General features: G+C 74.2%; 52 protein-coding genes and 1 pseudogene (2 of these 53 cut by a window edge). 20 read left to right on the top strand and 33 right to left on the bottom strand.

Features of this window, described 5'->3' with window-relative positions; all coding sequences use genetic code 11:
* A protein-coding gene (locus TK50_RS10100) for a pseudouridine-5'-phosphate glycosidase (RefSeq protein WP_043962507.1) crosses the window boundary here: on the top strand, positions 1-139 show its end. 788 nt of this gene lie to the left of the window's left edge; 139 of the gene's 927 nt are visible here — the last part of the coding sequence; its start codon lies off the left edge, out of view; the stop codon is at positions 137-139.
* Positions 136-1053, top strand: a complete 918-nt coding sequence (locus TK50_RS10095; protein ID WP_043962506.1) for a carbohydrate kinase family protein — start codon at positions 136-138, stop codon at positions 1051-1053. Before TK50_RS10100 ends, TK50_RS10095 begins: the two co-directional genes overlap by 4 nt.
* A 51-nt stretch (positions 1054-1104) precedes the next feature.
* Here TK50_RS10095 and TK50_RS10090 read toward each other — a convergent pair whose 3' ends face one another.
* On the bottom strand, positions 1105-1461 hold the full coding sequence (locus TK50_RS10090; RefSeq protein ID WP_043962505.1) for a DUF3099 domain-containing protein: 357 nt from the start codon (positions 1459-1461) through the stop codon (positions 1105-1107).
* A 125-nt stretch (positions 1462-1586) separates the two neighbouring features.
* On the opposite strand from TK50_RS10090, the gene TK50_RS10085 reads away from it, so the two are divergent.
* A complete protein-coding gene (locus tag TK50_RS10085) occupies positions 1587-1901 on the top strand; it encodes a hypothetical protein (RefSeq protein WP_228986787.1) in 315 nt (104 codons plus the stop codon).
* A gap of 12 nt (positions 1902-1913) precedes the next feature.
* The gene (locus TK50_RS10080; protein ID WP_043964213.1) at positions 1914-2225 is read left to right on the top strand and encodes a hypothetical protein; all 312 of its coding nucleotides are present in this window, start codon (positions 1914-1916) and stop codon (positions 2223-2225) included.
* A 93-nt stretch (positions 2226-2318) separates the two neighbouring features.
* On the opposite strand, the gene TK50_RS10075 is transcribed toward TK50_RS10080, so the two are convergent.
* Positions 2319-3524, bottom strand: coding sequence for a low temperature requirement protein A (locus TK50_RS10075; RefSeq protein WP_043962504.1), 1206 nt, complete (start codon positions 3522-3524; stop codon positions 2319-2321).
* Positions 3525-3581: 57 nt separating this feature from the next.
* Complete coding sequence (locus TK50_RS10070) at positions 3582-4166, bottom strand: HhH-GPD-type base excision DNA repair protein (RefSeq protein WP_043962503.1); 585 nt, start codon at positions 4164-4166, stop codon at positions 3582-3584.
* A gap of 140 nt (positions 4167-4306) precedes the next feature.
* Here TK50_RS10070 and TK50_RS10065 point away from each other — a divergent pair, with 140 nt between their 5' ends.
* Both TK50_RS10065 and dtd read left to right on the top strand, forming a co-directional pair.
* Positions 4307-5791 (top strand): DUF7782 domain-containing protein, encoded by a 1485-nt coding sequence (locus TK50_RS10065; RefSeq protein ID WP_063838562.1) that lies wholly within the window; start codon positions 4307-4309, stop codon positions 5789-5791.
* Positions 5792-5846: 55 nt separating this feature from the next.
* Entirely contained in the window at positions 5847-6269 is a 423-nt protein-coding gene (gene dtd / locus TK50_RS10060; protein ID WP_043962502.1) for a D-aminoacyl-tRNA deacylase, read from the top strand.
* An 86-nt stretch (positions 6270-6355) separates the two neighbouring features.
* Here dtd and TK50_RS10055 read toward each other — a convergent pair whose 3' ends face one another.
* On the bottom strand, positions 6356-7144 hold the full coding sequence (locus TK50_RS10055; protein ID WP_043964209.1) for a sporulation protein: 789 nt from the start codon (positions 7142-7144) through the stop codon (positions 6356-6358).
* A gap of 239 nt (positions 7145-7383) precedes the next feature.
* Between TK50_RS10055 and sigB the strand changes: the two genes are divergently transcribed.
* On the top strand, positions 7384-8400 hold the full coding sequence (gene sigB / locus TK50_RS10050) for an RNA polymerase sigma factor SigB (protein WP_043962501.1): 1017 nt from the start codon (positions 7384-7386) through the stop codon (positions 8398-8400).
* Between the two features lie 63 nt (positions 8401-8463).
* On the opposite strand, the gene TK50_RS10045 is transcribed toward sigB, so the two are convergent.
* From TK50_RS10045 to TK50_RS10035, 3 genes are all read right to left on the bottom strand, one after another.
* Positions 8464-11022, bottom strand: a complete 2559-nt coding sequence (locus tag TK50_RS10045; RefSeq protein ID WP_043962500.1) for a bifunctional acetate--CoA ligase family protein/GNAT family N-acetyltransferase — start codon at positions 11020-11022, stop codon at positions 8464-8466.
* Between the two features lie 30 nt (positions 11023-11052).
* Positions 11053-12234, bottom strand: coding sequence for an acetoin utilization protein AcuC (locus TK50_RS10040; RefSeq protein WP_043962499.1), 1182 nt, complete (start codon positions 12232-12234; stop codon positions 11053-11055).
* A 99-nt stretch (positions 12235-12333) separates the two neighbouring features.
* Complete coding sequence (locus TK50_RS10035; RefSeq protein ID WP_043962498.1) at positions 12334-13182, bottom strand: sulfurtransferase; 849 nt, start codon at positions 13180-13182, stop codon at positions 12334-12336.
* A gap of 156 nt (positions 13183-13338) precedes the next feature.
* Here TK50_RS10035 and TK50_RS10030 point away from each other — a divergent pair, with 156 nt between their 5' ends.
* Positions 13339-14022, top strand: a complete 684-nt coding sequence (locus tag TK50_RS10030) for an iron-dependent transcriptional repressor DtxR (RefSeq protein ID WP_043962497.1) — start codon at positions 13339-13341, stop codon at positions 14020-14022.
* A gap of 33 nt (positions 14023-14055) precedes the next feature.
* Here the strand turns inward: TK50_RS10030 and TK50_RS10025 are convergent, their stop codons facing one another.
* From TK50_RS10025 to nrdR, 8 genes and pseudogenes are all read right to left on the bottom strand, one after another.
* On the bottom strand, positions 14056-14607 hold the full coding sequence (locus TK50_RS10025; protein WP_043962495.1) for a hypothetical protein: 552 nt from the start codon (positions 14605-14607) through the stop codon (positions 14056-14058).
* A gap of 146 nt (positions 14608-14753) precedes the next feature.
* The gene (locus TK50_RS10020) at positions 14754-14996 is read right to left on the bottom strand and encodes a DUF5522 domain-containing protein (RefSeq protein WP_043962494.1); all 243 of its coding nucleotides are present in this window, start codon (positions 14994-14996) and stop codon (positions 14754-14756) included.
* A gap of 79 nt (positions 14997-15075) precedes the next feature.
* The gene (locus tag TK50_RS10015; protein WP_043962493.1) at positions 15076-15756 is read right to left on the bottom strand and encodes a class I SAM-dependent DNA methyltransferase; all 681 of its coding nucleotides are present in this window, start codon (positions 15754-15756) and stop codon (positions 15076-15078) included.
* 97 nt (positions 15757-15853) lie between these two features.
* Entirely contained in the window at positions 15854-17302 is a 1449-nt protein-coding gene (locus TK50_RS10010; RefSeq protein WP_043962492.1) for an alpha/beta fold hydrolase, read from the bottom strand.
* Between the two features lie 77 nt (positions 17303-17379).
* Positions 17380-18333 carry a DUF2332 domain-containing protein gene (locus TK50_RS10005; protein ID WP_043962491.1) on the bottom strand — a complete coding sequence of 318 codons (954 nt, stop codon included), beginning with the start codon at positions 18331-18333 and terminating at the stop codon, positions 17380-17382.
* Between the two features lie 124 nt (positions 18334-18457).
* Positions 18458-20674 carry a TSCPD domain-containing protein gene (locus tag TK50_RS35705; protein ID WP_422119939.1) on the bottom strand — a complete coding sequence of 739 codons (2217 nt, stop codon included), beginning with the start codon at positions 20672-20674 and terminating at the stop codon, positions 18458-18460.
* Positions 20675-20716: 42 nt separating this feature from the next.
* Positions 20717-22696, bottom strand: a pseudogene (locus tag TK50_RS35600) (vitamin B12-dependent ribonucleotide reductase); the annotation flags it as partial.
* Between the two features lie 64 nt (positions 22697-22760).
* Entirely contained in the window at positions 22761-23273 is a 513-nt protein-coding gene (gene nrdR / locus TK50_RS09990) for a transcriptional regulator NrdR (protein WP_043962490.1), read from the bottom strand.
* Between the two features lie 584 nt (positions 23274-23857).
* On the opposite strand from nrdR, the gene lexA reads away from it, so the two are divergent.
* Positions 23858-24643, top strand: a complete 786-nt coding sequence (gene lexA / locus TK50_RS09985) for a transcriptional repressor LexA (protein WP_043962489.1) — start codon at positions 23858-23860, stop codon at positions 24641-24643.
* A gap of 175 nt (positions 24644-24818) precedes the next feature.
* On the opposite strand, the gene TK50_RS09980 is transcribed toward lexA, so the two are convergent.
* Both TK50_RS09980 and hflX read right to left on the bottom strand, forming a co-directional pair.
* Positions 24819-26510, bottom strand: a complete 1692-nt coding sequence (locus TK50_RS09980; protein WP_043962487.1) for a WD40 repeat domain-containing protein — start codon at positions 26508-26510, stop codon at positions 24819-24821.
* A 104-nt stretch (positions 26511-26614) separates the two neighbouring features.
* Positions 26615-28066: a GTPase HflX gene (gene hflX / locus TK50_RS09975; protein ID WP_043962486.1), complete on the bottom strand. Its 1452-nt coding sequence runs from the start codon at positions 28064-28066 to the stop codon at positions 26615-26617.
* A gap of 206 nt (positions 28067-28272) precedes the next feature.
* Between hflX and TK50_RS09970 the strand changes: the two genes are divergently transcribed.
* Positions 28273-29748, top strand: a complete 1476-nt coding sequence (locus TK50_RS09970) for an NAD-dependent malic enzyme (RefSeq protein WP_043962485.1) — start codon at positions 28273-28275, stop codon at positions 29746-29748.
* Positions 29749-29891: 143 nt separating this feature from the next.
* Here the strand turns inward: TK50_RS09970 and dapF are convergent, their stop codons facing one another.
* The 3 genes from dapF to TK50_RS09955 are packed head-to-tail and all read right to left on the bottom strand — an operon-like array spanning position 29892 to position 32504.
* Positions 29892-30737 (bottom strand): diaminopimelate epimerase, encoded by an 846-nt coding sequence (gene dapF, locus TK50_RS09965; protein WP_043962484.1) that lies wholly within the window; start codon positions 30735-30737, stop codon positions 29892-29894.
* A gap of 7 nt (positions 30738-30744) precedes the next feature.
* Entirely contained in the window at positions 30745-31683 is a 939-nt protein-coding gene (gene miaA, locus TK50_RS09960; RefSeq protein ID WP_144420202.1) for a tRNA (adenosine(37)-N6)-dimethylallyltransferase MiaA, read from the bottom strand.
* Positions 31680-32504 carry a class III extradiol ring-cleavage dioxygenase family protein gene (locus TK50_RS09955; protein WP_043962483.1) on the bottom strand — a complete coding sequence of 275 codons (825 nt, stop codon included), beginning with the start codon at positions 32502-32504 and terminating at the stop codon, positions 31680-31682. Before TK50_RS09955 ends, miaA begins: the two co-directional genes overlap by 4 nt.
* 152 nt (positions 32505-32656) lie before the next feature.
* On the opposite strand from TK50_RS09955, the gene TK50_RS09950 reads away from it, so the two are divergent.
* From TK50_RS09950 to TK50_RS09940, 3 genes are all read left to right on the top strand, one after another.
* Positions 32657-33865: a DUF349 domain-containing protein gene (locus TK50_RS09950; RefSeq protein WP_043962482.1), complete on the top strand. Its 1209-nt coding sequence runs from the start codon at positions 32657-32659 to the stop codon at positions 33863-33865.
* Positions 33866-34254: 389 nt separating this feature from the next.
* Positions 34255-35904: a cellulase family glycosylhydrolase gene (locus TK50_RS09945; protein WP_043962481.1), complete on the top strand. Its 1650-nt coding sequence runs from the start codon at positions 34255-34257 to the stop codon at positions 35902-35904.
* Between the two features lie 298 nt (positions 35905-36202).
* The gene (locus tag TK50_RS09940) at positions 36203-37168 is read left to right on the top strand and encodes a pectate lyase family protein (protein ID WP_043962480.1); all 966 of its coding nucleotides are present in this window, start codon (positions 36203-36205) and stop codon (positions 37166-37168) included.
* A 49-nt stretch (positions 37169-37217) separates the two neighbouring features.
* On the opposite strand, the gene miaB is transcribed toward TK50_RS09940, so the two are convergent.
* Positions 37218-38717 (bottom strand): tRNA (N6-isopentenyl adenosine(37)-C2)-methylthiotransferase MiaB, encoded by a 1500-nt coding sequence (gene miaB, locus TK50_RS09935; RefSeq protein ID WP_043964202.1) that lies wholly within the window; start codon positions 38715-38717, stop codon positions 37218-37220.
* 52 nt (positions 38718-38769) lie between these two features.
* Here miaB and TK50_RS09930 point away from each other — a divergent pair, with 52 nt between their 5' ends.
* Complete coding sequence (locus tag TK50_RS09930; RefSeq protein ID WP_043962479.1) at positions 38770-39006, top strand: DUF2277 family protein; 237 nt, start codon at positions 38770-38772, stop codon at positions 39004-39006.
* Positions 39007-39120: 114 nt separating this feature from the next.
* Here the strand turns inward: TK50_RS09930 and TK50_RS09925 are convergent, their stop codons facing one another.
* Positions 39121-39600, bottom strand: a complete 480-nt coding sequence (locus TK50_RS09925) for a hypothetical protein (RefSeq protein ID WP_043962478.1) — start codon at positions 39598-39600, stop codon at positions 39121-39123.
* 190 nt (positions 39601-39790) lie between these two features.
* On the bottom strand, positions 39791-40780 hold the full coding sequence (gene selD / locus TK50_RS09920; RefSeq protein ID WP_043962477.1) for a selenide, water dikinase SelD: 990 nt from the start codon (positions 40778-40780) through the stop codon (positions 39791-39793).
* Between the two features lie 194 nt (positions 40781-40974).
* On the opposite strand from selD, the gene TK50_RS09915 reads away from it, so the two are divergent.
* From TK50_RS09915 to TK50_RS09900, 4 genes are all read left to right on the top strand, one after another.
* On the top strand, positions 40975-41730 hold the full coding sequence (locus TK50_RS09915; protein ID WP_043962476.1) for an amino acid ABC transporter ATP-binding protein: 756 nt from the start codon (positions 40975-40977) through the stop codon (positions 41728-41730).
* Between the two features lie 58 nt (positions 41731-41788).
* A complete protein-coding gene (locus TK50_RS09910; RefSeq protein WP_043962475.1) occupies positions 41789-42724 on the top strand; it encodes a glutamate ABC transporter substrate-binding protein in 936 nt (311 codons plus the stop codon).
* A 77-nt stretch (positions 42725-42801) separates the two neighbouring features.
* Positions 42802-43458, top strand: a complete 657-nt coding sequence (locus tag TK50_RS09905) for an amino acid ABC transporter permease (protein ID WP_043962474.1) — start codon at positions 42802-42804, stop codon at positions 43456-43458.
* Positions 43455-44327: an amino acid ABC transporter permease gene (locus TK50_RS09900; RefSeq protein WP_043964200.1), complete on the top strand. Its 873-nt coding sequence runs from the start codon at positions 43455-43457 to the stop codon at positions 44325-44327. The genes TK50_RS09905 and TK50_RS09900 overlap by 4 nt, the downstream gene beginning before the upstream one ends.
* A gap of 94 nt (positions 44328-44421) precedes the next feature.
* Here TK50_RS09900 and rny read toward each other — a convergent pair whose 3' ends face one another.
* The 7 genes from rny to TK50_RS09865 all read right to left on the bottom strand — a co-directional run bounded on the left by rny (position 44422) and on the right by TK50_RS09865 (position 52743).
* A complete protein-coding gene (gene rny, locus TK50_RS09895) occupies positions 44422-46188 on the bottom strand; it encodes a ribonuclease Y (RefSeq protein WP_043962473.1) in 1767 nt (588 codons plus the stop codon).
* Positions 46189-46918: 730 nt separating this feature from the next.
* Complete coding sequence (locus TK50_RS09890; protein WP_043962472.1) at positions 46919-47698, bottom strand: regulatory protein RecX; 780 nt, start codon at positions 47696-47698, stop codon at positions 46919-46921.
* 14 nt (positions 47699-47712) lie between these two features.
* Positions 47713-48759, bottom strand: a complete 1047-nt coding sequence (recA, locus tag TK50_RS09885) for a recombinase RecA (RefSeq protein WP_043962471.1) — start codon at positions 48757-48759, stop codon at positions 47713-47715.
* Between the two features lie 184 nt (positions 48760-48943).
* Entirely contained in the window at positions 48944-49144 is a 201-nt protein-coding gene (locus TK50_RS09880; RefSeq protein WP_043962470.1) for a DUF3046 domain-containing protein, read from the bottom strand.
* Positions 49135-50490, bottom strand: coding sequence for an MFS transporter (locus TK50_RS09875; protein ID WP_043962469.1), 1356 nt, complete (start codon positions 50488-50490; stop codon positions 49135-49137). Before TK50_RS09875 ends, TK50_RS09880 begins: the two co-directional genes overlap by 10 nt.
* Before the next feature lie 134 nt (positions 50491-50624).
* Positions 50625-51329: a UdgX family uracil-DNA binding protein gene (locus TK50_RS09870; protein ID WP_043962468.1), complete on the bottom strand. Its 705-nt coding sequence runs from the start codon at positions 51327-51329 to the stop codon at positions 50625-50627.
* A 76-nt stretch (positions 51330-51405) separates the two neighbouring features.
* Positions 51406-52743, bottom strand: coding sequence for an aminotransferase class I/II-fold pyridoxal phosphate-dependent enzyme (locus tag TK50_RS09865; RefSeq protein ID WP_043962467.1), 1338 nt, complete (start codon positions 52741-52743; stop codon positions 51406-51408).
* A gap of 38 nt (positions 52744-52781) precedes the next feature.
* Here TK50_RS09865 and TK50_RS09860 point away from each other — a divergent pair, with 38 nt between their 5' ends.
* Positions 52782-54026, top strand: a complete 1245-nt coding sequence (locus TK50_RS09860; RefSeq protein WP_043962466.1) for a bifunctional pyridoxamine 5'-phosphate oxidase family protein/GNAT family N-acetyltransferase — start codon at positions 52782-52784, stop codon at positions 54024-54026.
* Positions 54023-54691 (top strand): leucine efflux protein LeuE, encoded by a 669-nt coding sequence (gene leuE / locus TK50_RS09855; RefSeq protein ID WP_043962465.1) that lies wholly within the window; start codon positions 54023-54025, stop codon positions 54689-54691. The genes TK50_RS09860 and leuE overlap by 4 nt, the downstream gene beginning before the upstream one ends.
* A gap of 10 nt (positions 54692-54701) precedes the next feature.
* Here leuE and TK50_RS09850 read toward each other — a convergent pair whose 3' ends face one another.
* The 3 genes from TK50_RS09850 to TK50_RS09840 form a co-directional block, all read right to left on the bottom strand.
* Positions 54702-55631 (bottom strand): sporulation protein, encoded by a 930-nt coding sequence (locus TK50_RS09850; protein WP_043962464.1) that lies wholly within the window; start codon positions 55629-55631, stop codon positions 54702-54704.
* A gap of 139 nt (positions 55632-55770) precedes the next feature.
* Positions 55771-56838 (bottom strand): hemolysin family protein, encoded by a 1068-nt coding sequence (locus tag TK50_RS09845; protein ID WP_043962463.1) that lies wholly within the window; start codon positions 56836-56838, stop codon positions 55771-55773.
* On the bottom strand, positions 56835-57079 hold the end of the coding sequence (locus TK50_RS09840; protein ID WP_043962462.1) for a hemolysin family protein. Its footprint extends 1144 nt past the window's final position; the window shows 245 of its 1389 coding nt (coding positions 1145-1389); its start codon lies off the right edge, out of view — the gene reads right to left on this strand; it ends in the stop codon at positions 56835-56837. Before TK50_RS09840 ends, TK50_RS09845 begins: the two co-directional genes overlap by 4 nt.

The following is a 57079-nucleotide window of genomic DNA, read 5'->3' as shown; positions in this document are numbered from 1 at the left end:
CGTGACGCCGTACCTGCTCGCGCACTTCCACTCCGCCACCGAGGGCGCGAGCCTCGCGGTGAACGTGCGGATCATCCTGCGCAACGCCGACCTCGCCGCCCGGATCGCGGTCGCCGCCGCCGGCCGCGCCGCCGCATGACCGCTGCGCGCCATCCGGCCGGGCCGGGCCGGATCGTCGTCGTCGGCGACCTGATCACCGACGTGGTCGCGGTGCTCGGCGGGCCGCTGGCCACCGGCTCCGACACCCCGGCCACGATCCGGGTCACCGGCGGTGGGCAGGCCGCCAACACCGCCGCCTGGCTCGCCGCCCAGGGCGTGCCGGTGACCATGGTCGGCGCCGTCGGCGACGACGACGCGGGCCGCGACCGGGTCGCCGAGCTGGAGCGGGCCGGCGTCGACTGCGCCGTCGAGCGGCACGTGGGCCGCACCACCGGCACGGTGATCGTGCTCACCGGCGACGGCGAGCGCACGATGGTGACCGAACGGGGGGCGAACCTGCGGCTGGGCGCCGGGCACGTCGACGCCGCCCTCGCCGGGGCGCCCGACGCGCGGCACCTGCACCTGTCCGCGTATCCCCTGTTGGACGTCGGGTCGCGCGGCGCCGGGCTGCGCGCGCTGGCCGCGGCGCGCGAGCGCGGGCTCACCACGAGCGTCGACGCGGCGTCCGCGGCGCCGCTGCGGCGGGTCGGCGCGACGGCCTTCCTGACCTGGGTACGCGACGTCGACCTGCTCCTGGTCAACGCCGACGAGGCCGCCGTGCTGGCCGGCGGGCTGGACCCGGCGGCGCAGGCACGGGCGCTGACGGCGACGGCCCGGCGGGTGGTGGTGAAGCGGGGCGCGGCCGGGGCGGTGTGGGCGGACCGGGCGTCGACGGTCAGCGTGGCGCCGACGCGCCGGGTGGCCGTGGCCGACGTCACCGGGGCCGGGGACGCCTTCGCGGCCGGGCTGCTGTCGGCCTGGCTGGCCGGGGCGGGGCCCCGGGCGGCGCTGGACCGGGCCGGCGACCTGGGCGCGCTGGCCGTGTCGACCATCGGCGCGCGCCCGACGGCCTGACCGCCGGCCCGGCCGGCGCGCGCCGGCCCTCGGCAAACCGGGCCGCGCCGGTCAGGGCTCGGCGTCGATGACCTTGTGCGGGCGCTCCTCGGCGGCCAGGCTCATCGGCGGGGCCGGGTCGGTGCGCCGGGGCTGGAAGCGGTTGGCCAGCCGGTGCTTCTCCTTCGGCGGCCGGTCGTTGGCCAGCAGCACCGCCAGCCACGGGATGAGCACCATCCCGAGGCCGCACAGCGGCAGCCAGAGCCAGAGCATGGGCGCCTGCGCGCCGACCAGGATCGCGCCGACGATCACGCAGGCCACCCGGACGCCCATCATCACGACGTAGCGGCGCTGCCGGCTGGTGAGCTGGTCGTCCTGGCTGCGGGCCGCGTCGGTGATCAGGATCGGCTGGTACGCCTGACGCTTCACCACGAACCTCCAAGAGGGATCGCCCCCATCCTGTCACCCCGGGGCGTTGATCGGTTCGTCGCGGGGCGTTGATCAGCGAAATCGACTCGTTCCGGCTCGTGTTACGCCCGTGGTACGCTCCGCTCGTGGGCAGCCGGTTCAGCTTCACCGACGAGGCGTTGGCCAACCTGCGGGTCTACGACGTCACGCCCGGGGAGGTCTGGGAGGCGCTGCACAGCCCGCGGCGGGTCATCCGGCACCTGGGCGACGACGTGATGGTCGTCTACGCCGCCGCCCGCCACGGCAGGCGGCTGGCCGTGCTGCTCGCCGAGGCCGACGGCGCCGACAACGACTGGGACGTACTCTCCGCCCGGGAGCTGACCGACGCCGAGGCCAAGCGCTACGACGAGGCCGTCCGCCGGTTTCCCGACGACGACGCCGGCCGCAGATTCCGCCGATGAGGAGGCGTGGCGATGAACCGTAACGACGCAACCAAGCAGTTCCACGGCGGTGGCGACCCGCTGGCCGAGTTGATCGACACCGGCGCGCCCGTGGAGCTGCCCACCCCCGACACCGACGTGCCGATGGTCAGCCGCTCGGTGCGGCTGCCGCTGGAGACGTACGAGCGGGTGCGGGCCGCCGCCGACGCCCGGGGCATCGGGGTGACCACGCTGATGCGGCAGTGGATCGAGGCCGGCCTGGCCGAGCTGGACGACTCGGCGACGGTGTCCCTCGCCGACGTGCGGCGGGCCCTCGCCGCCCTCTCCCGGCCCACCGCGGCCTGAGCCCCGGGCCGCAACTGCGCCTGAGCCCCGGGCCGCAACCGCCTGGACCCAGGGCCGCCCCGAGGCGACCCCCGGATGGCGGCAGGCGGGCCGCTACAGCGGCGATGCGGGGCGCTCGGCCGGGCGTCCCCACGATCGCGCCGCGTCGCTCACGGCGATCGCCGCCAGCACGGCGGCCGCCGACGCGAGCGCAACCATCGGCGACATGCGCAGCGCCAGCGGGGCCAGCGCGGCCAGCACCAGCACCCCGGCCAGCCGGGAGCGGGAGACCCGGCCGAAGATCTCGTACTCGAAGCGTGCACGGGCGGCCAGGAACAGCGTGGGGCCGCCCATGACGAAGACTGCCCACGTCGACTCCATCCGGGCGAAGGGATGGTCGATGACCAGCTCGTAGCCGACGGCCGTGAGCAGCACGCCGGCCACGATCACCAGGTGGGTCCAGCTCGCCGACTCGCCCAGCAGCCCCGGCGACCGGGCCACCCGGATCGCCTCGGCCAGCAGGTGCCCGGCCCGGTGGAAGTAGATCCGCCAGAACAGCGCCGTGACCAGGAACGAGAGGGCGAACGCCCCGAACCTGGCGGCGGAGAACTCGCTCATGCTGAACGTGAACCCGATGATGAGGATCGTCTCGCCGAGGGCGATCAGGAAGATCTGCTGGTACCGCTCCGCCAGGTGCTCGCCCATCACGGCCCAGCCGGAGACCCGCGTCGGCCCGAGGCGCGGCACCGGCCAGCCGAGCGCCAACCCCGTGTAGTCCCAGGCCACCGCGACGGTCCAGAACACCGCCCGGAGGGCCTGCTGCGGCACCAGGGCACCGGCGAGCCAGGGCACCGCGCCGAGCGTCAACCAGGCCAGGATGCGCACCGTCACCGTCCGGCGGGGATGCCGACGCAGCGCCACGGTGATCAGCAGCGGCCGGCCGATCTGCACCGCCAGGTACGCGCAGGCGAAGGTCAGCGCCCGCTCGGCGAAGGCCCGGGGCAGGGCGACGGCCATCACCATGCTGCCGAACATCGTGGCCACCACGACGAACTGGATGATCCCGCGCTCCGGCTCGTAGCGGCTGGTCACCCAGGCCGTGAGCGTCCAGACCAGCCAGAGCGCGAGGAACAGCAGCAGGGTCTGTGCGACCTCGCTCCACACGTCCCGGCCGGGGGACGCCACGTCGTCGATGATCCGCTGCGACACCCGGGTCAGCGCGAAGACGAACACCAGGTCGAAGAAGAGCTCCAGGAAGCTGGCCCGGGGCGAGCTCACCGCGCCCCGCAGCAGCGCCGCGCCCCGCTGATCCTCCGTCATCGCCCACCCGTCGCCGACGCCCGACGGGCTCAACGAGCCCGAGCGGCGCGGGTTGCGTCAGCCCTTCGCGGCCTTCGCCTCCGCCTTCATCCGCTGCTTGTACTCGCGTACGCGGCGCAGCGAGTCCGCGTCGGCCACGTCGGCCACCGACCGGTACGCGTCGGCGTCGCCGTAGCCGCCGGCCGCCTCCCGCCAGCCGGCCGGGGTGACGCCGTACCGCTTGCCGAGCAGCGCGACGAGGATCTGCGCCTTCTGCCGGCCGAACCCGGGCAGCTCGGTGATCCGGCGCAGCAGTTCCCGCCCGTCGGCGACGTCGGCCCAGAGCCGGGCGGCGTCGCCGTCGTACCGGTCGACCAGCACCCGGCACACCTCCTGCGTCCGGGCGGCCATCGCCTTCGGGAACCGGTGCAGGGCGGGCGGCTCGGCGAAGACCGCCACCAGCGCGTCCGGGTCGTAACCGGCCAGCCCGCGGGCGTCCGGCTCGTGCCCGAGGCGCTGGGTCAGCACGTACGGCGAGGAGAACGCCTTCTCCATCGGGATCTGCTGGTCGAGCGTCATTCCCAGCAGCAGGGCCAGCGGGCTGCGCTCCAGCAGCCGGTTGGCCTCGGGGTCGATGGGCAGCGAGAACGTCATGCGGTCCATCCTGCCCGCCCGCCGCCCGGGGACGACGCCGACTCCCCGACACCGGTTCCCGGCGCGGGCGGCCCGGCCGGTCCCGCCCGGCGGTCGGATTTCGGGGCGGCGGTGCCGATGCGCGCCGCCCCGGCAGGCAGGATGGCGACGTGGACGAACACGACATGCTGCTCTCCCCCGCCGGCGTCGAGGCGCTCCGGACGGCGCTCGCCCGCGCCGCGTACACCTCGAACGGCATCGCCGACCGGCTCGGACCGCAGGCCACCGGCGGGATCGCCCGCAACGACTTCCGGGCGGCCCTGCGCGCCACCGCCGACCTCGACCCGCTGGCCACCCTCATCCGGGTGTTCATCTGCGACCAGACCGAGCCGGAGGCCGCGGTGGCCGCCGCGCTCGCCCCGCTGACCGTGGCCGAGGCGCTGGCCGGGGGCCTGGTCGAGCGGCACGGCGACGGGCTGCGCGCGGGCCTCGACCTGGAGCCGTACGCCGACGACTGGTGGGTCCTCGCCGACCTGCCGGTCAGCTCCCGGCCGGGCCGGCCGCTGCACTCCGAGCACGTGCTCGGCATCGGCGGGGCGACCCAGACGCTGATCGGGGCGGCCGTGCGCCGGCCGGTGGAGACCGCGCTCGACCTGGGCACCGGCTCCGGGGTGCAGGCGCTGCACCTGGCCACCCACGCCCGCCGGGTCACCGCCACCGACGTCTCCGAGCGGGCTTTGCGCTTCGCCGCCACCACCGCCGCGCTCAACGGCCAGGACTGGGAGCTGCTGCGCGGGGACCTGGTCGCCCCGGTCGCCGGGCGCCGGTTCGACCTGGTGGTCAGCAACCCGCCGTTCGTGGTCGGCCCCGGCACCACCACCCACGTGTACCGGGACTCGGGCCGGGTCGGCGACGCGATCGGCGCGGAGCTGGCCGCCGCCGCACCAGGGCTGCTCACCGAGGGCGGCACCATGCAGTACCTGGCGAACTGGGTGCACGTCACCGGGGAGGACTGGGGCGAGCGGGTGGCCGGCTGGTTCGCCGGCACCGGCCTGGACGCCTGGGTCATCCAGCGGGAGGTCGCCGACCCGATGGCGTACGTCAACCTGTGGCTGACCGACGTCGGGGAGGCCGCCGACCCGCACCGGGCGGCGGCCTGGCTCGACTGGTTCGACGCGCACAAGGTGGAGGCGATCGGCTTCGGCATCGTCTCGCTGCGTCGCGCCGGCCACGCCGACCCGGTGGTGCGGGTGGAGGACCTGCGGCAGCGGGTGGAGCCGCCGCTGGGCGGCCAGATCGCCGCCTGGTTCGACCGCCAGGACTGGCTCCGGGCGCACGGCGCCGACGGGCTGCTCGACGCGCGCTACCGGGCCGCCGAGGGGCTCCAGCTGCGGCAGGAGGCGACCATGGGCGACGAGGGCTGGGCGGTGGACCGGCAGGTCCTGGCGATGCCGCACGGGCTGCGCTGGACGGAGGAGATCGACCCGCTGGTGCTGGCCCTGGTCGGCGGCGCGGACGGCCGGCTGCCGATGCGCGACCAGCTCGCCCTGCTCGCCGCCGCGCACGACGTGACGCCGCAGGAGCTGGCGGAGGCGGCCGGCCCGATCGTGGCGCACCTGGTGGAGCGCGGCATCGTCGAGCCGGTGACCGACTGATGCGGGCGCTGAGACCCACGCGGATGCCGGCGGCGGCGACACAGGCGGTGCTCTGATGCGGGCGGTCGTGCAGACCGTCGGCCGGGCCAGCGTCACGGTCGACGGGGAGGTAGTCGGCGCGGTCACCGACGGGCTGCTGGTGCTGCTCGGGGTGACCCACACCGACACCGGGGAGACCGCCTGCACCATGGCCCGCAAGATCCACGAGCTGCGCATCCTGGACGACGAGCGCAGTGCGGCGGACACCGGTGCGGGCATCCTGGTGGTCAGCCAGTTCACCCTCTACGGCGACGCCCGCAAGGGCCGGCGGCCGAGCTGGACCGCCGCCGCCCCCGCCGAGGTGGCCGAACCCCTGGTCGAGGCGGTCGTGGCGGCGCTGCGCGAGCGCGGCGCCCCGGTGCAGACGGGCCGCTTCCGCACCCACATGCTGGTGGAAAGCGTCAACGTAGGCCCCCGAACCCTCCTCCTGGACCTCTGACCCCACGCCTGGTGATCAAGAGGTTTGCGTCAGCCGCCGCCCGGAACCTGACGCAAACCTCTTGATCACCACAAAGGTCCCCGGGGTCAGAAGAAGAGGCCGCGGCGCTGGATGGACTGGCGCAGCCAGCCGTCGAGCTGGGCGGCCCAGTCGGTGTTGTGCACCGTGGCGTGGTCGACCGTGAACCGGCCGAAGGCGTCCCGCCCCTCGGTGAACACGCCGCCCCGCTTGTCGATCTCCAGCACCACCTGCACCTGCTGCGGGTCGGTGACGAAGGTGACCTCCAGCTGGTTGATCGCCTGGGCGTACTGGGGGGCCGGGTAGAACTCGATCTCCTGGTAGAACGGCAGGTGCTGGCGTACCCCGTAGATGTGGCCCCGCTCGACGTCGGCGCGGGCGAACCGGAAGCCCAGCCGCAGCAGCGCCTCCAGCAGCGCCTCCTGGGCCGGCAGCGGGTGCACCGCCACCGCGTCCAGGTCGCCCTTGTCGACCGCCCGCGCCACCTCCAGCTCCGTACGCAGCCCCATCGTCATCCCGTGCAGGTGCTGCCCGTACAGCTCGGTGAGCGGGGTCTCCCAGGGCACGTCGAAGCGGAACGGTACGTCGTAGCGCTGCCCCGGCTCCAGCCGGAACGCCCCCGTCACCTGGCGGCGGTGGAACTCCTGGGTGGTTTCGTACTCGCTGTCGCCGCTCTCCACCTCGACCCGGGTGACCAGGCCCAGCGCGACGTAGTCGATGTCGACCGCGTGCTCGCCGCCCGCCACGTGCACGACGCCCTCCAACTGACCGCCCGGACGGCAGTTCGGATTGCTCAGCACCGTCTCCACCGACGGACCGCCCACACCCATCGCCTGCATGAGCCGCTTGAAGACCACGACGCCCTCCACCCTCTCGAAGATCGGCCGACGAGCCGCCGACCTGCTGATTCGGCCCGAACGACCGACTGCCGGCACGGTAGCCGGGCCTGGCAAGGTCAGGGGTCCGCCACACCCCTATCCGCTGTCGGTTCCCCGATCGCCTCACTCCCGTTTCACGTCCCGCTTGCCAGAGTGTGAGTCACCGGCACCACTGGGCCGGCAACGCGGCACCGACGTGGACACGGGGAGAGACAGAGATGGTCCTTCAGATGATCGAGAACCAGATCGGCCCGGCCGTCACCACCGACGCCGAGGCTGCCGCCGACACCCTGACCGACCTGGACGCCACCGACGAGCGCGGCGTCTCCACGGACCTGGTCCGGGCCTACCTCAACGGCATCGGGCGCACCAAGCTGCTCACCGCCGAGCAGGAGGTGGTGCTCGCCAAGCGGATCGAGGCCGGGCTGTTCGCCGAGGAGAAGCTGGCCACCTGCACGCCGGTGTCGACGGAGCTGCGCGCCGACCTGGAGATCGTCGTCGCCGAGGGGCGCACGGCCAAGGACCACCTGCTGGAGGCCAACCTCCGCCTCGTCGTCAGCATCGCCAAGCGGTACACCGGCCGGGGCATGGCGTTCCTCGACCTCATCCAGGAGGGCAACCTCGGCCTGATCCGGGCGGTCGAGAAGTTCGACTACACCAAGGGCTTCAAGTTCTCCACGTACGCGACCTGGTGGATCCGGCAGGCGATCACCCGGGCGATGGCCGACCAGGCCCGCACCATCCGCATCCCGGTGCACATGGTCGAGCAGGTCAACCGGATGGTCCGGGCCCGCCGCGAGCTGGCCGTCACGCTGGGTCGCGAGCCCACCGTGGCCGAGGTCGCCCGGGCCATGGACGTCCCCGAGTTCCAGGTCATCGAGCTGATCTCGTACGACCGGGAGCCGGTCAGCCTCGACCAGGCCGTCGGCGAGGACGGCGAGAGCGCCCTCGGCGACTTCGTCGCCGCCGTCGACCCGGCCGCCGAGCCCGGCGCTGCCGCCGCCGACGGCGAGCTGCGCAACGAGGTGCAGATCGTGCTGGCCACCCTGTCCCAGCGGGAGCAGGCGGTGATCCGCCTCCGCTTCGGCCTGGACGACGGCCGGCAGCGCACCCTCGACGAGGTGGGCAAGGAGTTCGGCCTGTCCCGGGAGCGGATCCGGCAGATCGAGAAGGTCACGCTGCTCAAGCTGCGCGCCCCGGAGCGGGCGCAGCGACTGGAGGCGTACGCCTGCTGAGCGGCACACGTAAGGAGGGGCCCCGGCGGTTCGCCGGGGCCCCTCGCGTGTGCGGCGCGTGCCTCACAGGCGGCGGGGGCCCGTGTCGGGGCGGGCGCCCGCCGTGCCCACGCCCACCGTGGCGTGCAGCACCGAGATGCCGTCCGGGCGGGCCAGCACCGGGTTGAGGGTGAGCGAACGCACCCGGGGCTGCTCGTCGGCGAGCCGCCCCACCCGCAGCAGCAGTTCCGCCAGGGCGGCCCGGTCCACCGGCGCGGCCCCCCGGTGCCCGCGCAGCAGCGGCGCGGCCCGGGGCGCGTCCACCAGCTCGGCGGCGTCGGCGTCGGTCAGCGGCACCGCCCGCCACGCCCGGTCGCCGAGCAGCTCGGTGGCGACGCCGCCGAGGCCGAACCCGACCACCGGCCCGAACGCCGGATCCTCCACCAGCTCCACCACGCACGGCACGCCGGGCGGGACCATCGCCTGCACCAGGACGTCCGCGCCGAAGACCGCCGACATCTCCGCGTACGCCCGGCGCACCGCCGCCGCGTCGGCCAGGTCGAGCCGGACCGCGCCGAGGTCGAGGCGGTGCCGCAGCCCGGGGGCGGCGGCCTTCAACGCCACCGGGCAGCCGAGCGCCCCGGCGGCGGCGACCGCCTCGTCGGCCGACCCGGCGCGCACCGACGGCACCACGTCGATCCCGTACGCGCCCAGCAGCCCCGCCGGGTCGGCCCCGTCGGCGCGCAGCGCGGCGGACGCGGCGGCGGGGTCGATCCGGGGCAGCTCGGGCAGCGCGCCGGGCGGCCGGCGCAGCCAGTCGGCGTACGCGGCGACCCGGGCCAGGGCCCGCACCGCCTCCTCCACGCTCGGATACGCCGGCACCCCCGCCGGCACGCGGCCGGCGAGGAAGGTCGCGACCACCGGCTTGCCGGCGTCGGACACGCCGGGCAGGGCGGCGGCGAAGTCGGCCTCGGTGTCGGTGAGCTGGCCGGGCAGCGGCGGGGCGAAGACCGCGACGAGGGCGTCCACGCCGTCGTCGGCGGCGGCCGCGCCGAGCGCGGCGGCGAACTCGGCCGCCCCGGCGCGGGGGCCCACGTCGGACGGGTAGCCGGCGGCCACCGTCAGGCCCTGGGCGGCGCAGGCGGTGGCGGCCAGCCCGGTCAGCGCCGAGGAGTTGCCGACCACGGCGACCCGCCGCCCGGCGGGCCGGGGCTGGTGGGCCAGCAGCACGCCGACGTCGAGCAGCTCGGCGACCGTGTCGACCCGGATCACCCCGGACTGGGCGAACAGGGCGCCGACCGCGACCGCGTCGGGGCCGGGCGCGTCGCCGCCCAGGCCGGGCGGGCGGGCCGGGGACGCCAGCGCCACCACCGGCTTGTCCCGGCCGATCCGCCGGGCCAGCCGGGCGAACTTGCGCGGGTTGCCGAACGTCTCCAGGTACAACATGATCACGTCGGTGCCGGGGTCGTCCTGCCAGTATTGGAGCAGGTCGTTGCCGGAAACATCGGCCCGGTTGCCGGCCGAGACGAAGCTGGACAGGCCCAGGCCGCGCCGGGCCGCCTCGGCCAGCAGCGCCACCCCGAACGCGCCGGACTGGCTGAAGATGCCCACCCGGCCGGGGGCCGGCAGCGCGGGGGCGAGGGTCGCGTTGAGGCGTACCTGATCGGCGGTGTTGGCCACGCCGAGACAGTTCGGGCCGACGACCCGCATGCCGGCGGCGTGCGCGGCGCGGACCAGGGCCCGCTGGGCCGCCGCGCCGCCCGCGCCGGCCTCGGCGAAGCCGGCCGAGATCACCACCAGGCCGTGCGCGCCGGCCGCCGCCGCGTCGGCCACCACCGCGCCCACCGCCTCCGGGGCCACCGCGACGACCGCCAGGTCGATCGGGTGGCCGGCGTCGACCGCCGACGGGTACGCGGGCAGCCCCGCCACCGTCGCCGCGCCCGGGTGCACCGGCACGACCGGCCCCGGGTAACCGCCGTCGCGCAGGTGCCCGAGCAGGGCCGCGCCGACGCCCTGCCCGGTGGCGCTCGCCCCGTAGACGGCGACGCCCCGGGGGGCCAGCAGCCGGGCGATGGAACGGGCCTCGGTCCGGTGCTCCCGGCCCCGCTGCACGGCGAGTGTCGCCTCGGTGGGTGCGATCGGGAAGCTCAGGTGCACCACGCCGTCGGCGTACTGGCGTTGGACCTGGTAGCCGAAGTCGGCGAAGACCCGCAGCATCGCCCCGTTGGCCGGGAGCACCTCGGCGACGAAGCGCACGATCCCGGCCCGCCGGGCCGCGTCGGCCAGGTGCTCCAGCAGCACCGAGCCGATGCCCCGCCCCTGGTGGGCGTCCTCCACCACGAACGCCACCTCGGCCTCGGGTGCCTGCGGGCCGAGCCGCTCGTAGCGGCCCACGGCGACGATCCGCCCGGCGGCGAGCACCACGAACGCCTCCCGGTCGCGGTGGTCGACGTGGACGAACCGGTTCAGGTCCCGCTCCGGGATGCGCGGGTACGGCGAGAAGTAGCGCAGGTAGCGGGTGCGCTCGGAGAAGCGGGCGTGCATCGCCACGATCCCCGACGCGTCGTCCGGGCGGATCGGGCGCAGCCCGACGGTGCTGCCGTCGCGCAGCAGCACGTCCACCGGCTGGTCGACTGTGGTCACCCGTCCCGGCCTCCTCCCCAGGTCGCCGGCTCAGTCCCGAGGGTCGTGCGGGTCGAGACCGAGCAGGGGGAACACCGCCTTGCGGGTCGCCGCGATGGCCCGGTCCACCGAGCTCGGCTCGCCGGTCGGCTGCCACGGCGCGAACGCGGGGTCGGCGTCGTCGGTCATCCGCAGCGGCACCTCCCGGCCGGGGCGGCGGGCGGCGGCCAGAGCACGCCAGCCGGGCGGGGTGAGCGTCGCCGGGTCGATCGGGTCGCCGGTCGCCACCGCGAGCAGATGGGTCCAGGCGCGGGGCACCACCTCGACGAGGGCGTACCCGCCGCCGCCGGTGGCCACCCAACGGCCCTCGCACAGCTCGTCGGCCAACGCCCGCAACGCCAGGTAGGTGGCGCGCTGTCCGTCGACGCTCAGGTGCAGGTCGGCGAGGGGGTCGAGCCGGTGCCCGTCGGCCCCGCACTGGGTGACCAGGAGCTGCGGCCGGAACGCCCGCAGCACCGACGGCACGACCGCGTGGAACGCGCGCAGCCAGCCGGCGTCGTCGACGCCGGGCGGCAGCGGCACGTTCACGGCGGTGCCCTGTGCCCCCGGCCCGCCCGTCTCGTCGGGGAAGCCGGTGCCGGGGAACAGTGCGAGCGGGGTCTCGTGCAGGCTGACGGTGAGCACCCGGGGGTCGTCCCAGAAGACGGCCTGCACGCCGTCGCCGTGGTGCACGTCCACGTCGACGTACGCGATCCGCTGCGCGCCGAGGTCGAGCAGGCGGGCGATGGCCACCGCCGGGTCGTTGTAGACGCAGAACCCGGCGGCGCGGGCCGGCATCGCGTGGTGCAGCCCACCGGCCACGTTGACCGCCCGCCGGGCCTCACCCCGCCACACCGCCTCGGCGGCGGCCACCGTGGCACCGGCGACCAGCGCGCTGGACTCGTGCATCCCGTCGAAGACCGGATTGTCCGACGTGCCCAGCCCGAACCCGGCGAACAGCGGATCGCGGGGGGCGACCCGGACCGCGTCGAGGTAGCGCGGGTCGTGCACCCGGGTCAGCAGGGCGTCGTCGGCCGGCTCGGGCCGGACCAGCCGCACCCCGGGCCGGCCCAGGACGCCCAGCTCCCCGGCGAGCGCGACGGTCAACTCGACCCGCACCGGGTCGAGCGGATGGTCACCCATGTCGTAGGCGAGCAGGGACTCGTCCCACACCACCACCGTGTCCTCGGACATGGGGTCATCGTCGCACGGGTCACCGACGCCGCCCACCGCACGCGCTGCTCCGGTGACCGGTGTCGCCCCGGTCGCCGGGCTCGGCCCGGTGCCGGACGCTCAGCCGCCGGTGGCGACGGGACGGGACGGGTCGGCCACCCAGTTGCTCCACGATCCGACGTAGAGGGCGGCGTCCGGGCGGCCCGCCAGGTGCAGGGCGAGCACGGCCTGCGCGGCGGTCACCCCGGACCCGCAGTACGCCCCCACGGGCGCGGCGTCGGCGACCCCGGCGGCGGCGAACCGCTCCCGCAGCGCACCGCTCGACGGGAAGCGGCCGTCCGGGCCGACGTACTCCCCGGCGGGAAGGTTCACCGCGCCCGGCACGTGCCCGGCGACCGGGTCGACCGGCTCGTGCTCGCCCCGGTAGCGGGCCGCGGCCCGCACGTCGAGCAGCGTCCCGTCGCCGGTGGCGGCCAACGCGGCGGCCGCGTCGGCGTCGAGCACCGGCAGCCCGCCCGGACGGACGGTCACGTCCCCGGGGGCAGGCGTGGGCACGTCGGTCGACACGGGCAGGCCGGCGGCCACCCAGGCCGGGAAGCCGCCGTGCAGCACCCGGACCGGCTGGTGCCCGGCCCAGCGCAGCGTCCACCAGGCCCGTGCCGCGCCGAGGCCGTCACCGCCGTCGTACACGACGACGGGGTGACCGGCGCGGACCCCGGCGGCCCGCAGCGCGGCCTGGAGGACGGCGGGGTCGGGCAGCGGATGCCGGCCGGCCGCGCCCGGCGGCCCGCACAGCGCGGCGTCGAGGTCGACGAAGACCGCGCCGGGCAGGTGACCGGCGGCGTGGTCGTCGCGGCCGGGCGGCCCGGCGAGCCGCCACCGGACGTCGAGCAGGGCGGGCGGGTCGGCGGAGTCGAGCTCCGCCGCGAGCCGGTCGGCCTCGACCAGCAGCTCCTCGGTACCGGACATGGCGTCCAGTCAACACCATCCGGGCGGTCACCTCGCGATTCGGCGGCGGGCGATGTCCGGCGGCCGGGGTACCATCGACCTCCGGGAGGTCGCCGACGTGAAGCACCTGGTCGACACGAGTGGGCGCGGAACTGCCTCCGCCGAGAGGGGGAATCGATGCGCCACGATCTAGTGGACACGACCGAGATGTACCTACGCACCATCCTCGAACTCGAGGAGGAGGGCGTCCCGCCGCTGCGCGCCCGGATCGCCGAACGGCTGCGGCAGAGCGGTCCCACCGTCAGCCAGACCGTCGCCCGGATGGAACGCGACGGGCTGCTCACCGTCGAGGGCGACCGGCACCTCGCGCTGACCCCGCTGGGCCGCGCGTCCGCCGTGTCCGTGATGCGCAAGCACCGGCTCGCCGAGCTGCTGCTGGTCAACGTCATCGGGATGCCCTACGAGGAGGCCCACGAGGAGGCCTGCCGGTGGGAGCACGTGATGAGCGACGCGGTGGAGAAGCGGGTGTACGACCTGCTCAACCGCCCCACCCGCTCCCCGTACGGCAACCCGATCCCGGGCCTGGAGGAGCTGGGCACCCCCGAGCAGCCGACCGACCGCAGCGACGGCGAACGCAACCTGGCGTTCCCCGGGCTCACCGGCACGGTGGTCGTGCGGCGGATCTGCGAGAGCGTGCAGACCGACGCCGACGTGCTGCGCCAACTGCACGCCGCCGGGGTCGACCCGGGCGCGACGGTCACCGTGGCCCAGGAGCGCGACGGCGTCTCCATCGACCGCTCCGGCGACCGGGTCCGGCTGCCCCGCGAGGTCGCCTCCCGGGTCTTCGTCGCCGCCCACTGACCTGACGCCGACACCCGGGCCCGGCGGCGGGCTTCACAGGGCCCGGGTGTCGACCGTTCCCGCCAGCGCGACCAGCTTCCCGGCCACCTCCTCGGCGGCGGCGCGCTCGGTGCCCTTCGGCAGCGTCCAGCGCAGCACGGCCAGCCGGTCCTCGGCGGCCAGCCAGCCCACCTCGGCGACCGGCCCCTGCCCCTTCGTCGCCGCCCCGGTCCGCCGGTAGGCGACCTGACCCAGCCGGCTGACCTTCCGGGCCCCGGTGGGCTGCACATCGGCCGTGAAGTCGGCCACGTCGATCGACGTGTCGGTGACGGTGAGGGCCAGCTCCGGCAGCAGCGCCCGCTTCGCGCGCAGCACGCAGGTGCGGGTGTCGTCGCGCGCGCTGGCCGCCGCCACGTCGAACCGCTCCCCGGTGTGCTCCTCGACCACGGCGAAGTCGAGCAGCCGGCAGGCGCCGCCGGAGGACGCCGCCGGGACGTCGACCGCGACCGGCGCACCGCGCGGCACCGCCACCGGCTCCGCCGCCTCCGCCCCGCACCCCGTCACCAGCAGCGCCGACACGCCCGCCAGGCAGATCCAACCGCGCACGCCAACCTCCGCGCCTCCCGGCGGTTCCCGCCGATGTCCGCCCGACACCGTACGGGTTGTCCGCCTCGGGCGAAAGCCCACGGTCGGCGGTGCTCCGCCGCGGCCGAGAGCCCGGCGGCGGCGGCGAGCCGCCCGGGGCCGGCGGCTCAGTCGGCCACGTACGGACAGTGTCGGCAGCCTCGCCCGCAGCAGGTGCCCCGGCGGGCCAGGAAGCCTGCGGTGAGCACGAACAGGCCGGTCTCCGGATCGGGATAGCCGGCCTGCCCCGCCGCGAGGGCGGCGGCGTGCGCGGCGAGGATCCGCCCCCGGTGCGGATGGTCCGGCGGCAGCCGCGACGGGTGCGGCTCGGTCAACGGCCGGTCCGCCAACGGCACCCGCTCTCCACCCACCGCCGCAGTGTAAGGAAGGGCCCCTTCCTGACGCCCCTCGGCGCCCAACCGCCGCGCCCGCCGCGCGGCCCGCCGCCGCCTACGCCGGGTCGGCGTCGTGGGGCCGACGGGCCAGCAGGTACGCCTGGGGGCCGCGCTCGTAGTCCTCCGGCTCCCGGACCAGGCGGGCGTGCACGGCGAACCCGGCGGCGGCGAGCTGCGCGGCGATCCGGTCCGGCGGCAGCCAGTGCACGTCGTAGGAGACCGTGTGGCCGTACGCCTGCTCCAGGCGGATCCGCCGGTCGCCGGCCTTGAAGGCGAGCAGCAGCTCGCCGCCCGGGGCGAGCACCCGGTGGAACTCCGCGAAGACGGCCGGCAGCGCCGCCGGCGGCAGGTGGATGATCGAGTACCAGGCGACGAGGCCGGCGAGGCCGCCGTCGGGCAGCGGCAGGGCGGTCATCGAGGCGACGGCGAAGCGCAGCCCCGGCCAGGACTCGCGGGCCACGGCGACCATCCCCGGCGACAGGTCGAGGCCGGCGACGTCCAGCCCGAGGCCGCGCAGGTGAGCGGTGACCCGGCCGGTGCCGCAGCCGACCTCCACGACCGGCCCGGACGCGGCCGCCCGGGTGGTCCCACCACCGCCCACCAGCTCGGCGAAGGTGGCCAGCAGGGCACGCTCCAACGGCTTACGCGCCAGCTCGCCGTGGACCAGCCGGGCGTAGTCGACGGCCACCTCGTCGTACGCGGCGCGGGTTTCCCGCAGCCAGTTCGGTTCCCCCATGACGGGCGACCCTAGCCGCCGCCGGACACGACGCGCCGCCCGAGTGCCGCGCGCCGAGGCGGGCCGGGTCGGGAGGTCGGCGTCGGCGGGCGGCGCCTCAGCGGGGAACGCCCTCCGTCTCCGCGCGTACCCGGGTCATCAGCTCGACGAACGGGCCGGGCCGCTGGAACAGCGACCGGTGCCCGGCGCCGGGGATGACGACGTGCTCCTTGCGGGGGGCCTGGAGCTGGGCATACCACTGGTCGAGCAGGCGCAGCCGCCCCGGCACCTCGTGCTCACCGTCCACGAGGTACGTCGGGACGTCGAGCCGCCGGACCTCGGCGCGAAAGTCCAGGCCCTGCAGGCGCGGGTAGAGCGCGTCCCAACCGTCGATGAAGCCGGGGAGCAGGTGCGCCTTCTCCAGCAGCGGGTATTCCGGCACGCCGAGGTTCTCCACCACCCCGCCGGCCCCCTCGCTGTTGCCGGAGCGGTCGAAGTCGAACGCCGCCGGCTCGTTGGTCAGCAGCGGCTCGTACGCCCAGATGTCCTCATAGGGCGGCGGACCCTGCGCGCTCATCCGGTCGGCGAGGTCGGCCCGGCCCGTGCGCCGGGCCCAGGCAACCGTGTCGGCGTGCTGGCTGGCGTCGGCCTCGCGCAGGCTGACCACCTGGCCGACGCCGACGTAGGAGGCGAACAGCTCCGGCCGACGCTGCACGGCGAGCAGCCCGGGGATGGTGCCGCCCGAGTGGGCGAGCAGGTGCACCCGGTCGCGGCCGAAGCGCCGCCGCAGGTGTTCGGCGACGGCGACGAGATCGGCCACCTCGCCGTCGAGGGTCGGCGCGGGCGGGAAGGCCGACCAGGACTTCGGCGCGCCGGCCCGGTCCCAGGTGGCGACCACGAAGTGCCGCTCCAGGTCGGCCAGGTGGCGGCGCACCGAGCCGATCTCCGACCCGCCGGGCGGGCCGGGCACCACGAGCAGCACCGGCGCGGCCGGCTCCACGCCCCGGATCAACAGACCGAGGTCGCGGCCGGCGGTGGTCACGGTGGTCAGCTCGGCGATCCCACCGGGGATCGGGTCGGTGCGGGCCGGCACCGCCACGCCGACCGTGACCAGCGCGAGCACCGCGGCGAGCACCCCCACCGCGCCGCGACCGGCCCAGCGCAGCACCGGCCCCCGGCCCTCGCCACCGACCGACCGGCGGGCGATCCCGGCACCGTACGCGGCACCGACGAGCAGCGGCAGCAGGGAGAGCGTGCCGTGCACCCCGCGCCCGGTGAGGAGCACGACGACGCCGAAACCGCTCAGGTGCGGCCGGTCGACGCTCGGCCCGCGCAGCCGGATCCGGGCCAGCTCGACCGCCACCGCGTACGCAACGGGGGCGGCGACCATCGCCCACCGGGACCGGCTCAGCCAGCCGGCGGCCAGCCCGACGGCGAGACTGACGCCGATCGAGACCAGCGCCGGGCCCTCGGCCCCGGGGCCACGCGGGGTCCACCACCCCGCCACCAGCCCCCAGAGCACGGGAAGCGGCACCGCGAGGAGCACACGGACGACCGGTCTGACCACGACGACCTCCCCCGCCAGGCACGCCCGGAGGCCCCAGCGTAGTGGGGAGCACCGCTCTGCGTGACCCCGCGCGGGGGTCACGCGAACCAGGTGACCGCCTGACCGTGCGGCCTCGTCCAGGCCAGCGGCGTGCCGTCCAGCGTGAGCACGTTGTGCAGCGTCCCGTCCGGTGGCTCCGGCAGCGCGTCGTGCCCCAGCACTTCCGGGGTCTCGTTCGCGAGCCAGTGGCCGGGCAGCGTGCGTACCAGATCGGCGAAGGCCGCCCGGCGCGGAGCCGGCACCAGGTAGAGCACGCTGGTGTGGAACACCACCAGGGTCGCGCCGGCGGGTGCCCGCGCGGCCAGCGCCGGCAGGTCGTCGACGAGGTCGCCGCGCACGAGCAGCGGCGGGTCGGCCGCCGCGACGGCCGACGCGGCCCGCAGCCGGGCGCGGCGGTAGGTGTGCTCGGGCCAGACGAGGGCGTCGAGCCAGGCGACGTCGGCGGGGTCGGTCACGTCGAGGGGGTTCAGGTCCAGCCCGGCCCGCCACGCCACCACGGGCCGACGGTTCGGCGGCGCGGCACCGGTGAGCGCGCAGTCGAGAACGGGCTCCCCGGAGCCGACCCGGTGGTCGCCGTAGCGGTAGGCGTACCGGTCGGGATAGAGGCACAGCCCCGCCGACGCGCCGACCTCCAGCAGCGCGAGAGGCTGCGGCAGCGCGGCCAGCACCGGCAGGAGCGCCGCGCACCGGCCGGCCTCGTTGGTCTGGGTCGCGCGGGTACGCAGCTGCGCCGCGACCTCCGGCCAGTGTGCCGCCGCGAACTCGCCGAACGCGGCCGGGTCCTCGACGGGCCCGCCGAGCAGCCGGACGACGGCGAACAGCAGGTTGGGCTGCCGCTTGGCCTCCGGCACCGTGCCGAGCAGCGCGTGCAGGCGACCGTCGCGGGCGACGGAGCGGGCCAGCCGCTCGTACGCGGGCGACACCCCGCGCGCCTCGCGGTCGGCGAACTCGACATAGCTGGCGGCGATCGCCGCATCCACACCTGTCGTCATCGACGAAGGCTAGCCGCTCTGCGGGGGTGTGCCAGGGGTGTCCTTCGCCACCGCAGGCGTTGACATCCTTACCAACAGGTCGGGCCCGGGCGCTGACGCGCCCGGGCCCGACCCGTTGCCGTACTCAGCTGCAGCCGCTGGTCGACCCGCAGCCCTCGCAGACGTAGCAGCTGCCCGCCGGGCGCATCTTCGTGCCGCAGGTGAAGCAGAGCGGCGCGTCGGCGGCCTTGCCGATCACGGCCTCCAGCAGCTCCGTGCTGGAGCCCACCGACGGGGCCGGCTTCGCGGCGGCGACGTCGGCCAGCTCCTGCGCCGGCTGGGCGACCGCACCGACCGTGGCCTGCTGGCCCGGCCCGGCCTTGGTCTCCGGCGACTCGACCGGCGCGGAGGCCGCCATCGCGGTGAGGTCCGCACCGCTGACCGTCGCGCTCTCCGCCTCCGCCTCGGCCCGCAGCTGGGCGGCCCGCTCCTTGGCGGTGAAGATGCCCAGCTCGGCGCGGCGCTCGTACGGCAGGAAGTCCAGGGCCAGGCGACGGAAGATGTAGTCCATCACCGAGGCGGCCATCCGCACGTCCGGGTCGTCGGTCATGCCGGCCGGCTCGAAGCGCATGTTGGTGAACTTGCTGACGTACGTCTCCAGCGGGACGCCGTACTGCAGGCCGATGGAGATGGCCACCGAGAAGGCGTCCATCACGCCGGCCAGGGTCGAGCCCTGCTTCGACATCTTCAGGAAGACCTCGCCGAGGCCGTCGTCCGGGTACGACGAGGCGGTGAGGTACCCCTCCGCGCCGCCGACGGAGAAGCTGACGGTCTCCGAGGGACGCTTCTTCGGCAGCCGCTTGCGCACCGGGCGGTACTCGACGACCTTCTCCACGACCTTCTCGACGGCCTTCTCCGCCTCGGCCGGGGCCTCGACCGACGCGGTCGCCTTGTTGGGCTTGGCCACCGACAGCGGCTGGCCGACCTTGCAGTTGTCCCGGTAGATCGCCAGCGCCTTCAGGCCGAGCTTCCAGCCCTCGAAGTAGATCTTCTCGACGTCCTCGACGGTCGCCTGCTCCGGCATGTTGACCGTGTTGTGGTTCATGATGCCGTTCGCCACGAAGGCGTGGGTCTCCGGCACCGAAAGGTCGAACACCTCCCGCTCACCAGCATCCACGACGGAGTCGACGGGCGAGAAGTGCAGGTTGCCGTCCAGCACCTGGCGCAGCCACCCCGGCAGCACCACCCCGTCGAGGGAGGCCACCCGCTCCACCGTACGGCGGGTGACGTGCGTGGTGCGCTCGTCGAGGAGGAACGCGAAGCTCGAACGGTCACCGCGAACGCCGCCCCGGCCCGGCTTTCCCGCCGGAATCAGGTTGTAGAGTTCCCGCCCGGTGATGCCGGGCACGACATCCGCCGTCCCCGTGCCGTAGGACTGGGCGAGGTAATGAGCGGCAGCAGCGGCCTTCTCCGGCTCCAGGAACGGCACCATGCTCACCAGGAGCTGCCCCTGGTAGCCGGCGGCGTAGACCTCGTCGTACGACTTGCCGTACTCGGAGTTGAACTTGCTCACCCGGCCGTGCACGACACCGAGGTTGGTCAACACGGCCTGCAGGTCGTCCAGCAGGGCCGGGCTGTCCAGACAGATCGCCCACTTCGGCGCGGTGGCCGTCGTCACGTATGCGTCGAGCGCGAGGCCGCGCAGGAAGGCCAGCACCATGTCGCGAGGGGAGCGCAGCACCGCGTCGGGGATCCGCTTCTCGGAGGCTCGCGAGCCACAGCCGAGCTCCGTCATGAACTCCACGACGGTCTTGGATGACAGGACCACCGCCGGGCACTTGCCAGGCTGCCGGTCGATCCGGGCGGTCAGCCCGAACACCGACTGCCAGGCTGCCTGGATCCGCTCCAGCACCGAGTCGACCGAGTTGGTGATGGTGATCGTCCAGTTGCTGCGGCTGGTGTGCCCCTCGGCGGCGTACGCGCCGAGGAGGAGCGCCAGCTCCTCCGTCATCTCCTGCGGCAGCGTCACCGAACGCTGGTTCCCGTAGGACCGCGAGGTCACCACGTCGCGCAGGCTCGCCGGGACGGACGACCACAGGTCGGCACCGTACTGGGTGGCGACGTGGTCACCCGGCTGGAGTTCGCCCAGCGTCTTCCAGACCAGTCCACCCTCACCAGCGGTGAGCAGCCGGTGTGGATAGGTACCGGTCACCGAGTGCCCTGAGCGGAGCGTGGCCGTCCGCACCGGACGTACCCCGCCGTAGTAGAACGCGTCGGTCTTGCGGTCACCGTCCAGGGAGGAGATCTTGAGGAACTCCGCCCGGAACGTGTCCTCCGCCTCACCCTGGTAGAGGCTGCCCATTCGGACAAGCCCGTCCCCGGAGGCCACCAGGGTCTCCCCGACGACGCACTTGGAGATGGCGCCCGAGATGAACGGCTGGACGGCCGCCATCATCCGCACGTGCCCCATCGGCGCGATGGACCGCTCGCCCATGGCGCAGTCGAAGACCGGGTAGTGGTCCGGCTTGAGGCCGGGGGCGTCCACCACGTGACCGTGGTCGGCGATGTGCTCGACGATCGCCTCGACCTGCTCCTCGGGGTAGCCGAGGCTGCGCAGGGCGCGCGGGACGGTCTGGTTGACGATCTGCATGGAGCCGCCGCCGACCAGCTTCTTGAACTTGACCAGCGCCAGGTCGGGCTCGACGCCGGTGGTGTCGCAGTCCATCATCAGGCCGATGGTTCCGGTAGGTGCGAGCACCGCGGCCTGGGAGTTGCGCCAGCCGTGCTTGTCACCGATCTTGTTGCCCTGGGTCCACTGCTTCGTGGCCTCCCGGACGATCGCGGTGGCGACCGTGCTCGTGGGCTTGATCTCGTCGTTGGCGGCGGCGTGCTTGCGCATGACCCGCTTGTGCGGCTCGGCGTTGCGGGCGTAGCCGTCGTACGCGCCGACGATGCCGGCCAGCTCGGCCGAGCGGCGGTACGCCGTGCCGGTCATCAGCGAGGTGATGGCGGCGGCGACGGAGCGGCCCTGCTCCGAGTCGTACGGCAGGCCCGAGGCCATCAGCAGCGCGCCGAGGTTGGCGTACCCGATGCCGAGCTGCCGGTAGGCGCGGGTGGTCTCGCCGATCCGCTCGGTGGGGAAGTCGGCGAAGCAGATCGAGATGTCCATCGCGGTGATGACGAACTCGACCGACCGGACGAACTTCTCCACCTCGAACCCGCCGTCGGCCCGCAGGAACTTCATGAGGTTCAGCGAGGCCAGGTTGCAGGACGAATTGTCCAAATGAAGGTATTCACTACATGGGTTAGATGCGGTGATTCGTCCGGTTTCCGGGCAGGTGTGCCAGTCGTTGATCGTGTCGTCGTACTGGAGGCCGGGGTCGGCGCACTCCCACGCGGCCTGGGCGATGGTGCGGAACAGCTTCTTGGCGTCGATGGTCTCGATGGTCTGCCCGTCGAGCCGGCCGCGCAGGTCGAAGCCGCCGCCGTTCTCCACGGCCGACATGAACTCGTCGGAGACGCGCACCGAGTTGTTGGCGTTCTGGTACTGCACGCTGACGATGTCGTTGCCGCCGAGGTCCATGTCGAAGCCGGCGTCCCGCAGCGCGCGGATCTTGTCCTCCTCGCGCGCCTTGGTGATCACGAACTCCTCGATGTCCGGGTGGTCGACGTCGAGGATGACCATCTTCGCCGCGCGCCGGGTGGCGCCGCCGGACTTGATCGTGCCGGCGGAGGCGTCCGCGCCACGCATGAAGCTGACCGGGCCGGAGGCGGTGCCGCCGGAGGAGAGCAGCTCCCGGGAGGAGCGGATCCGGGAGAGGTTGACCCCGGAGCCGGAGCCGCCCTTGAAGATCAGCCCCTCCTCCTTGTACCAGTCGAGGATCGAATCCATCGAATCATCCACAGAAAGGATGAAACACGCGCTGACCTGCTGGGGTGAGGGCGTGCCGACGTTGAACCAGACCGGCGAGTTGAAGCTGAACACCTGGTGCAGCAGCATCCAGGTCAGCTCGTGGGCGAACACCTCGGCGTCGGCCGGGGTCGCGAAGTAGCCGTGCTCCTCACCGGCGGCGCGGTAGGTGCTGACCACCCGGTCGATGAGCTGCCGCAGCGACCACTCCCGCTCGGGGGTGCCGACGGCGCCCCGGAAGTACTTGGTGGTGACGATGTTGGCCGCGTTGACGCTCCAGGACTCGGGGAATTCGACCCCGCGCTGCTCGAAGTTGATCGAGCCGTCCCGCCAGTTCGTCATCACGACGTCGCGGCGCTCCCACGTCACCTCGTCGTAGGGGTGGACTCCCTCGGTCGTCCACACCCGCTCGACCTTCAGGCCGGTGCTGGCCTTCGTCCGCGTCCGGCTTGCTGTCACGCCGTCCCCCGCCATCTCATCCGCCCCCTCGTCTGCGCGGTCACCCGCCGCGCGTCCAAACTGTCAGAAACCAGGAAAATCAATTGGTACGGCCGGCGGCCCCCGCCGCGGCCGCCCCGTCGCCGGCCCCGGCGCCCTCCCGGGCGCGGGCGGCGGCCCGTAGGGTCTCGATCTCGCGCTCGAAGTCCGCGAGGGAGTCGAACGAGCGGTAGACGCTGGCGAAGCGCAGGTAGGCCACCTCGTCCAGGTCCCGCAGCGGGCCCAGGATCGCCAGGCCCACGTCGTGGCTGGGGATCTCGGCGGCCCCCTTGGCCCGGATGGTCTCCTCGACCTTCTGCGCGAGCAGGGCGATCGAGTCCTCGTCGACCGGTCGCCCCTGGCACGCCTTGCGCACCCCACCGACGATCTTGATGCGGCTGAACGGCTCGGTCACCCCGCTGCGCTTGACCACGGCGAGCACCGCCTCCTCGACGGTGGTGAACCGCTTACCGCACTCGGGGCAGGACCGCCGCCGGCGGATCAGCTGGCCGTCGTCGGCCTCCCGCGAGTCGACGACCCGGGAGTCGGCGTGCCGGCAATATGGGCACCGCATCGCCTGACCTCCTTCATCGACGGCGGGCCGACAGGCATTCCCGGGCACGCGAAACCGCGGCGTCGGCCCCGCTCGGGGACCACCACCGGGTGCGGTAGCGGGAAGTGCGGTCGGTAGTCGAACCCAACCTGTAGGCGACTTACGCCCGTGTGACTACTACATCTAGGGGTTGACCGTATGCGTCCGGCGGACCGTGGTCAAGTTCGCCGGGGCGTGTCCGGCGCGTCACCAGAATCACGCCGGCGCCCCCTCCGGCAGGGCCGCCGAAAGCCCCAACGCGGCATGCGTCCCCCCGGTCACGCCCTGCGGCCGACCAGCCCCCGAACGGGGGCCGGGCCGGCGAACGTCGAACTGACGTTCGAGCGCGCGTACCATTTATCAGAACAGGCGTTCGGATTTCCCGCTTTTCGAGTCCGACACGCCAACGAAGGTCGTACAGATGTTTGAAAATGACCGATCTCACCTATACGGTCAAGAACAACCGGGCCGGCGAGCCACGCGGACCGGTCGAGGCAACCGCGCGCGGCTCCGACCCCACAGCCCCCGAGCCGCCGGGCAACGAGCGCCGACCAGGGAGGACGGACGTGACCGAGGACCGGGCCAGCCGGCCGAAGAACCCGCAGCAGAGCACCGAGGCGGGTCCGCCGGCCACCCGGCGCCCCCGCGCCGCGCGCAGCCGGGCCGCCCAGCCGGCCGTGCGTCCGGTCACCCCGGTGGTCAGCAGCTTTCCCGACCCGGCCACGGTCGACCTGACCGCCCGGCAGCGCCGCATCCTGGAGTTCATCCGCACCTGGGTCGAGCGGCACGGCTACCCGCCGAGCGTGCGGGAGATCGGCGAGGCCGTCGGCCTCGTCTCCCCGTCCAGCGTCGCCTACCAGCTCAAGGAGCTGGAGAAGAAGGGCTTCCTGCGGCGCGACCCGAACCGCCCGCGCGCGGTGGACGTGCGGACTCCCAGCGACACCCTCGACGACGAGGCGAGCCGCTCGCAGCGCCCCGCCCCGGCGTACGTGCCGATGCTCGGCCGGATCGCCGCCGGTGGCCCCATCCTCGCCGAGCAGGCGGTGGAGGACGTCTTCCCTCTCCCCCGCGAGCTGGTGGGCGAGGGTGAGGTCTTCATGCTCCAGGTCAAGGGCGACTCGATGCTGGACGCGGCGATCTGCGACGGCGACTGGGTGGTGGTGCGGCAGCAGCCGACGGCCGAGGCCGGCGACATCGTCGCCGCGATGCTCGACGGCGAGGCGACCGTGAAGACCTACCGCCGCCGCGACGGCCACGTCTGGCTGATGCCGCAGAACCCGGCCTTCGACCCGATCCCGGGTGACGACGCCACCATCATGGGTCGCGTCGTGGCGGTCCTGCGCCGCATCTGACGGGTCGCCGGAGGGCCGCCGGCCCGCGAGGAACGGCCCGGGTTGGTGCAGCATCCGGTTCCGGGCGGGCTGGATTACGGGCGCCCGCGCACCCGGGCCGGAAGATCAGCGGCGGTCGCCGCCACGATCGCCCCGGCCGCGAACAGCCCGACCCCGCGCCGGGGCGCGACGACGGTCAGTAGCGGTCGCCCCGGTATTCGCGGCCTCCGCCGGGCGGCTGGCCGTAGCCGCCGCGCTCGTCGCCGGGCCCGCCGTCGCCGTGTCGGCCTCCGCGTGGGTCCCTGGGGTCCCGGGGGTCCCGCCCGCGCCGGGGCGGCTCGGCCCGCCCGCCGTAGACCCCGCCACGGCCCGGCTGGGCCGCCCGGTCCGGCGGCGGGGCCGCCCCACCGCCCCGGCCGGGGGGAACGCCCCCGGGCTGCGCGCCGCCGTAGCCGCCGCCGGCGGGCCGCCCCCCGCCGCCGCCGTACACGCCGCCTCCCTGTGGGGGGCGGGCAGCCCCCGCCGGGCGGGCCGCGCCGCCGTACACGCCGCCGGAGGGTGGGCGCGGCCCGCCGGCGGGAGCCGGGGTCGCGCCGTAGCCGCCACCGCCGGCCGGCACTCCGCCGTAGACGCCGCCCCGACCCCGGCCGCCGCCGGGCGGCGGGTCCTCGACCGGCCGCCCCCGGGCGGGTCCGCCCGGACCGGCGTTGAGCGGGAACTCGTCGCGCTCCGGCAGGTCGGCGTCGCCCGACGGGTCGTCGGGCGGCGCGGGACGCCGCCGGGCCCGCAGGATCCCGAAGATGCCGGCACCGACCATCAGCGCGCCGATCACGCCGACGGCCGCGATGAGGTACGTGATCTCGTCGAGGCTCAGCCCCTCCATCCAGGACTTCTCCGCCGCCGGCTTCGGTGGGCCGGCGTCGCCGCCGGTCAACGCCTCGGCACCGGTGGTGGCGGGGGTGTAGGCGAGGATGTCGATGGCCTCGTCCTCGCCCAGTTCGCCGCCGTCGGAGACGGTCACGAACGACTTGCCGTCGGGGGTGTAGGAGATCGCCTCGCCGAACGGGTCCGACAGCGGGGTGACGCGGGGCTTGCCGCCGGTCAGCGCGCCGACGATGTCGCCGCCGGAGACGTCGTACTCGAAGGCGTCCGCGTACGTGCGCAGCACCACCTTCTTGCCGTCGGGCGAGCGGGCGGCGCCGGTGATGGCGACCCGCCCGATGGTGTTGAGCACGTTCGGGGTGTTCGTCTTCGGCAGCGAGACCTCGCCGAGCCTGGTCATCGGCACGGGCTCGGTGTCGCCGCTGTTGAGTTTGCCCTCCGGGGCGAAGATCTCGGCCTTGCCGCTGGCCACCTTCGTGACGATCAGCGGCTTGCCGTCGTCGCTGATCAGGAGCGCCTCGGCGTCGTGCGGCTTCTTCTCCGGGTACGACAGCCGGTGCAGCACCGGCCGGGCCGATCCGTCGGCGGGCATGCTCCACACCGCGACCCGCTCGCGCCGCTGGGTGCTGGTGATGTTGTCGCCGATGTCGGCGATCCACAGCGTCTCGCCGTCCGGTGAGAGCGCGAGGTCCTCCGTGTCGAGCGGGCCGTTGCCCGAGTAGCGGACCTCCTTCGTCACCTGGCACTTGGTGTCGAGGAAGAAGACCCGCTTGCGCGCCTCGATGGTGGTGCCGTCGTTGACCACGACGTAGCCGCTGCTGGTCGCCACCAGGCCGGAGAGCTCGCGCAGCCGCTCGTCGGTGACGGTGCAGCGCTTCTTGCCGGGGGTCGGCTCGGGGGCGGCGGCGGCCCCGGGGGCGGGCGCGGCCAGGGCGACTCCGGTGAGCGCCACGGTCGCCCCGAGCAGGCCGAGGGCAACCGTGACCGAGGAAACAGCGCGGCGCATGGGGTCAGTGTCGCATGCCCGTGTAAACGCGAGGGGCACGCCGGACCGCCCGTCGCGGTGGTCCGGTGTGCCCCTCGCTGTCGCATTCCGTGCCGGGCCCGGGTTCACCGGGCGGCAGCGGCGACCCGCCCCTCGTCGGTGGCGAACGGCGCCAGTTCGGCGGCGAGCGCCTCGCTGACCCGTACGTGCAGCATCGTGCCCTCCGGCAGGTGGGCGGAGCTGAGCACCTCGCCCTGCCGGTGCACCCGGGCGACCAGGGCCCCCCGGTCGTACGGCAGCACGGCCCGGACCTCCACGGCGGGGCTGGGCAGCCGCGTCTCGATGGCCGCCCGCACCTCGTCGATCCCCCGCCCGGAGCGGGCCGAGGCGAACACGGCGTCGGGCCACAGCCGCTTGAGCCGCAGCAGGGTCTCCTCGTCGGCCGCGTCGGTCTTGTTGACCACCAGCAGCTCGGGGAGCCGGTCCGCGCCGACCTCGGCAAGCACCTCGCGGACCGCCCGGACCTGCTCCTCCGGGTCGGGGTGGGTGCCGTCGACGACGTGCACCACCAGGTCGGACTCGGCGACCTCCTCCAGCGTCGAGCGGAACGCCTCGACGATCTGGTGCGGCAGGTGCCGGACGAAGCCGACGGTGTCGGACAGGGTGTAGATCCGTCCGTCGGGGGCGGTGGCCTTGCGGGTGGTCGGGTCCAGGGTGGCGAACAGGGCGTTCTCCACCAGCACGCCGGCGCCGGTCAGCCGGTTGAGCAGGCTGGACTTGCCGGCGTTGGTGTAGCCGGCGATGGCCACGGCGGGCACGGCGTTGCGGGACCGGCGGGCGCGCTTGGTCTGGCGTACCGTCCGCATGGCCTTGATCTCGCGGCGCAGCCGGGAGATGCGGTGCCGGATGCGCCGCCGGTCGGTCTCCAGCTTGGTCTCACCGGGACCACGGACGCCCACGCCGCCGCCCGCGCCGCCGCCACGGCCGGAGCCACCGGTCTGCCGGGACAGCGTCTCGCCCCAGCCGCGCAGCCGGGGCAGCAGGTATTCGAGCTGGGCCAGCTCGACCTGCGCCCGGCCCTCCTTGCTCTTGGCGTGCTGGGCGAAGATGTCGAGGATCAGGGCGGTGCGGTCGACCACCTTGACCTTGGTGCGCTGCTCCAGGTTGCGCAGCTGGGACGGCGACAGCTCGCCGTCGCAGATCACCGTGTCGGCGCCGCTGGCGAGCACCACCGCGCCGAGGTCGTCGACCTTGCCCCGGCCGATGTAGGTGGCGGGGTCGGGGCGGCTGCGGCGCTGGATGAGCCCTTCGAGGACCTGCGAGCCGGCCGTCTCGGCGAGCTGCGCCAGCTCGGTGAGGGAATTCTCGGCGTCGGTCTGCGTGCCCTCGGTCCAGACCCCGACGAGGACGACCCGCTCCAGCCGGAGCTGGCGGTATTCGACCTCGGTGATGTCGGTGAGCTCGGTGGAGAGGCCAGGGACCCGCCGCAGCGCCTGCCGCTCCGACAGCTCGAACTCCCCGGTGGTCGCCTCGAGCTCGTCGTCCGTGAAGGGTACGTAGGTCTCCTGGTCGCGCAAGCCGCGCCTCCTGTCCGTTATGTGCCGTGGCGACGGATTCTGTCGCGTACGACCAATCCTGACACGTGTCAACGCCGGACGCACCCGCTATATGCCCGTCGCGTGGACCACCGAACGTGGGGGTGAGTGCTCCGCGATCCGGGCGGGCGAGTAGAAATGCGGGCGAGGTACGACCGACCCCGATCAGCGTTGACGGAGGGAATCCTGTGGCCATCACCCGACTTCCGAGCGCGGGATTCTCGATCACGATCCGGATCTCCGTGCCGGCGGACGCGTCCTCGATCGGCCGGCTGACCACCTCCGTCGGCGAGGCCGGGGCGATCGTCACCGCGCTGGACGTGGTCGACTCCGACCCGACCCACGTGCTGGTCGACCTCACCTGCGACACCGCCGACGCCGGCCACGCCGACCAGGTCGTCGACGCGCTCACCGCCCTGGACGGGGTGGACGTGCGCAAGGTGTCCGACCGCACGTTCCTGCTGCACCTCGGCGGCAAGATCGAGGTCAGTTCCAAGGTCGCGCTGCGCAACCGCGACGAGCTGTCCCGGGCGTACACGCCGGGGGTGGCCCGGGTCTGCATGGCGATCGCGGAGAACCCCGCCGACGCCCGCCGGCTGACCATCAAGCGCAACACGGTCGCGGTGGTCAGCGACGGCTCGGCGGTGCTCGGCCTGGGCAACCTCGGGCCGGCGGCGTCGCTGCCGGTGATGGAGGGCAAGGCGGCGCTGTTCAAGCGCTTCGGCGGAGTGGACGCCTGGCCGGTGGTGCTCGACACCCAGGACACCGACGAGATCGTGGCGATCGTCAAGGCGATCGCGCCCGCGTACGGCGGGATCAACCTGGAGGACATCGCCGCGCCGCGCTGCTTCGAGATCGAGGCCCGGCTGCGCGCGGCGCTGGACATCCCGGTGTTCCACGACGACCAGCACGGCACCGCGATCTGCGTGCTGGCCGCGCTGACCAACGCCCTGCGCGTCGTGGGCAAGCAGCTCGCGGACGTGCGGGTGGTCGTCTCCGGCGCGGGCGCGGCCGGCACCGCGATCATGAAGCTGCTGCTGCGCCAGGGCGTCGGCGACATCATCGCGTACGACCGGCAGGGCGCCCTGCACCGCGGTCTGACCGGCCTCAACCCGGCCTGGCAGTGGCTGGCCGAGAACACCAACAAGGAGAACTACTCCGGCGACCTGGCCGGGGCGGTGCGCGGTGCGGACGTGTTCATCGGGGTGAGCGCGCCCAACCTGCTCACCGGCGACGACATCGCCACCATGGCCAAGGACGCGATCGTCTTCGCGCTGGCCAACCCGGACCCGGAGGTCGACCCCCGGGAGGCGCGCAAGCACGCCGCCGTGGTCGCCACGGGCCGCTCCGACCAGCCCAACCAGATCAACAACGTGCTCGCCTTCCCGGGCGTGTTCCGGGGCATGCTCGACGCGCACGCCGAGGAGTTCACCGAGGAGATGGCGATCGCGGCGGCCCGGGCCATCGCGGACGTCGTCGGCGAGGACAAGATCAACCCGACGGTCATCGTGCCCAGCGTCTTCGACTCCCGGGTGGCCCCGGCGGTCGCGGCGGCCGTCCGCGCCGCCGCGCAGACCCCCGCCGCCGCGACTCCCCCGCCGGCCGCCGACCCGGGCCCGGCGGACCTCCCCGAGATCGCCGCCACCGCCAGCGCCACCCCCTGACCCCCACCCCCTCCCACCCCCGGGTTCGCCTCGGTGATCAAGAGGTTTGCGTCATCGTCGAGATCGACTCTGACGCTTTTCTCTTGATCACCGACCCGAGCCGCCGGGGGCGGGGCGGGAGGGGCGGGGGGCGGCGGGGCGGGTCAGTGGGGCAGGGTCGTGGGGGTTACCGTGCCGGTGGCGATCAGGAGGGCCGGGCCCGCGAGCCAGCAGGAGTCGTCCGTCACCGTGACCGTCAGGCGACCGCCGGGCACGTCGACCGTCATCGTGCCCGTGTCCCGGCCGGCGTCGCGCAGGGCGACCGCGGCGACCGCGCAGGCGCCCGTGCCGCAGGACAGCGTCTCGGCGGAGCCCCGCTCGTGGACCCGCATCAGCACGTGCCCGTCGGTGCCGTCGACCGGGTCGCCGGGGACGGTGAACTCGACGTTCACCCCGGCCGGGAAGAGCGCCGGGTCGAAGGCGGGGGCCCGGGTGAGGTCGAGCGCGCCCAGCTCCAGCCCGGCCGGCAGGGCGCAGACCAGGTGCGGGTTGCCGACGTCCACGGCGGTGCCGGTGAGGGTCAGCCCGCCCAGGGCGGCGGTCGACGTGTCGTACAGCCGGGGGCGGCGCATCTCCACGGCGATGTCGTCGCCCTCGACGCGGGCCCGCACCAGGCCGGCGCGGGTGACCACCGGCACGGTGCCGTCGACCGGCGCGGCCAGCCCCTGCTCCAGCAGGTAGCGGACGAAGACCCGCGCGCCGTTGCCGCACATCTCGGCGAACGAGCCGTCGGCGTTCCAGTAGTCCATGAACCACTCGGCCTCGCCGGCCCGGCCCGTCCCCTCCGGGTGCTTGGCGGCCCGGACCACCCGCAGGACGCCGTCCGCGCCGAGGCCCCGCCGCCGGTCGCACAGCGCCGCTACCAGGCCCGGGGTCAGGTCGAGTGCGCCGTCCGGGTCGGGGAGGATGACGAAGTCGTTGCCGGTGCCGTGTCCCTTGGTGAACTCCACGCCCCCATCATCGCGCAACCGCGCCGACGAGGCTCAGGGCCGCCTCGGCCAGCCCTGGGTCGGCGGAGTCCAGCCAGTGGATCCGCGGGTCGCGCCGGAACCAGGAGCGCTGCCGGCGGACGAACCGCCGGGTGGCCCGGATCGTCTCGTCGTGCGCCTCGGCCTCGGTCAGCTCGCCGGCGAGGAAGCGCAGCACCTGCTGGTAGCCGAGCGCCCGGCTGGCCGTGCGGCCCTCGGGCAGCCCCCGGTCGAGCAGGCCCCGGACCTCGGTGACCAGGCCGTCGGCCCACATCCGGTCCACCCGCAGCGCGATCCGCTCGTCGAGCGCCGCGGTGTCCAGGTCGACGCCGAGCTGCACCGACGGGTAGTACGGGGTGGGTCCGGGCAGCGCCGCCGTGAACGGGGCGCCGGTCAGCTCGATGACCTCCAGGGCCCGGACGATCCGCCGGCCGTTGCCGGGCAGGATGCCCTCGGCCGCCGCCGGGTCCGCCGCGCGCAGCCGGGCGTGCAGGGGGGCGGGGCCTGCGGCGGCCAGCTCCGCCTCCAGCCGGGCGCGCAGCGCCGGGTCGGTGCCGGGGAACTCGAACCGTTCCAGCACCGCCCGCACGTACAGCCCGGAGCCGCCGACCAGCAGCGGCACCCGGCCCCGGGCCAGGATGTCGTCGACCGCCGCGCGGGCCAGCCGCTGGTATTCCGCGACGCTGGCCGGCTCGGTCACCGGCCAGATGTCGAGCAGGTGGTGCGGCACCCCGTCCCGCTCGGCCGGGGTGAGCTTCGCCGTACCGATGTCCATGCCCCGGTAGAGCTGCATCGAGTCGGCGTTGACCACCTCGCCGCCGAGGGCGTGGGCGAGGGCGATGCTCAGCGCCGACTTTCCGGCGGCGGTCGGCCCGACGACGGCGACGACGGTGCCGCGCCCGGCACGCCCGTCGCTGCCCGCGGTCACGCCGGCTCCCAGGTGGCCACGAAGTAGGCGACGCCGTAGGGCGCGTCGTGGTAGGTCAGGTCGCCCCGCCAGTCGCCGCCCGCCGCCCGGGCCGCGCCGGCCAGCACCTGCCAGGGCGCGCGCCCGGCGACCTTCAGCCGCGCCGACACCGCCGGGTCGAGGCCGAGCAGCGCCTCGGCGTCCGCGTCGGCCAGGGCCCGGGCCACCCCGTCGTCGTACGCTCCCGCGAGCGGGTCGGCGTAGCCGGGGGCCTTCGTGCCGTGGCACGCCGAGCCGTCCCCGAGCACCAGCAGCGCCACCCGGGGACGGTGCCGGTGCACCTGCCCGGCCAGCGCGGCCAGCTCGGCGGGGGTCGCTGCGGCGGCCACCTGGGCGGCGTCGACCGGCACCCCGACCCGGTGCCGGGCGAGCAGCCACGCGCCCACGGCGAGGCTCAGCGGGAGCGTGGGGGCGTCCGCCGTCGCCGGGGCGTCACCGGCGACCGGGACGGCGCGCCCCGGCAGGGGGCTGTCGTCGTGGGGCCCCGCCGGGAGGGGGACGGACAGGTCCGCTCCCCAGGGGCGGAAGGAGCCGACGGCCGGCGGCGTGATCCACCCGGTGGCCGGCCCCGCGCCCAGCAGCACCAGCGCGTCGGGGGCGCAGGCGAGCAGCCGGGCCACGGCGGCGTCGGTGGCGCGGCGGAGTTCGTCCAGCTCAGCGGCGGCGGTGCCGGCCAGCTCGGGCACGATCAGGGGCGGGTGGGGACAGACGGCGGCGGCGACCAGAGGCACCCGTTTACCGTAGCGGGACCCACCGGTGCGTCCCCGCGCCGATCCGGTCATCGGGGGGCTAGGACACCGTATGGTCACGGTCGACGACAGGCGCTCGACGCGGACGGGGGCGGACCTGTGACAATGCCGGGAGTAACTTTGCTGCGCCGTGGCGGCGCTCGCGGGCCCTGGCCCGTCGACGCCGGGAGAACGAGGATGGGCACATGAGCGACTGGACGGCCTTCGGACGGGTGGACGCGGACGGCACCGTGTACGTCAAGACCGCCGAGGGCGAGCGAGTGGTCGGATCCTGGCAGGCGGGCGCTCCGGAGGAGGGACTGGCCCACTTCGCCCGCCGCTTCGCGGACCTGGTCACCGAGGTGGACCTGACCGAGGCACGGCTCAACTCGGGCGCGGCGGACGCCGGACACTCGTTGACCACGATCCGCCGGATCCGCGCCTCCCTGGCCGAGGCGCACGTCGTCGGCGACATCGACGCCCTGGCCGCGCGGCTGGACAAGCTCGCCGCGGTCGCCGAGGAGAAGGCGGGTGAGGCGCGCGCCGCGCGGGAGGCCGCGCGGGGCGAGGCCCTGGCACGCAAGACCGCCCTCGTGGAGGAGGCGGAGAAGCTGGCCGCCGAGTCGACCGGCTGGAAGACCGCCGGGGACCGGCTCAAGGAGATCCTCGACGAGTGGAAGACCATCCGGGGCGTCGACAAGAAGGTCGACGGCGAGCTGTGGAAGCGGTTCGCCGCCGCCCGGGACGGTTTCACCCGCCGCCGGGGCGCGCACTTCGCCTCCCTGGACTCGCAGCGCAAGCAGGCGCAGCAGGTCAAGGAGGACCTGGTCGCCGAGGCGGAGAAGCTGCGGGACTCCACCGACTGGGCGGCCACCGCCAACCAGCTCAAGGAACTGATGAACCAGTGGAAGGCCGCCCCGCGCGCCGCCAAGGAGGCCGAGCAGAAGCTCTGGGAACGGTTCCGGGCGGCCCAGGACGCGTTCTTCACCCGGCGCAGCGAGGTGTTCTCGGCGCGGGACAACGAGCAGCGGGCCAACCTGGAGCGCAAGCAGGCGCTGCTCGCCGAGGCGGAGGCGCTCGACGTCGACGCCGACCCGAAGGGCGCCCAGGCCAAGCTGCGCGAGATCCAGGCGCAGTGGCACGAGGCCGGCCGGGTGCCGCGGGAGGCCGCCGCCGGGCTGGAGCGGCGGCTGCGCGTGGTCGACGACAAGGTCCGCGAGGTGATGGACTCGGCGTGGCGTCGGACCACCAAGGAGGACAACCCGCTGCTGGCCCAGATGCGTTCGCAGGTGGCCGAGGCCGAGGAGCGGCTGGCCCGGGCCCAGGCCGCCGGGGACAACCGGCGGATCAAGGAGGCCGAGCAGGCGCTCGCGTCGAAGCGGCAGTTCCTCCAGCTCGCGGAGCAGGCCGGCTGAGTTGACCGTCCCGGAAGCCCTCGGTCCCCCATGCGGGGCCGGGGGCTTCCGGCTGTCCGGGGCAAGTCCCGTGCTGGTTGACGCATCCAGGTGAGCTGATGACAATGGTCCGCGGAGCTAGGTAGCAGCACCGGCGCGAGGGGCACCGACGGCGGGTTCGCCGTCGCGCGTCGCCGGTTCACCGCGAGCAGTTGCATCCACGTCGCCGTCGTATCCCCGTATCGCGCGTCCCGGGTCGGCACCCCGTGCCTGCCCGTCGACAGGCCGGTCGGCAGCACCCCGTGCCTGCCCGTCGGCACGCCGCCCTGCGGGCACCGGGCGACGGCCCTCCCCCTGGTTCCCCGCCCGCGCCGCCCCGTGCGGCCGCCGGCATCCGAAGTGGAGTCCGCATGCACAGATCCACCGCCCTCGGCGGCGCGCTCACCGCGCTCGCCACCGCCGCGGCCGGCGTCCTCGTCGCCGCCGCCGTCGGCACCGCGCCGGCAGCCGCCGCCACCGGCGGCACCGGCACCGGCTACCTGCACACCAACGGCAGCAAGATCGTCGACAGCACCGGCGCGACGGTCCGCCTGACCGGCATCAACTGGTTCGGCATGGAGACCGACAACAAGACCTTCCACGGCCTGTGGTCGAACAACCCGTGGCGCGGTCAGCTCGACACGATGGCCCGCCTCGGCTACAACACGCTGCGCATCCCGTACTCGAACGACGCGCTGAAGCCGGGGGCGACGGCCAGCGGCATCAACGACTTCGTGAACCCCGACCTGGTGGGGCTGTCGCCGCTGCAGATCCTCGACAAGGTCATCGCCTACGCGGGCAGCAAGGGGATGCGGGTCATCCTGGACCGGCACCGGCCGACGGCGGCCGGGCAGTCGCCGCTCTGGTACACCTCCACCGTTTCGGAGGCGACCTGGATCAACGACTGGAAGATGCTGGCCCAGCGGTACGCGAACAACCCGACCGTCATCGGGGCTGACCTGCACAACGAGCCGCACGCCGAGGGCACCAACCCGGCGGCCACCGGCGCCTGCTGGGGCTGCGGGGACACCGCCCGGGACTGGCGGCTGGCCGCCGAGCGGGCCGGCAACGCGATCCTCGGGGTGCAGCCGAACTGGCTGATCTTCGTCGAGGGGGTGAGCTGCCCCAGCGGCGGCCTGTCGAACGTCTGGGACAACGACCCCAGCAACGACGAGGACTGCGGCTGGTGGGGCGGCAACCTGTCCAAGGCCGGGCAGTTCCCCGTCCGGCTGAACGTGGCGAACCGGCTGGTCTACTCCCCGCACGAGTACGCCACCAGCGTCTACGAGCAGAACTGGTTCAAGGCCCCCGACTACCCGGCGAACCTGCCGGCGATCTGGGACAAGTACTGGGGATACCTCTACAAGCAGAACATCGCCCCGATCATGATGGGCGAGTTCGGCAGCACCCTGGCCGACCCGCGCGACAAGGTGTGGCTGGAGAACCTGATGGCGTACACGGGCACCGGGGTCAACGGGATGTCGTTCACCTACTGGTCGTGGAACCCGAACTCGGGTGACACCGGCGGCATCGCGCTGGACGACTGGACCAACGTCAACACCGCGAAGCAGGCGATCCTCCAGCCGTACCTGATCGCGCCGGTGGGTGGCGGGACCGATCCGACACCGACCGGAAGCCCGACGGGGACGCCGACCGGCACCCCCACGGGTACGCCCACCTCCACCCCGCCGCCGACCTCCACGCCGCCGCCGGCCGGTGGCTGCACCGCCACCTACAAGCAGGTCAACTCGTGGGCGGGCGGCTTCCAGGGCGAGCTGACCGTGAAGAACGGCGGCTCGTCGGCGGTCAACCCGTGGTCGGTGACCTGGAACTGGCCGGCCGGGGTCACGCTGGTCAGCGGATGGAACGCCACCGTGACGCAGTCCGGCACGGCGGTGACGGCCGCCGCGCCGGCCTGGTCCGCGTCGCTCGCGGCGGGCGCCTCGGTGACGGTCGGCTTCACCGCCAACGGGTCCGCCTCGGTGCCCGGCACGGTCAAGCTGAACGGCGTCGCCTGCTGAGCCCGCGCGTCACCGCATGACGGCGGCCGGCACCCGACACGGGTGCCGGCCGCTGATCTTTGCGCAGGTCGGGATGGTTGGCACAAAGGGTTTACATCGATCTATGTCTGTGTTTACATCGGAAAGCGCTTGCCTGAGTCATTCGGCGGGCCAGCACGGGAGCCGCTTCTCACCCAGGGCAGTCCACACCGGCGGGGACCAGGACCACCGTCTCCGGCCGACCCAGACGCCACACCGGGCACCGGCGTCAGCGGTCGGCCGACCGGTCCGCGCACCCGCGACCACCGAAGGGAAGCACATGCGCATCACGGCACGACGTCGCACCACGCTGCTCGCCGCAGCCGCCACCGCCTCCGCCCTCGTCGCCGGAGCCCTCACCGTCGCCACCGCCCCGGCCTCGGCCGGACCCACCGACCTGGTCGGCTGGGCCACCCAGAACGGGGGCACCACGGGCGGCGGCGGCGCCGCGACCACCACGGTCACCAGCGCCTCCGCGCTGACCACCGCCGTCGGGTCCAGCAGCGCGGCGGTGATCCGGGTCTCCGGCACCATCAGCTGCTCCGGCATGCTGCGGGTCCGGTCGAACAAGACCATCCTCGGCAACCCGGGCGCGACCATCTCCGGCTGCGGCTTCAACATCAGCGGCGACCGCAACGTGATCATCCGCAACCTCACGTTCACCAGCTGGAACGACGACGCGATCAACGTGCAGGAGTCGGCGACCAACGTCTGGGTCGACCACAACACCTTCACCGGCGGCTACGACGGCGCGGTCGACATCAAGCGCGGCTCGGACTTCATCACCGTGTCGTGGAACCGCGTCTACAACCACGACAAGTCGATGCTGCTCGGGCACAGCGACGACAACGCCAGCCAGGACACCGGCCACCTGCGGGTGACCTACCACCACAACTGGTTCGACGCGAGCACCCAGCGCCACCCCCGGGTCCGCTTCGGCAACCCGGTGCACGTCTACAACAACTACTACTACCGCAACAGCGGCTACGGCGTGGCCTCCACCATGAGCGCCGGCGTGCTCGTCGAGGGCAACTACTTCGAGAGCGTCAGCGACCCGTTCCACCTCGGCGAGGGCAGCTCCGGGCCCGGCACCCTGGTCGCCCGGAACAACCACTTCGTCAGCTCCGGCAGCGGCCAGACCGGCGGCAGCGTGAAGAGCATCCCGTACTCGTACACCCTCGACAGCGCGAGCAGCGTCAAGTCGATCGTGACGGGCGGCGCGGGCGCGGGTCGGATCTCGGTCTGACCCTGCGCAGCCTGGTCGGGGCCCGCCGGTGCGGCGGGCCCCGATCGCGTCAGTGTGCCGCGCAGCCGGTCGCCGGCGCGGGCGCGGCGGCCGGCGCGCCGACCGTCGGCAGCCCGAGCAACACCCCGGGGGTACGCGGGGCGCGGCCGGCCTCGGCGGCGTCGCCGGCCCGGGTGCGCCGGTGCGCCAGCGGCTCCCCGTCGGCGTTGAGGTGGTGCGGGGCGGCGTAGGTGACCGTGGTGTGCACGATGTCGCCGGGGCGGACCTGGCCGGCGAGTGAGCCCACGTCGAAGTGCACCAGGCGGCCGTCGCGGGCCCGGCCCGACATCCGGCCGGTGCGCTCGTCCTTGCGGCCCTCGCCGACAGCGACCAGCACCTCGACCTGCTGCCCCACCAGCTTGCGGTTCTCCGCCCAGGTGATCTCCTCCACCGTCGCGATCAGCCGCTCGTAGCGCTCCTGCACCACCTGCTTGGGCAACTGGTCGGGCATGGTGGCGGCCGGCGTGCCGGGGCGCTTCGAGTACTGGAACGTGAACGCCGAGGAGAAGCGGGCCTCGCGGACCACGTCCAGCGTGCGCTGGAAGTCGGCCTCGGTCTCGCCGGGGAAGCCGACGATGATGTCGGTGGTGATCGCCGCGTCGGGCATCGCCGCCCGGACCCGCTCGATGATCCCCAGGTATTTCTCCGACCGGTACGACCGGCGCATCGCCTTCAACACGTCGTCGGAGCCGGACTGCAGCGGCATGTGCAGCGAGTGGCAGACGTTCGGGGTCTCGGCCATCGCGGCGATCACGTCGTCGGTGAAGTCCTTCGGGTGCGGGCTGGTGAACCGGACCCGCTCCAGCCCCTCGATCTCGCCGCACGCGCGCAGCAGCTTGCCGAACGCGTACCGGTCGCCGAACTCGACGCCGTAGGAGTTGACGTTCTGCCCGAGCAGGGTCACCTCCAGCACGCCCGAGTCGACCAGGGCGCGGACCTCGGCGAGGACGTCGCCGGGGCGGCGGTCCTTCTCCTTGCCGCGCAGGGACGGCACGATGCAGAACGTGCAGGTGTTGTTGCAGCCCACCGAGATCGACACCCAGCCCGCGTACGTCGACTCGCGCCGCGTCGGCAGCGTCGAGGGGAAGACGTCGAGCGACTCCAGGATCTCCACCTCGGCGGCGGCGTTGTGCCGGGCCCGCTCCAGCAGCGCCGGCAGCGAGCCGATGTTGTGCGTGCCGAACACCACGTCCACCCAGGGGGCCTTGCGGACGATGTCGCCGCGGTCCTTCTGGGCGAGGCAGCCGCCGACGGCGATCTGCATCCCGGGGTGCTTGTCCTTCACGGGGCGCAGGTGACCCAGGTTGCCGTAGAGCCGGTTGTCGGCGTTCTCCCGGACGGCGCAGGTGTTGAACACCACCACGTCGGGGTTGCCGTCGACCTCGGCGGCGCGCACGTAGCCGGCCTGTTCCAGCAGGCCGGAGATGCGCTCGGAGTCGTGCACGTTCATCTGGCAGCCGTACGTGCGCACCTGGTAGGTGCGCGGGCTGCCCGCGGCTGCGGTAGTCATGACCCGCACAGCGTATCCGCACGAGCCGACAGAACCCGAACGAGGAGGAGCCGTGTGCCGCAGCATCAAGACCCTGCGTGAGCCGTACGTGCCGGAGGTGAGCCGGGCCGACATCGAGGCAGCGGCGTTGCAGTACGTCCGGAAGATCTCCGGGTTCCGCGCGCCGGCCGCGCACAACGCGGCGGCGTTCGACGCGGCGGTGGCCGCCGTCGCCGAGGCCACCGCGACGCTGCTGGACCAGCTCGTGGTGCGCGGCGGCGCCCCGCAACGCCCGGCCACCGAGGGCTGAGCCGGGGACGCCGCGGCCCCGGGCCAGCGAACGCTGAACCGGGGCCGCCGGGGGCCGGGCTGGACCGGGGCCGCCGGGCGGCGCCCGGGGCTCCGGGTCGGTCGGCCCCGGCGGTCAGGCCGCGGCGAGGGCCGGGAAGACCGAGTCCGGGGCCCACCTCGACCGGTGGCAGCGCGACCAGCCCCGGCAGCCGGGGTGGGCCACGGTGCACAGCCGCTGGTTGCTCAGCACCTCGCCGTCGTCGGTCTCCCGCACGTCGAAGTGCACCGGGCGGATCGTGCCGTCGGGCGCGACCAGCAGGTGCCGGCCGGCGTCGAGGGTGTCGTCGCGCAGCACGCAGTTGCGGCCGAGCAGCCGGGCCAGCGCGGCGACGCAGGGCAGCTCCGTCAGGCTCTCGGGCACCCCGTAGCAGTCCACCATGGTGCCGAACACCCCCGGTGCCTCCCAGACGTCGCAGATCACCGCGTACGTCGGCAGCCGCGCCGGGTCGGCCACCGCGAGCGGCATCACCACCCGCCCCAGGGCCTCGGCCAGCGCCGGGTACACCTCCACCGGGGGTGCCCCGTCGATTCTCCAGTTCCACAGCTCGGTCACGCCGCCTCCTCGCTGCGTTCGTCCCACCGGCCTCCGGATCGGGCCTTACTGACGATGGTGGGGGGCATTTGACCGCAGCCGGGGGCAAGTTACCGGTCTGTGACCATTCCGGGCAAAATTTCCTGCACCGCCGTCGCGGACAGTGGCGGAAAGATGACACTTTATCGGCTATGGTGCCAGCCCGTCGCCGTCAGCGCACGACCAGCAGGTGCTCGCCGCGCGGCAGCAGCTCACCGATCACCGTGGCCCCCGGCAGCTCCCCGGCGACCAGCAGCCCGCCCGAGGTCTGCGCGTCGGCCAGCAGCAGCCGCTCCCCCTCGTCGGCGCCGCCGAAGTCGGTCCAGGGCGTCACCCAGTCCAGGTTGCGCCGGGTGCCGCCGCTGACGTACCCGTCGCGCAGCGCCTCCCGCGCGCCCGGCAGGTAGGGCACCCGGGCCGCGTCGATCGCCACCGTGAGCCGACTGGCCCGGGCCAGCTTCGAGGCGTGCCCCAGCAGGCCGAACCCGGTCACGTCGGTGCCGCACCGGATGCCGGCGGCGACCGCCGCCCGGGCGGCGTCCCGGTTCAGCGCCGCCATCGAGGCGACCGCCTCGGCGAACCGCTCGCCGGTGGCCTTGTGCCGGGTGTTGAGCACCCCGACGCCGAGCGGCTTGGTCAGCGACAGCGGCAGCCCGGCCCGCCCGGCGTCGAGGGTGATCAGCTCCTCGGGCCGGACCACGCCGGTGACCGCCAGCCCGTACTTCGGGCCGTCGTCGTCGACGCTGTGCCCGCCGGCCAGGTGACAGCCGGCCTCCCGAGCCACGTCCTGGCCGCCGCGCAGCACCTCCCGGGCCAGCTCCAGCGGCAGCCGCTCGCGCGGCCAGCAGAGCAGGTTGAGCGCGACGAGCGGCGTGCCGCCCATGGCGTACACGTCGGAGAGCGCGTTGGCGGCGGCGATGCGCCCCCAGTCGTAGGCGTCGTCGACGACCGGGGTGAAGAAGTCGGCGGTGGTCACCAGGCCGGTGCGCTCGTCGAGGCGGACCACCGCGGCGTCGTCGCCGTTCTCCAGCCCGACCAGCAGGTCGGCCGTGCCGCTGGCCGGGCCGAGGCCGGCGACCATCGCCTCCAGTTCCCCGGGCGGGATCTTGCACGCGCAGCCGCCGCCGCGGGCGTAGTCGGTCAGGCGCACCGGCTCGGTCATCCCCCCATGATCGCCTCGATCCGGCCCCGCCGCCAGCCGGACGGGCCGGTCGGAGACGGATACCGGACTCCCGGTGCGGATCGTTACCGGTGTTACCGCACCGTGACCCGATGAGTGGCGATCCGCCATGTCGGCCCGCCTACAGTGGCCGGACCGGGGGTCATCCGACCCAGACGTACGTGACGACAGGGACGGTGGACGACGTGACGACGGCCGAACCGCTCATCGTGCTGGACGGGGTCAACAAGCACTTCGGGCCGCTGCACGTGCTGCAGGACGTCTCGCTCTCGGTCGGCCGGGGCGAGGTCGTCGTCGTGATCGGACCGTCGGGCTCGGGCAAGTCGACGCTGTGCCGGGCGATCAACCGGTTGGAGCCGATCAGCTCCGGCACGATCACCTTCGACGGCACCCCGCTGCCCGCCGAGGGCAAGGCGCTGGCCCGGCTGCGCAGCGAGGTCGGCATGGTGTTCCAGTCGTTCAACCTCTTCGCGCACAAGACGATCCTGGAGAACGTCACGCTCGGCCCCGTCAAGGTCCGCAAGGAGAAGCCGGCCGCCGCACGCGAGCGCGGGCTGGCCCTGCTGGACCGGGTCGGCATCGCCAACCAGGCCGACAAGTATCCTGCCCAGCTCTCCGGCGGCCAGCAGCAGCGGGCGGCGATCGCCCGCGCGCTGGCCATGCAGCCCAAGGCGATGCTGTTCGACGAGCCCACCAGCGCGCTCGACCCGGAGATGGTCGGCGAGGTGCTGGAGGTGATGACCTCCCTGGCCCGCGACGGCATGACCATGGTGGTGGTCACCCACGAGATGGGCTTCGCCCGGCATGCGGCCAACCGGGTCATCTTCATGGCCGACGGCCAGCTCGTCGAGGACGCTCCCCCGGCCGAGTTCTTCGCCAACCCGCGCAGCGAGCGCGCCAAGGACTTCCTGTCGAAGATCCTGACGCACTAGGCGTCCGTCCGTGGAGCGCGTCGTCCCCCGGCGGGCTCCGTCGAAGAAGGAGAGAAGTATGCGTATGAAGCGCGTGGCGGCAGTCGCCATGATGGCCTCGCTCGCCCTGTCGGCTGCGGCCTGCGGCAAGGAGGGCACCCCGGCACCGAGCGGCGGCGGCAACGCCTCCGGCGGCGCCCAGGGCGACACCTGCACGACCTCGGGCGCGACGTTCACCCCGAAGGCGGACGCCACCGTCGCGGGCAGCCCCACCTTCGACAAGATCAAGTCCGCCGGCAAGGTCACCGTGGGCGTCAAGTTCGACCAGCCGAACCTCGGCTACAAGGACGCCCAGGGCAAGCGGTGCGGCTTCGACATCGAGATCGCCCAGTACATCGCCAGCACCCTTGGCGTGGACCCGGCCAAGATCGAGTACAAGGAGATCGCGTCGGCCAACCGGGAGACCGCGATCAAGGGCGGCGAGATCGACTACTACGTCGGCACCTACTCGATCACCGACAAGCGCAAGAACGACATCTCCTTCGCCGGCCCGTACTTCGTCGCCGGCCAGGACCTGCTGGTGCGCAAGGACGAGACGGCGATCACCGGCAAGGACACCCTCAAGGGCAAGAAGGTCTGCTCGGCCACCGGCTCCACCCCGATCCAGAAGGTCCGCGACGAGGGCCTGACCGAGCCGGAGAACATCGTCGAGTTCAAGACCTACTCCGAGTGCGTCTCGCAGCTGCTCGACAAGAAGGTCGACGCCGTCACCACCGACGACGCCATCCTCAAGGGCTACGCCGCGCAGAACCCCGACGAGCTCAAGGTCGTCGGCCAGCCGTTCAGCACGGAGAAGTACGGCATCGGCCTGCCGAAGGACGACAAGGCCCTGCGCGACTACGTCAACGACCAGATCGAGGCCGCGGCCAAGGACGGCACCTGGCAGAAGATCTACGACGGCACGCTGGGCAAGTCGGGTTCGGCGGGCAGCCCGCCGGCGCTCGAGCGCTACTGACCGTCGGTTCACCACGTGACGCGGTGCCGGGCGGGGACCCTCCCGCCCGGCACCCGCCCGAGGACTGAGAGCGAGGCATGGGCGAGTTCCTCCGTGTCCTGACGGACAACTGGACCCTGTACCGGGAAGGGTTCACCAACACCGTTCAGCTGTTCCTGATCGCCGCGGTCGGCAGCCTCGTCCTCGGCACCCTCCTCGGCGCGATGCGGGTCTCCCCCGTGCCGGCGCTGCGGGCGTTCGGCGCGACGTACGTCAACATCGTCCGCAACACCCCGCTGACCCTGGTCTTCGCGTTCCTGGTCTTCGCCGTGCCGAAGCTGGACGTGAACATCGACTACTTTCCCAGCGCCTGCATCGCGCTGACCGTCTACACCGCCGCGTTCGTCTGCGAGGTCATCCGCTCCGGCGTCAACACGGTCGGCACCGGGCAGGCCGAGGCCGCCCGCGCGTTGGGCATGAGCTTCGCCCAGGTGCTGACCCTGATCGTGCTGCCGCAGGCGCTGCGGGCGATGGTGCCGCCGATGATGAGCGTGTTCATCGCGATGCTGAAGAACACCACGATCGCCGCCGGCTTCTCGGTGCTGGAGGCCGGCGCGATCCCCGCCTACATGGCAGAGCGCGGCGAGCCGCAGTTCGCCGTGCTGCTCTGGATCACCATCGGTTTCCTCATCCTGATCCTGCCGCTGGTGGCGCTCCAGCGGTTCCTCGAGCGCAAGTGGAGGGTCGCCCGGTGAGTCAGGCCTCGGTTCTCTACGACCTGCCCGGGCCGAAGGCCCGACGGCGCAACGCGATCCTCGGCGTCGCCTCGATCGCCGGCATCGTCGCGCTGCTCGCGTACGTCGGCTGGAAGTTCTACGAGACGGGCCAGTTCGAGGCCCGCAAGTGGGAGCAGTTCGAATACGCCGCCGTGCAGCGCGAACTCCTCGCCGGGCTGTGGGCCACCCTCAAGGCCGCCGGCATCGCCGCCGTGCTGGCCCTGCTGTTCGGCGCCGTCTTCGCCAGCGCCCGGCTCAGCGACAAGTGGGTGCTGCGGGCACCGGCCAGCTTCGTGGTCGAGCTGTTCCGGGCCATCCCGCTGCTGATCCTGATCTTCTTCGGCTACTACGTGCCGTTGCAGTACGGCTGGTCGATCGACAAGCTGTGGGCCCTGGTCATCGGCCTGATGCTCTACAACGGCTCGGTGCTGGCGGAGATCTTCCGGGCCGGCATCAACGCCGTGCCCTACGGCCAGACCGAGGGCGCGTACGCGATCGGCCTGCGCAAGAACCAGGTGCTGCGGCTGATCCTGCTGCCCCAGGCGTTCCGCTCGATGCTGCCGGCGATCGTCAGCCAGCTCGTCGTGCTGCTCAAGGACACCGCGCTCGGGTTCATCATCACCTACCCGGAGCTGCTCTTCGTCGGCAAGCAGATCGGCGGCCGGCTGGCCTTCGGGCTGCCCTACGTGCCGACGTACCTGATCGTCGCGGCGATCTACATCGCCATCTGCGGGCTGCTGTCGATCTTCGCGTGGTGGCTGCAGCGGCGGCTGGGGCGGATGCCACGCACGGCCGCGAAGGTGCTGCCGGCCCAGGACGTCGGCGAGGACGCCGCCCGGATGGTCTGACCCCACCCTGATTCACCCCCGTTTCGCCGATGTGGCGGTGTCCCAGCGTGGGACACCGCCACATCGGCGCCATGGCGCGTGAGGGCCCGCCGGCTCAGCGGGCGATCTCGGTGACCCGGGACTCGCGGACCACGGTCACCCGGATCTGCCCCGGGTAGGTCAGCTCCTCCTCGATCTGCTTGGCCACGTCCCGGGCCAGCACCGCCGCGCCGATGTCGTCGACGTCGTCGGGCTTGACCATCACCCGGATCTCCCGGCCCGCCTGCATGGCGAAGACCTTCTCCACGCCGAGCTTCCCGGCCGCGATCTCCTCGATCCGCTCCAGCCGCTTGACGTACGCCTCAAGGCTCTCCCGCCGCGCCCCCGGCCGCCCGCCGGAGCAGGCGTCGGACGCCTGGGTGAGCACGGCCTCGATGGTCTGCGGCGGCACCTCGTTATGGTGCGCCTCGATCGCGTGGACGACGTCCTCGCTCTCGCCGTACTTGCGGGCCAGGTCGGCGCCGATGATGGCGTGGCTGCCCTCCACCTCGTGGGTGAGCGCCTTGCCGATGTCGTGCAGGAACGCCGACCGCTTGATGGTCGGCACGTCCAGCCGCAGCTCGGCGGCCATGATCCCGGCGATGTGCGCGGTCTCCACGAGGTGCTTGAGCACGTTCTGCCCGTACGAGGTGCGGTAGCGCAGCCGCCCGAGCAGGCTCACCAGCTCGGGGTGGATCTCGGTGATGCCGACCTCGACGAGGGCGTCCTCGGCGGCCCGGTGGCAGAGCTGCTCCACCTCCTGCCGGGCCAGGTCGTAGACCTCCTCGATCCGGTGCGGGTGGATCCGGCCGTCGAGCACCAGCTTCTCCAGCGTCAACCGGCCGACCTCGCGGCGCACCGGGTCGAAGCAGGACAGCAGCACGGCCTCCGGGGTGTCGTCGATGATCAGGTTGACCCCGGTGACCGACTCGAAGGCGCGGATGTTGCGCCCCTCCCGGCCGATGATCCGCCCCTTCATCTCGTCGCCGGGCAGGTGCAGGACGCTGACGACGCTCTCCGCGGTCTGCTCGCTGGCCACCCGCTGGATGGCGTCCACCACGATGTGCCGGGCGCGCTGTTCGGCGGTGTTGCGGGCGTCGGACTCGATGTCCCGCACCAGCAGGGCGGCCTCCCGCTTCGCCTGGGTCTCGATCACCTCGATCAGCTCGGCGCGGGCCGCGTCGGCGGTGAGCCCCGCGACGCGCTCCAGCTCGCGGCGGCGCTGCTCCTCCGCCTCGGCGACGGCCTGCTCGCGCTCGGCCAGCGCGGACTCGCGGGCGGCGAGGGCGGCGCTGGCGGCGGTGAGCTGCCGCTCCCGGTCGGCCAGCCGCTCCACCTCCTCGGTGTGCAGGCGCTCCCGCTCGTCCATCCGGGCGGCCCGCCGTTCCACCTCGGCGGCCTGCTCCCGGGTGGTCGCGGCGAGCACCGCGACCTCGCGTTCCCCGCTGCGGCGGGCCGCCGTGCGCAACTGCTCGGCGTCGGCCTCGGCCTGCTTGTGGGCCCGCTCCAGGACGGTGTCGGCCTCCGCCCGGGCGTCGTCGAGCACCCGGCGGGCCTCGGCCCGGGCCGCCTTCGCCTCGGCCTTCGCGGCGGCGGCCTCGGCGCGCGCCGCCGACGCGGCGGACTTGGCCACGTCGATGGTGCTGTTCACCTCGTCGGCGGCGGTGCGCAGGGCGGCCAGCGACTGCTCCTGGCGGTCCTTCTCGGCGATGTAGGCCGGGTCCTCCGGGCGGGGTGCCGCGCTGAGCCGGCGCATCGTCCGCACGCCCACCAGCACCGCGCCGACCACGACCAGGACGAGCAGCAGCACCACCCCGAGGAGGACGGCGTCGAAGGCGTTCACGGCCGCGTCCCCGCGCCGGACCGGGACTTCGCCGCCCGTACGCCGTTGCCGGCCACCGGTCGGGTAACGCTGCCGGCCACCGGTCGCGCAACGCTGCCGGCGGCCGCCCGTGCACCGTTGTTGGCCATCGCCCGTGCGCCACGGCGTGCGCCGTCGCCGACCGCCGTCCCGCCGGGACCACCCGTGGACCTCTGCCGCCCCGCCATGGCCGCCTCCCCTGAACGTCGGCGCCGCAGTGAGCGTGCCGGGTGGGCACGTGCGCTGCGGCTCTGAGACGCCCGACCTGAGCGACTGGCCGTGGGTAGCTTTCCGCCGACGGTGCCCACGGGGCATCGCCGACGGCCGGGTGCAGTTGTCGTGCCGGCCCCGGACCGGCCTGTCCGGAGCTGACACCGCAGGCCGGCGAGCCGGCCAAAGTGATGCTGTTCTGTTACGCGATCTATGTTGTGCGCTTTGCTTGCGCTTGGTCGGGCAATGTGAGCCTGTATGGCGAGGCTAGGTCTCCGGGTGCCGTCTGGTCAAGGACTCATGATCAAACCCCCCGAACGGAGAGAAGTTGACGAGTCACCCAACGCTGATGGCACGCCGGACACGACCGGACAAAGAAGACCGGATCCGGCGGGCGCCGCCGTAATCGTCGGCACCCTCGGCCGGGCCGCACCGGCGTGCTCACCCGGCCGGGCCGGGCTGCGGCGGCTCGCCCACCGACCGGGCGCCTCGGCCCGGCCGCTCAGTCGAACGGGCGCGTGTCCGGGGTGAGGTCGCCCTCCGCGTCGGCGAGCGCGTCGGCGTCGATGCCGTCGGCGAACTCGGCCGCCTCGGCGCTCTGCGCGGCGAGCGCGTCCTTCACCGCCCGGATCGCCACCCCCGGCGGGTAGCCCTTGCGGGCGAGCATGCCGACGAGGCGACGGAAGACGGTGTCCGGCTCCCCCCGGGCCGTACGCAGCTTCCGGTCGACCAGCGCCCGGGCCGTCTCGGCCTCGGTCTCCTCATCCAGCTCGTCGAGGGCCTCGCTGGCCACCTCGCCGTCCACGCCCCGCCGTCGCAGCTCGTTGGCGAGAGCCCGGCGGGCCAGCCCCCGGCCGGCGTGCCGGCTGGACACCCAGGCGCGGGCGAACGCGGCGTCGTCGATGATGCCGACCTCGTCGTACCGGTCGAGCACCCCGGCGGACACCTCCTCGGAGATCCCCCGCTTGGCCAGCGCGGAGGCCAACTCGGCCCGGGTGCGCGGACGCACGGCGAGCTGACGCAGGCAGATCTCCCGGGCCAGCTCCGCCTCGTCACGTGGCGGGGCCCCCGTGCCGCGCGGAGCATCGGCGTCCTGCGGCACCCCGGTGGCACCCCGGTCGTCGGCGTCGCCCGGGGCATCGGCGTCGACCTGCGGGGAGAACGCCCCGCCGGAGGCGGAGCCGCGCCGGCCGCGCCGGGGACGGGGCGAACCGTCGGCGTCACCCGCGCGGGGCGGGCTGGCATCCCAGCCCCGCCCCGTGCGGGCGCGTCGTCCTGTCACTGGTCAGCGGCCGGTCAGAAGTCGACCGGCGGCAGCTCCGGGCCACCGGCGGCGTCGCCCGCGCCGACCCCGACGCCGAGCTTCTCCAGGATCTTCTTCTCGATCTCGGCCGCCACGTCCGGGTTCTCGCGGAGGAACTCGCGGGCCTTCTCCTTGCCCTGGCCCAACTGGTCGCCGTCGTACGTGTACCAGGCGCCGGACTTGCGGATGATCGCCTGCTCCACGCCCACGTCGATGAGCGAGCCCTCGCGGGAGATGCCCTTGCCGTACATGATGTCGAACTCGGCCTGCTTGAACGGCGCGGCGACCTTGTTCTTCACCACCTTGACCCGGGTGCGGTTGCCGACCACATCGGTGCCGTCCTTCAGGCTCTCGATGCGGCGCACGTCGAGCCGGACCGAGGCGTAGAACTTCAGCGCCCGGCCACCGGTGGTGGTCTCGGGCGAGCCGAACATGACACCGATCTTCTCGCGGAGCTGGTTGATGAAGATCGCCGTGGTGCCGGTGTTGTTGAGCACACCGGTGATCTTCCGCAGCGCCTGGCTCATCAGCCGGGCCTGGAGGCCCACGTGGCTGTCGCCCATCTCACCCTCGATCTCGGCGCGCGGCACCAGGGCCGCCACCGAGTCGATCACGATGATGTCGATCGCGCCGGAGCGGACCAGCATGTCCGCGATCTCCAGCGCCTGCTCGCCCGTGTCGGGCTGCGAGACCAGCAGGGCGTCGGTGTCGACGCCGAGGGCCTTCGCGTATTCCGGGTCGAGCGCGTGCTCGGCGTCGACGAACGCGGCGATGCCGCCGGCCCGCTGGGCGTTGGCCACCGCATGCAGGGCCACCGTCGTCTTACCGCTGGATTCCGGGCCGTAGATCTCGACCACCCGGCCCCGGGGCAGGCCCCCCACGCCGAGGGCCACGTCGAGGGCGATGGACCCGGTCGGGATGACCGAGGTCTGCACGACAGGGCGCTCCCCCAGGCGCATCACCGAACCCTTGCCGAACTGCTTGTCGATCTGAGCGAGAGCAAGGTCGAGCGCCTTCTCCCGGTCAGGACCTGCCGCCATCGTTGCCACCCCTGCCTTCGCCGGCGTCTTTCCTGAGCTTCGCGTCACGCGGACACGCTAGGCGCTGGGTCCGACAGAAAACCAGCCGACGGGCCGCGAGCTGTGGACGAGCACCCCGCTGTGGACAATAGCCGAACAGGTGTACGACTCGGCAAGCGACACGCGGGAGGAAAGAAAAGGCTGCTCAGCGTAGTCGCGCGGGCACTCGGTCGGGGTACGCGGCGACCACCGCCCGCCACACGACGTGGGCCTGCTCACCCGACCGGAGGGCCTGCTCGATGGTCCGCCCGTCGAGCTGGGACAGCACCTGGTCCGAGGCGATGCTGGCCGCGTACCCCGGGCCGAACGCCTCCTCCAGCCGGGCCCAGAAGTCGGTCAGCCGCACGGTCGGTCCTCCTCGTCCGGCGCCCGCCCGGGCACCGCACGCAACGCTAGCGCCAGCAGCGGCACCGTCGCGATCGCGGCCAGCAGGGTCAGCGTCGGATACCCGGCGACCTGCATGACGAACCCGCTCAGCGCCCCGGCGGCGGCCCCCGCCAGGCCCATCGTCAGGTCGGAGAGCCCCTGCACGCTGGGCCGCACGTCGGCCGGCACCGACTCCGACAGCAGGGTGGAGCCGGCCACCATGGTCCCCGACCAGCCCAGCCCGAGCAGGACCAGGCCGACCGAGAGTCCGGGCGTGTGGTGCCCGGAGGCGCCTGCCACCGCGCAGGCGACCAGCAGCACGGCCAGGCCGCCGAGGATCACCGGCCGCCGGCCGAGCCGGTCGGTGAGCCAGCCGACCACCGGGGAGAACGCGTACATGCCGGCGATGTGCAGGCTGAGCACCACCCCGACCACCCCGAGCACGGCGGAGTCGTCGTGGTATTCGCCGAGGCGTACCGGGGTCATCGACATCACCGCGACCATCACGAGGTGGCCGACCGCGACGGCGGCGATGCCGAGCCGGGCCGCCGGCCGCTCGCGGACCACCCGCCAGGCGGTCCGCATCCCCGCGCCGCGCCGCCGGTCCGCCGCCGGCCCGGCGGCTCTGCCGGCGGCGGCAGCAGCGGGAGCGGCGTCGGCGTCGGCAGCGGCCTCGGCGTCCGCCAGCCGGCGCGCGGTCAGCAGCGGGTCGGGCCGCAACAGCACCAGCAGTACGCCGGCCGTGAGGGCGAACGCCACCGCGCTGAACGCGAACGGGCCGGCCAGCGACGGCAGCCCCCACCCCCGGGTGGTGCGGTCGGCCAGCGCGGCGAAGTTCGGCGCGGCCACCGCCCCGATCGTGGTGGCCCAGACGACCAGGGAGAGCTGGCGGCCCCGGCGGGCCGGCTCGGCGAGGTCCACGGCCGTGTAGCGGGCCTGGAGGTTGGCCGCCGAGCCCCCGCCGAACAGCAGCATGCCGAGGAAGAGCAGCGGCACCTGGCGGGTCGCCGCGGCGACCACCACCAGCACGCCCCCGGCCGCCCCGACCAGGTACGCGGTGACCAGCCCCGGCCGGCGTCCGTGCCCCGTCATGATCCGGGTGACCGGGACGGCGAGCAACGCGCCGCCGACCACGGCGGCACTCTGCGCCAGGCCGGCGACCGCCGTGCCGGCGACCCGGGCGGCGAGCAGCGCGCCGACCGAGATGCCGATGGTGACCCCGATGCCGCCGATGATCTGGGTCACGACGAGCAGCCGCAGCGTGCGGCGCTGGATCGGGGCGACGTCGACACGGCCGGGGGCCTGCGCGGTGAGGTCGGTGGCCATCGGTGGCTCCTCGGTGACGGCCGGGGCTCCGGCGGGGGGTGCGGCTCGCCCCATCCTCACGCAACCCCCCGGACCTTGGACAGTTGACTCCGAGGGGCGCAACGACAACTGTCCAAGATCGGAACCCTGGTGGGTCAGGCTGCCAGGGCGGCGGCGGCGACCTTCAGGTCGGCGACCAGTCCGGCGTACGCGGTGTCCTGGTCGTCGGCGCGCAGCACCGCCGACGGGTGGATGGTGGCCAGGAGCCGGGCCGCCGGTGCGTCGGCGACCCCGCCGGCCGAGTCGACCGGCACCCGGGCGAAGTCCTCCGGCCGCTCGGCCGACGCCGGCCAGGGCATCAGGGTGCCGCGCTGCCGGGTGACCCGGAACGACGGGCCGAGCAGCGCCTTGGCGGCGGTCGCGCCGAGCACCACGACGACCTCCGGGCGCAGCCGGGCGAACTCGGCCACCAGCCAGGGGCGGCACGCGGTGACGTGCACCCGGTCCGGGGTCTGGTGGATGCGCCGCTTGCCGCGCAGCTCGAAGCGGAAGTGCTTCACGGCGTTGGTGAGGTAGAGCCCCGTCGGGTCGAGCCCGGCGTCGTCGACCGCCCGGCGCAGCAGCCGACCGGCCGGGCCGACGAACGGCAGCCCCTTCTGGTCCTCCATGTCGCCCGGCTGCTCGCCGACCAGCACCACCCGGGCGTCGGCACCGCCCCGGCCGAAGACCGTCTGGGTGGCGTCCCGGTGCAGCTCGCAGCCCTGACAGCCGCCCGCGGCGGCGCGCAGCGCGTCGAGGGTGTCGGCCTGCGGCGGGATGAACTGCTGCGCACCGGGGGCGGTGTCGGTCTTGTCGGTCATGGCGACCTTTCTACCCGCCGTGGCCGCGCCCACGCGGGCACCCCCACCCGGCGCGCCCCGCCCGGGGGGTGGCCCGTCAGGCGGTGAAGGCCGACGGGGGGCGGGGGTGGACGGCCCTGGCTATCGCGTCGGCCAGGGCCGGGAGGTCGGCGGGGTCCAGCTGGCCAACCGTGACGCGCACGCCGGGGGTGGCGGCGATGCGGAACAGCGCGCCCGGGGCCACCGCCCAGCCGGCGTCGCGCAGGGCGGTGACGGCGCTGGTCTCGTCGGGCACCGGGAGCCAGACGTTGATGCCGGTGCGGCCGTGCCCGGCCAGCCCCCGCGCGGCCAGCGCGGCGAGCAGGTCGCCCCGGCGGCGCTCGTAGTCGGCGCCGGCCCGGTCGACCAGGGCGGCCGTGGCCGGGTCACGCCAGAGGGCGAGCACGAGGCGTTGCAGCACGGTGGAGACCCAACCGGCGCCGACGCGGGCCCGGCCGGCGACCCGGGCGACGGTGGCCTCGTCGCCGGCCAGCACGGCCAGCCGCAGGTCGGGCCCGTAGGGCTTGCTCACCGACCGGACGAAGGCCCACGCCCCGGTCACCCCGGCGAGCGGGTGCAGCGGTACGCGGGCCAGCTCGGCGGCGTGGTCGTCCTCGATCAGCAGCAGGTCCTCGCGGCCGGCGAGGAGGGCGCGCAGCGCGGCGGCCCGGTCGGCGGAGACGGCCGCCCCGGTCGGGTTCTGCGCCCGGCTGGTCACGACCAGGGCGCGGGCCCCGGCGGCCAGCGCGGCGCATACGCCGGCCTCGATCGGGCCCTCGTCGTCCACCGGCACCCCGATCGGGCGCAGCCCCAGGGCGGCGACGAGGTCGAGGAGGTTGGCCCAGCCCGGGTCCTCGACGGCGACCGCGTCGCCGGGGCGCAGGTGGGCGGCGAGCAGCCGTTCGATGCCGTCGAGCGCCCCGCCGGTGACCGTGACGTCGGCGGCGGGCACCCCGTCGGCGGCGAGCCGCTCCCGGGCCGCGTCGGCCAGCTCGGGCAGGACGCCGGCCGACGCGTACCCGATGGGGGTGTCGAAGTCGGCGGCGAGCGCGGCCAGGTGCGGGCCGAGCGGCGGGAGCAGCCGGGTGTCGGGCTCGCCGAGGGACAGGTCGCGGACGCCGGGCGCGGTGCTCGGGCGCAGCGCGCGGCGGGTGGCGACCGGCGGGCGGGGGCGGACCCGGGTGCCGTGCCGGCCGGCGGTGGCGAGCAGGCCGCGCTGGCGCAGGTCCTGGTAGGCGCGGGCCACCGTGGCCGGGCTGACGCCCAGCTCGGCGGCGAGGGCCCGCACCGGGGGCAGGGCGGCCCCGGCGGGCAGGTCGCCGACGCGGACGCCCGACTCGATGCTGGCGGAGATCTCGGCGGCCGTCCGGCCGGTGACCTGATAGCGTGCTGACACAATTCGAGGATTGTACTAGTACGAAAGCGGGTCCTCGCATGTACCCACCCACCCCCCGGACCACCGCCACCCGCAGCCGCGACCGGATGAGCTACGACCGGGCCGCCGCGCACGCCGTGCTCGACGAGGCGTACCACTGCGCGCTCGCGTTCACCGTCGACGGCGAGCCCCGGGTGCTGCCCACCCTGCACGTCCGCGTCGGCGACACGCTCTACCTGCACGGCTCCACCGGCAGCCGGCCGCTGCTCGCCGCCCGGGGCGACGGCCTGCCCGTCTGCGTGGCGGTCACCCTGCTCGACGGGCTGATCTACGGCCGCTCCCAGTTCCACCACAGCGCCAACTACCGGTCGGTGGTCGCGCACGGCACCGCGCACCTGGTCACCGACGCCGGGGAGAAGTCGGCCGTGCTGACCGCCCTGGTGGAGAAGGCCGCCGCCGGGCGCAGCGCCGACAGCCGCCCGCCCAGCCGCCGCGAACTCGCCGAGACCGCCGTGCTGGCGCTGCCGCTGCGCGAGGTGTCCGTCCGCGCCCGCACCGGCGGCGTACGCGACGAACCCGGCGACCACGACCTGCCGCACTGGGCCGGGGTGCTGCCGCTGCGGCTGACCGCCGGGCGGCCCGAGCCCGACACGGGGGTGACCGCGCCGCTGCCGGCGTACCTGCGGCCGGACCGCTCGCCCTGGCTGGAGCCGGCCACGCTGCGGGGCGCGCACGTCGTCCTCGAACCGCTGGACCTCGCGCACGCCGACGACCTGCATGCCGCCACCGCCGACCCGCAGGTGTGGCAGCACCTGGGCAGCCACCGCCCCGCCGACCCGGCCGGCACGGCCGAGACGATCCGGGCCGCCCTCGACGCCCACCACCGCGGGGAGCGGGTGCCGTGGGTGCAGCGCTGCGCCGTCACCGGGGCGGTCGTCGGCAGCACGTCGTACTACGAGGTCGACCCCGACCGCCGGGCGGTCGCCATCGGCTACACCTACCTGGGCCGGCCCTGGTGGCGCACCGGCGTCAACACCGAGGCGAAGCTGCTGCTGCTCACCCGCGCCTTCGAGGAGCTGGGCGCGGTACGGGTGGTCTGGCACACCGACATCCGCAACGAACGCTCCCAGCGGGCCATCGAGCGGCTCGGCGCCACCCGGGAGGGGGTGCTGCGCCGGCACCGGCTGCGCCCCGACGGCACCTGGCGGGACACCGTGCAGTACTCGCTGACCGACGAGGAGTGGCCGAACGCACAGGCCAGGCTGCGGGAACGGCTTCGCCCCGGCCCGGTGCCGGCGCGATGATGTCGGGCGTGCTGGGCATCACCGACATCTGGACGTACGTGCTGGGGACCGTGGCGATCGTGCTGCTCCCCGGCCCCAACTCGCTCTTCGTGCTCTCCACCGCCGCCAAGCGCGGGGTACGCGCCGGCTACCGGGCCGCCGGTGGGGTCTTCCTCGGCGACGCCGCGCTGATGACGCTCTCCGCCGCCGGGGTGGCGTCGCTGCTCAAGGCGTACCCGCCGCTGTTCCTGGTGGTGAAGTACGCGGGCGCGGCGTACCTCGGGTGGGTCGGGCTGACCATGCTGCGCGGCGCGTGGCGGCGCTGGCGGGACCGCAACGACCCCGCCACGCCGCGCCTGATCGACGCCGCCGAGCCGGCGGAGCTGCGCAGCCCGTTCCGGCGGGCACTGGTGATCAGCCTGCTCAACCCGAAGGCGATCCTGTTCTTCGTGTCGTTCTTCATCCAGTTCGTCGACCCCGGGTACGCCTGGCCGGCGCTGTCGTTCCTGCTGCTCGGGCTGATCGCCCAGGTCACCAGCGCGCTCTACCTGACCGCGCTGATCTTCGCGGGCACATTCCTGGCGGCGCAGTTCCGGCAGCGGCGGCGGCTGGCCGCCGGGGCGACCACCGGCGTGGCGGCGGTCTTCCTGGGCTTCAGCGTCAAGCTCGCCACCGCCTCGGTGTAGGGGGCGGGCGTCAGGTGCCGTCGCCGCCTCCGCCGCCCCCGCCGATGCCCGCCCCACCGGCGGTGCCGCCGAGGCCGTAGCCGGGGCGGACCGGCTGGTCCGGGCGGCGGCTGACGTGCGCCGACTCGGTGATCCGGGCCGACCAGTGGGCGTGCGACGCCGCGGCGGCGTGCCGGTTGATCGCGTGGCGCAGCCAGCCGTCGACCACCGCGACCCAGTCGAGCCGGTCCGCGCCCGCGTGCCAGACCCGGAACCGGCTGATGCTCTGGTGGGTGACGCCGGCGAGGGAGAGCCGGCGGTCGGCCCACAGGAGCACCTCCAGGCCCGCCGAGTTCGCCACGAAGATCACCTCCAGCTCGGTGATCGGGCCGGCGTACAGCGGGGCCACCCACCAGCCGAGCCGCTGGTGCAGCGGGAGCGCCTGCTCCACCCCGGGCAGCCGGCCGTCGACCAGGCCGGCCTGGCGCATGCTGAAGCCGAGCGTGTCCAGCGCGGCGAGGACGTGCTGCTGGGTCGGCAGGGGATGCACGAAGATCGGCACCAGCGCGCCCTGCTCCAGGTCCACGTCGAGGGACGCCTCCGTGCGCAGCCCCATCCGCAGGCTCATCAGCGGCACCCCGCCGAAGATCGTCACCGGGGTCTCCCAGGGCAGCGGCACGGCGAAGTCGACCGCCCGCCGCCGCCCGGCCGGCACCACGAACGCGCCCGCGATCGTCACCTGGTGGAACTGGACGAGCCGCCGCGGCGCGCCCGGGTCGTCCGGCTCGACCTGGCTGACCAGGCCGAGCCGCAGCCGCCGCACCGGCACGTCGTCCGGCCCGGCGCGCAGGGTGACCCGGCCGGGCAGCCGCAGCCCGGGACGGGTGCTCGGGTTGGGCAGCGTGGTCCGCACCGACAGCCCGGTCCAGCCGGACTCCGGCGACACCCCGGTCAGCCGCACGGCGCTTCCTCCGTACCCCCTCAGTGGTGGCACGGCTTTCCCCGCCGGCGGCCGGACAGTCCTGCCCGCCCGGCGCGGACGCCGGGGCCGGCCCGGTGGTGCCGGGCCGGCCGCAGGCGTCAACGGGCGGCAGAGAGCGTCAGCGCATCCGGCGGCCCCGGGGCACCGGGTCGGTCTCGTCGTCGAACTCGCCGATGACCTCCTCCAGCAGGTCCTCCAGCGCCACGAACCCGATCGGGCGGGTCGGGCCGCCGCCGTTGCGGACCAGGGCGAGCTGGGCCCGCCGGCCCTTCATCGCGGTCACGGCCTCCGTCACCGACGCGGACGCCGGCAGCGTGAACGCGTCGGTCATCAGCTCCCCGGCGGTCGCCGCCCGGCCCGTCGTGGTGGCCCGCACGGCCTCCCGCACGTGCACCAGGCCGCACACCTCGCCGCCGGCGTCCAGCACGGCCAGCCGGGACCGGCCGCTGTCGCGGGAGACCTGCTCGACCCGCTCGGCCGGGTCCTCCCGGCCGACCGTGACGATCCGGTCGAAGGGCTCCATCACCTGGGCGACCGTGGTGCCCTGCAGCTCCAGCATGCTGGTGAGCATCCGGTGCTGCTCCGCGCCGAGCAGCCCGTGCTCGCGGGACTGCTCCAGCAGGATCCGCAGCTCGTCGGGACCGTGCACCTGGGCGAGCTGGTCCTGCGGGTGCACCCGCACCAGCCGCAGCATCGCGTTGGCCAACGCGTTCAGCGCCGACAGCACCGGCCGCGCCACCCGGGCGAAGGCCCGGAACGGCAGCGCCAGCAGGGTAGCCGACCGCTCCGCGTCGGTGATCGCCCACGACTTCGGGGCCATCTCGCCGACCACCAGGTGCAGGAAGGTGACCAGGCCCAGGGCGAAGACCAGCGCCACGACGTGGCTCGCCGCGGCCGGCAGCCCCACGGCGTGCAGCAGCGGGCTGAGCAGGTGCTCGATCGCCGGCTCGGCCAGCGCGCCGAGGCCCAGGGTGCACAGCGTGATGCCGAGCTGCGCGCCGGCCAGCATCAGGGACAGCTCGCGTACGCCGTCCAGCGCCGCGCGGGCCCCCCGGCCGCCGCCGGTGGCGACGGCCTGCTCCAGCCGGTACCGCTTGCTGGCCACCAGCGCGAACTCGGCGGCCACGAAGAACCCGTTCAGCGCCAGCAGCACGACGGAGACGACGAGGGCGATGCCGGGGCTCATGCCGCCGCCTCCCCGTCCCGACGGCTGCCCGCCGCCCGGCCCGTGGCGGCGGCGGTGCCGCCCGCGAGCCGGAGCCGGACCGAGTCGGCGACGTGCCGGTCCACGGCCAGCACCTCGACCAGGGCGCGCGCCTCGGTCTCGGCGTCGCCGTCGACGGGGAGCACGATCTCCAGCCGGTCGCCCACCTCGGGCACCCGGCCCAGCTCCCGCATGACCAGCCCGGACACGGTGTCGTACTCCG

It is taken from the genome of Micromonospora haikouensis (assembly GCF_000876225.1).
Classification (GTDB): Bacteria; Actinomycetota; Actinomycetes; order Mycobacteriales; family Micromonosporaceae; genus Micromonospora; species Micromonospora haikouensis.
The sequence above is the reverse complement of the archived record's forward strand: the minus strand, read 5'-3'. Positions and strand labels throughout refer to the sequence as shown.

What these genes read in the sequence shown, in the direction of transcription:
- TK50_RS10070 (WP_043962503.1), bottom strand. Translation starts at nt 4,166, where the DNA reads ATGGACCGCATGACGTTCTCGCTGCCCATCGACCCCGAGGCCAACCGG.
- selD (WP_043962477.1), bottom strand. Translation starts at nt 40,780, where the DNA reads ATGACCGAGCCGGTGCGCCTGACCGACTACGCCCGCGGCGGCGGCTGC.
- TK50_RS09950 (WP_043962482.1), top strand. Translation starts at nt 32,657, where the DNA reads ATGAGCGACTGGACGGCCTTCGGACGGGTGGACGCGGACGGCACCGTG.
- TK50_RS10080 (WP_043964213.1), top strand. Translation starts at nt 1,914, where the DNA reads ATGAACCGTAACGACGCAACCAAGCAGTTCCACGGCGGTGGCGACCCG.
- TK50_RS10075 (WP_043962504.1), bottom strand. Translation starts at nt 3,524, where the DNA reads ATGACGGAGGATCAGCGGGGCGCGGCGCTGCTGCGGGGCGCGGTGAGC.
- TK50_RS10005 (WP_043962491.1), bottom strand. Translation starts at nt 18,333, where the DNA reads ATGACGACAGGTGTGGATGCGGCGATCGCCGCCAGCTATGTCGAGTTC.
- TK50_RS10035 (WP_043962498.1), bottom strand. Translation starts at nt 13,182, where the DNA reads ATGTCCGGTACCGAGGAGCTGCTGGTCGAGGCCGACCGGCTCGCGGCG.
- TK50_RS09905 (WP_043962474.1), top strand. Translation starts at nt 42,802, where the DNA reads ATGGGCGAGTTCCTCCGTGTCCTGACGGACAACTGGACCCTGTACCGG.
- TK50_RS09860 (WP_043962466.1), top strand. Translation starts at nt 52,782, where the DNA reads ATGTACCCACCCACCCCCCGGACCACCGCCACCCGCAGCCGCGACCGG.
- TK50_RS09980 (WP_043962487.1), bottom strand. Translation starts at nt 26,510, where the DNA reads ATGCGCCGCGCTGTTTCCTCGGTCACGGTTGCCCTCGGCCTGCTCGGG.
- dtd (WP_043962502.1), top strand. Translation starts at nt 5,847, where the DNA reads ATGCGGGCGGTCGTGCAGACCGTCGGCCGGGCCAGCGTCACGGTCGAC.
- TK50_RS10040 (WP_043962499.1), bottom strand. Translation starts at nt 12,234, where the DNA reads ATGTCCGAGGACACGGTGGTGGTGTGGGACGAGTCCCTGCTCGCCTAC.
- TK50_RS09940 (WP_043962480.1), top strand. Translation starts at nt 36,203, where the DNA reads ATGCGCATCACGGCACGACGTCGCACCACGCTGCTCGCCGCAGCCGCC.
- TK50_RS09955 (WP_043962483.1), bottom strand. Translation starts at nt 32,504, where the DNA reads ATGACCGGATCGGCGCGGGGACGCACCGGTGGGTCCCGCTACGGTAAA.
- TK50_RS09910 (WP_043962475.1), top strand. Translation starts at nt 41,789, where the DNA reads ATGCGTATGAAGCGCGTGGCGGCAGTCGCCATGATGGCCTCGCTCGCC.
- TK50_RS35705 (WP_422119939.1), bottom strand. Translation starts at nt 20,674, where the DNA reads ATGGGCAGCCTCTACCAGGGTGAGGCGGAGGACACGTTCCGGGCGGAG.
- TK50_RS10030 (WP_043962497.1), top strand. Translation starts at nt 13,339, where the DNA reads ATGCGCCACGATCTAGTGGACACGACCGAGATGTACCTACGCACCATC.
- miaB (WP_043964202.1), bottom strand. Translation starts at nt 38,717, where the DNA reads ATGACTACCGCAGCCGCGGGCAGCCCGCGCACCTACCAGGTGCGCACG.
- recA (WP_043962471.1), bottom strand. Translation starts at nt 48,759, where the DNA reads ATGGCGGCAGGTCCTGACCGGGAGAAGGCGCTCGACCTTGCTCTCGCT.
- TK50_RS10015 (WP_043962493.1), bottom strand. Translation starts at nt 15,756, where the DNA reads ATGGGGGAACCGAACTGGCTGCGGGAAACCCGCGCCGCGTACGACGAG.
- TK50_RS10095 (WP_043962506.1), top strand. Translation starts at nt 136, where the DNA reads ATGACCGCTGCGCGCCATCCGGCCGGGCCGGGCCGGATCGTCGTCGTC.
- TK50_RS09875 (WP_043962469.1), bottom strand. Translation starts at nt 50,490, where the DNA reads ATGGCCACCGACCTCACCGCGCAGGCCCCCGGCCGTGTCGACGTCGCC.
- TK50_RS09870 (WP_043962468.1), bottom strand. Translation starts at nt 51,329, where the DNA reads ATGACCGACAAGACCGACACCGCCCCCGGTGCGCAGCAGTTCATCCCG.
- nrdR (WP_043962490.1), bottom strand. Translation starts at nt 23,273, where the DNA reads ATGCGGTGCCCATATTGCCGGCACGCCGACTCCCGGGTCGTCGACTCG.
- leuE (WP_043962465.1), top strand. Translation starts at nt 54,023, where the DNA reads ATGATGTCGGGCGTGCTGGGCATCACCGACATCTGGACGTACGTGCTG.
- TK50_RS09945 (WP_043962481.1), top strand. Translation starts at nt 34,255, where the DNA reads ATGCACAGATCCACCGCCCTCGGCGGCGCGCTCACCGCGCTCGCCACC.
- TK50_RS09845 (WP_043962463.1), bottom strand. Translation starts at nt 56,838, where the DNA reads ATGAGCCCCGGCATCGCCCTCGTCGTCTCCGTCGTGCTGCTGGCGCTG.
- sigB (WP_043962501.1), top strand. Translation starts at nt 7,384, where the DNA reads ATGGTCCTTCAGATGATCGAGAACCAGATCGGCCCGGCCGTCACCACC.